Annotated in this window: 41 protein-coding genes and 2 pseudogenes (1 of these 43 cut by a window edge); 19 read left to right on the forward strand and 24 right to left on the reverse strand. The window is 45.7% G+C overall.

Going from position 1 to position 57,671, the window contains the following annotated elements:
• The 3 genes and pseudogenes from BN93_RS09175 to rpmA form a co-directional block, all read left to right on the forward strand.
• Positions 1-356, forward strand: a pseudogene (locus BN93_RS09175) (IS4 family transposase); the annotation flags it as partial.
• Between the two features lie 346 nt (positions 357-702).
• On the forward strand, positions 703-1,020 hold the full coding sequence (gene rplU, locus BN93_RS09180; RefSeq protein ID WP_009229380.1) for a 50S ribosomal protein L21: 318 nt from the start codon (positions 703-705) through the stop codon (positions 1,018-1,020).
• 18 nt (positions 1,021-1,038) lie between these two features.
• On the forward strand, positions 1,039-1,302 hold the full coding sequence (rpmA, locus tag BN93_RS09185; protein ID WP_009229379.1) for a 50S ribosomal protein L27: 264 nt from the start codon (positions 1,039-1,041) through the stop codon (positions 1,300-1,302).
• A gap of 1,618 nt (positions 1,303-2,920) precedes the next feature.
• Here rpmA and BN93_RS09190 read toward each other — a convergent pair.
• From BN93_RS09190 to ftsY, 4 genes are all read right to left on the reverse strand, one after another.
• Positions 2,921-4,825, reverse strand: a complete 1,905-nt coding sequence (locus tag BN93_RS09190; protein ID WP_232211153.1) for an HU family DNA-binding protein — start codon at positions 4,823-4,825, stop codon at positions 2,921-2,923.
• Positions 4,818-5,108 carry an HU family DNA-binding protein gene (locus BN93_RS09195; RefSeq protein WP_019188041.1) on the reverse strand — a complete coding sequence of 97 codons (291 nt, stop codon included), beginning with the start codon at positions 5,106-5,108 and terminating at the stop codon, positions 4,818-4,820. The genes BN93_RS09190 and BN93_RS09195 overlap by 8 nt, the downstream gene beginning before the upstream one ends.
• Complete coding sequence (gene rimO, locus BN93_RS09200; RefSeq protein WP_044260261.1) at positions 5,105-6,400, reverse strand: 30S ribosomal protein S12 methylthiotransferase RimO; 1,296 nt, start codon at positions 6,398-6,400, stop codon at positions 5,105-5,107. Before rimO ends, BN93_RS09195 begins: the two co-directional genes overlap by 4 nt.
• A gap of 255 nt (positions 6,401-6,655) precedes the next feature.
• A complete protein-coding gene (ftsY, locus tag BN93_RS09205) occupies positions 6,656-7,609 on the reverse strand; it encodes a signal recognition particle-docking protein FtsY (RefSeq protein WP_009229375.1) in 954 nt (317 codons plus the stop codon).
• A gap of 333 nt (positions 7,610-7,942) precedes the next feature.
• Between ftsY and BN93_RS09210 the strand changes: the two genes are divergently transcribed.
• Both BN93_RS09210 and BN93_RS09215 read left to right on the forward strand, forming a co-directional pair.
• On the forward strand, positions 7,943-8,767 hold the full coding sequence (locus tag BN93_RS09210; RefSeq protein WP_044260322.1) for a hypothetical protein: 825 nt from the start codon (positions 7,943-7,945) through the stop codon (positions 8,765-8,767).
• 166 nt (positions 8,768-8,933) lie between these two features.
• Positions 8,934-9,704: a glycosyltransferase family 2 protein gene (locus BN93_RS09215; protein ID WP_009229373.1), complete on the forward strand. Its 771-nt coding sequence runs from the start codon at positions 8,934-8,936 to the stop codon at positions 9,702-9,704.
• Between the two features lie 217 nt (positions 9,705-9,921).
• Here the strand turns inward: BN93_RS09215 and BN93_RS09220 are convergent, their stop codons facing one another.
• The 6 genes from BN93_RS09220 to BN93_RS09245 are packed head-to-tail and all read right to left on the reverse strand — an operon-like array spanning position 9,922 to position 17,322.
• Entirely contained in the window at positions 9,922-10,710 is a 789-nt protein-coding gene (locus BN93_RS09220) for a glycosyltransferase family 2 protein (RefSeq protein ID WP_019188044.1), read from the reverse strand.
• An 18-nt stretch (positions 10,711-10,728) separates the two neighbouring features.
• The gene (locus BN93_RS09225) at positions 10,729-11,667 is read right to left on the reverse strand and encodes a glycosyltransferase family 2 protein (RefSeq protein WP_019188045.1); all 939 of its coding nucleotides are present in this window, start codon (positions 11,665-11,667) and stop codon (positions 10,729-10,731) included.
• A 14-nt stretch (positions 11,668-11,681) separates the two neighbouring features.
• Positions 11,682-12,476 (reverse strand): alpha-1,2-fucosyltransferase, encoded by a 795-nt coding sequence (locus BN93_RS09230; RefSeq protein ID WP_044260262.1) that lies wholly within the window; start codon positions 12,474-12,476, stop codon positions 11,682-11,684.
• Positions 12,473-13,465 carry a lysophospholipid acyltransferase family protein gene (locus BN93_RS09235; protein ID WP_019188047.1) on the reverse strand — a complete coding sequence of 331 codons (993 nt, stop codon included), beginning with the start codon at positions 13,463-13,465 and terminating at the stop codon, positions 12,473-12,475. The genes BN93_RS09230 and BN93_RS09235 overlap by 4 nt, the downstream gene beginning before the upstream one ends.
• Before the next feature lie 2 nt (positions 13,466-13,467).
• Entirely contained in the window at positions 13,468-15,450 is a 1,983-nt protein-coding gene (locus tag BN93_RS09240) for an LTA synthase family protein (RefSeq protein ID WP_019188048.1), read from the reverse strand.
• Between the two features lie 30 nt (positions 15,451-15,480).
• On the reverse strand, positions 15,481-17,322 hold the full coding sequence (locus tag BN93_RS09245) for an ABC transporter ATP-binding protein (protein ID WP_019188049.1): 1,842 nt from the start codon (positions 17,320-17,322) through the stop codon (positions 15,481-15,483).
• 637 nt (positions 17,323-17,959) lie between these two features.
• On the opposite strand from BN93_RS09245, the gene BN93_RS09255 reads away from it, so the two are divergent.
• Complete coding sequence (locus BN93_RS09255; RefSeq protein ID WP_009229366.1) at positions 17,960-18,763, forward strand: gliding motility protein GldB-related protein; 804 nt, start codon at positions 17,960-17,962, stop codon at positions 18,761-18,763.
• Here the strand turns inward: BN93_RS09255 and BN93_RS09260 are convergent.
• Positions 18,742-19,653, reverse strand: a complete 912-nt coding sequence (locus BN93_RS09260; RefSeq protein WP_044077829.1) for a TIGR01212 family radical SAM protein — start codon at positions 19,651-19,653, stop codon at positions 18,742-18,744. The two genes, BN93_RS09255 and BN93_RS09260, sit on opposite strands and share 22 nt — an antisense overlap.
• Before the next feature lie 108 nt (positions 19,654-19,761).
• Between BN93_RS09260 and BN93_RS09265 the strand changes: the two genes are divergently transcribed.
• Complete coding sequence (locus tag BN93_RS09265; protein ID WP_009229364.1) at positions 19,762-21,966, forward strand: S9 family peptidase; 2,205 nt, start codon at positions 19,762-19,764, stop codon at positions 21,964-21,966.
• Positions 21,967-23,383: 1,417 nt separating this feature from the next.
• On the opposite strand, the gene BN93_RS09275 is transcribed toward BN93_RS09265, so the two are convergent.
• A complete protein-coding gene (locus BN93_RS09275; RefSeq protein WP_019188055.1) occupies positions 23,384-23,911 on the reverse strand; it encodes a pyridoxamine 5'-phosphate oxidase family protein in 528 nt (175 codons plus the stop codon).
• Positions 23,912-24,088: 177 nt separating this feature from the next.
• Here BN93_RS09275 and tsaA point away from each other — a divergent pair, with 177 nt between their 5' ends.
• The 4 genes from tsaA (at position 24,089) to BN93_RS09295 (ending at position 30,060) form a co-directional block, all read left to right on the forward strand.
• Entirely contained in the window at positions 24,089-24,766 is a 678-nt protein-coding gene (tsaA, locus tag BN93_RS09280; RefSeq protein ID WP_019188056.1) for a tRNA (N6-threonylcarbamoyladenosine(37)-N6)-methyltransferase TrmO, read from the forward strand.
• Between the two features lie 325 nt (positions 24,767-25,091).
• Positions 25,092-25,433: a hypothetical protein gene (locus BN93_RS17955; protein ID WP_198007505.1), complete on the forward strand. Its 342-nt coding sequence runs from the start codon at positions 25,092-25,094 to the stop codon at positions 25,431-25,433.
• A gap of 1,277 nt (positions 25,434-26,710) precedes the next feature.
• A complete protein-coding gene (gene pheT, locus BN93_RS09290; protein WP_019188059.1) occupies positions 26,711-29,173 on the forward strand; it encodes a phenylalanine--tRNA ligase subunit beta in 2,463 nt (820 codons plus the stop codon).
• Positions 29,174-29,340: 167 nt separating this feature from the next.
• Positions 29,341-30,060 (forward strand): YebC/PmpR family DNA-binding transcriptional regulator, encoded by a 720-nt coding sequence (locus BN93_RS09295; protein ID WP_019188060.1) that lies wholly within the window; start codon positions 29,341-29,343, stop codon positions 30,058-30,060.
• Positions 30,061-30,331: 271 nt separating this feature from the next.
• Here the strand turns inward: BN93_RS09295 and BN93_RS09300 are convergent, their stop codons facing one another.
• The 3 genes from BN93_RS09300 to dnaB form a co-directional block, all read right to left on the reverse strand.
• Entirely contained in the window at positions 30,332-31,972 is a 1,641-nt protein-coding gene (locus tag BN93_RS09300) for a hypothetical protein (RefSeq protein WP_019188061.1), read from the reverse strand.
• 232 nt (positions 31,973-32,204) lie between these two features.
• Positions 32,205-32,885 (reverse strand): tetratricopeptide repeat protein, encoded by a 681-nt coding sequence (locus BN93_RS09305; protein WP_019188062.1) that lies wholly within the window; start codon positions 32,883-32,885, stop codon positions 32,205-32,207.
• A gap of 80 nt (positions 32,886-32,965) precedes the next feature.
• Positions 32,966-34,444, reverse strand: a complete 1,479-nt coding sequence (gene dnaB / locus BN93_RS09310) for a replicative DNA helicase (protein WP_009229356.1) — start codon at positions 34,442-34,444, stop codon at positions 32,966-32,968.
• Positions 34,445-34,810: 366 nt separating this feature from the next.
• Here dnaB and ispE point away from each other — a divergent pair, with 366 nt between their 5' ends.
• Entirely contained in the window at positions 34,811-35,650 is an 840-nt protein-coding gene (ispE, locus tag BN93_RS09315) for a 4-(cytidine 5'-diphospho)-2-C-methyl-D-erythritol kinase (RefSeq protein ID WP_019188064.1), read from the forward strand.
• Between the two features lie 250 nt (positions 35,651-35,900).
• On the opposite strand, the gene BN93_RS17595 is transcribed toward ispE, so the two are convergent.
• Complete coding sequence (locus BN93_RS17595; protein ID WP_157462786.1) at positions 35,901-36,089, reverse strand: hypothetical protein; 189 nt, start codon at positions 36,087-36,089, stop codon at positions 35,901-35,903.
• A gap of 75 nt (positions 36,090-36,164) precedes the next feature.
• Entirely contained in the window at positions 36,165-37,628 is a 1,464-nt protein-coding gene (locus BN93_RS09320) for an SLC13 family permease (protein WP_019188065.1), read from the reverse strand.
• Positions 37,629-37,959: 331 nt separating this feature from the next.
• Here BN93_RS09320 and BN93_RS09325 point away from each other — a divergent pair, with 331 nt between their 5' ends.
• Together BN93_RS09325 and nifJ are read left to right on the forward strand one after the other, a co-directional pair.
• The gene (locus BN93_RS09325) at positions 37,960-39,147 is read left to right on the forward strand and encodes an ATP-binding protein (RefSeq protein WP_019188066.1); all 1,188 of its coding nucleotides are present in this window, start codon (positions 37,960-37,962) and stop codon (positions 39,145-39,147) included.
• 30 nt (positions 39,148-39,177) lie between these two features.
• A complete protein-coding gene (gene nifJ / locus BN93_RS09330) occupies positions 39,178-42,750 on the forward strand; it encodes a pyruvate:ferredoxin (flavodoxin) oxidoreductase (RefSeq protein ID WP_019188067.1) in 3,573 nt (1,190 codons plus the stop codon).
• Positions 42,751-44,531: 1,781 nt separating this feature from the next.
• Here nifJ and BN93_RS16825 read toward each other — a convergent pair.
• From BN93_RS16825 to holA, 3 genes and pseudogenes are all read right to left on the reverse strand, one after another.
• Positions 44,532-44,675: pseudogene (locus tag BN93_RS16825) on the reverse strand (transposase); the annotation flags it as partial.
• Between the two features lie 1,736 nt (positions 44,676-46,411).
• On the reverse strand, positions 46,412-46,891 hold the full coding sequence (locus BN93_RS09340; RefSeq protein ID WP_019188070.1) for a helix-turn-helix domain-containing protein: 480 nt from the start codon (positions 46,889-46,891) through the stop codon (positions 46,412-46,414).
• Positions 46,892-47,665: 774 nt separating this feature from the next.
• Positions 47,666-48,694, reverse strand: coding sequence for a DNA polymerase III subunit delta (gene holA / locus BN93_RS09345; RefSeq protein WP_019188071.1), 1,029 nt, complete (start codon positions 48,692-48,694; stop codon positions 47,666-47,668).
• A 173-nt stretch (positions 48,695-48,867) separates the two neighbouring features.
• Between holA and BN93_RS09350 the strand changes: the two genes are divergently transcribed.
• From BN93_RS09350 to BN93_RS09365, 4 genes are all read left to right on the forward strand, one after another.
• A complete protein-coding gene (locus tag BN93_RS09350; RefSeq protein WP_009229349.1) occupies positions 48,868-49,317 on the forward strand; it encodes a type I restriction enzyme HsdR N-terminal domain-containing protein in 450 nt (149 codons plus the stop codon).
• A gap of 30 nt (positions 49,318-49,347) precedes the next feature.
• Positions 49,348-50,307, forward strand: coding sequence for a transporter (locus tag BN93_RS09355; protein ID WP_019188072.1), 960 nt, complete (start codon positions 49,348-49,350; stop codon positions 50,305-50,307).
• A 60-nt stretch (positions 50,308-50,367) separates the two neighbouring features.
• Entirely contained in the window at positions 50,368-51,189 is an 822-nt protein-coding gene (locus BN93_RS09360) for a DnaJ domain-containing protein (RefSeq protein ID WP_019188073.1), read from the forward strand.
• 274 nt (positions 51,190-51,463) lie between these two features.
• On the forward strand, positions 51,464-51,739 hold the full coding sequence (locus BN93_RS09365; protein WP_009229346.1) for a hypothetical protein: 276 nt from the start codon (positions 51,464-51,466) through the stop codon (positions 51,737-51,739).
• 367 nt (positions 51,740-52,106) lie between these two features.
• Here BN93_RS09365 and BN93_RS09370 read toward each other — a convergent pair whose 3' ends face one another.
• The 4 genes from BN93_RS09370 to BN93_RS09385 form a co-directional block, all read right to left on the reverse strand.
• Positions 52,107-52,931, reverse strand: coding sequence for a zinc ribbon domain-containing protein (locus tag BN93_RS09370; protein WP_009229345.1), 825 nt, complete (start codon positions 52,929-52,931; stop codon positions 52,107-52,109).
• Positions 52,932-52,934: 3 nt separating this feature from the next.
• Entirely contained in the window at positions 52,935-53,750 is an 816-nt protein-coding gene (locus BN93_RS09375) for a Nif3-like dinuclear metal center hexameric protein (protein ID WP_009229344.1), read from the reverse strand.
• A gap of 113 nt (positions 53,751-53,863) precedes the next feature.
• Positions 53,864-54,754, reverse strand: a complete 891-nt coding sequence (locus BN93_RS09380) for a DNA/RNA non-specific endonuclease (protein ID WP_019188074.1) — start codon at positions 54,752-54,754, stop codon at positions 53,864-53,866.
• A gap of 1,343 nt (positions 54,755-56,097) precedes the next feature.
• On the reverse strand, positions 56,098-56,976 hold the full coding sequence (locus tag BN93_RS09385; protein WP_019188075.1) for a DNA/RNA non-specific endonuclease: 879 nt from the start codon (positions 56,974-56,976) through the stop codon (positions 56,098-56,100).
• Positions 56,977-57,455: 479 nt separating this feature from the next.
• Here BN93_RS09385 and BN93_RS09390 point away from each other — a divergent pair, with 479 nt between their 5' ends.
• Positions 57,456-57,671, forward strand: the 5' portion of a protein-coding gene (locus BN93_RS09390; RefSeq protein WP_232211154.1) for a TonB-dependent receptor family protein. Its footprint extends 2,304 nt past the window's final position; only the first 216 of its 2,520 coding nucleotides appear in the window; its start codon is at positions 57,456-57,458; its stop codon lies off the right edge, out of view.

The following is a 57,671-nucleotide window of genomic DNA, read 5'->3' on the forward strand; positions in this document are numbered from 1 at the left end:
CTAAGCAGTATCTCGGATTAGGGGGTTATCAAGGTTGCGACTTTAATGGCCAGATAGCCGACGCAACGCTGTGTTACCTTACATATATCGTCATGGCCTTGGAAAAGAGGTTCACAGAATATCAAACCATGGGCGAACTCTTTTCGGAGATGGAGGGCGAACTCATGGCACTCACGTTATGGAAGCGAGTTCTAGCCTGTATCGAACGCATTCTTCGCGTTTTGGGAGAAACGCTTGGGATGACGCCACAACAACTTATGGCTACGATCAGCGGCAACGACAAGGAGATGGTCAAAATCCTTGTAATGGCGGAAACATTGGAAAAATGGGATGAAGCACGTGGACAGACTGCATAACTTCTATTAGCCATGTGTTAAAACTCAATGGATATGGGGGACCACAGGCAAAGGCAAATGAGAAAAGACTGCGTTTTAAAGGGTGGGAAACTTTAGTTACAGGCACAAGACTAACGGGCATAAAGCCTAAAATACAGATGACTTAACGCCTTAAAACCATGCGCTTTATAGACGACAAGGCACTTTAATACTTAATATGTGTTAAATTTATTATTGCCTTGTCTCAATAAAATAAAACACCCAAATATATTTCGTAACTTTGCACCTGTTTTAGTCCGTGGAGGCTTAAAAAAAGTGTCGGAACGAGTCTGAACGCCTCGCGGAAAACCGTTTTACAAACATTATAATGTACGCAATTGTAGAAATTAACGGTCAACAGTTTAAGGTAGAACAGGGTATGAAACTCTATGTTCACCACATTAAAGATGTGGAGGCCGGCAAAACTGTTGAGTTTGACAAGGTACTGCTTGTAGACAAAGAAGGAGCAGTAACCGTAGGCGCACCCACCGTTGAAGGTGCGAAAGTAGTAGTAGAAGTAGTGAACCCCCTTGTAAAAGGTGACAAGGTCATCGTTTTCAAGATGAAACGCCGCAAAGACTATCGCAAGAAGAATGGTCACCGCGCTCAGTTCACGCAAGTAGAAGTTAAACAAGTAATCGCTTAAACGCAGGAGGAATTAAGAATGGCACATAAAAAAGGTGTTGGTAGTTCTAAGAACGGACGCGAATCAGCTTCACAAAGACTTGGCGTTAAGATTTATGGCGGACAAAAGGTTACTGCTGGTAACATTATCGTTCGTCAGCGTGGCACGAAACACAACCCCGGCAAGAACGTGGGCATCGGTAAAGACGATACGCTCTTCGCACTTATCGACGGTGTTGTGAACTTTCGCAAGAGCCGCAAGGACAAAAGCTATGTTTCTGTAATACCGGAAGCTGAGGCATAAATAAACAATTACACTTATTCCAAACAAACAACAGAATCCCAACCATAGCAATATGGTTGGGATTTCTGCTTTATATGGGGATGAACAAATACAAGAACTTGTTTTAGAGAAATGCGATGAGTATTCGATGCAGTTCATTATTACAGTCAAACAGAATTGCATTTGGAAAATTGTTGTTAGAAGCGTGCACCACGTGCGTTGCCTGGAATGAATAATTCCTTACGCGGAGGAAAAGGAGGTATTTTGTTTGCTTACGATGCAGCTGCGGCTTTTCAAATCCAATTCTGTTTCACTATACTTCAAATTTGCTTAGCAAGCATCCCCCATTTTGCAATCCGTTTGGGGTAAATGCCATTCCTATATACAAGGTTATCATTGGCCAACTTAGCTGCTTGCCAATGAGTAAACCGTTCAACTTGTCCACATGGCAACTCATTGGTTGCTCAGCTAGTCCTCTTGTTAAGCGGTAAGCTCATTAACTCACAAACTTGTAAACTAGCTAAGGCGAAAAAAGAGGGCTGCACCTATCAACTGTTCAACCCATTTACTTGTTAACTTGTCTACTCGTTTACTTGTTAACTTGTCTATTCGTCTACTTATTAATTTGTCTACCTGATAACTTGCCTACTCGTCAACTTTCCAACTTCAATTTGTCTTATTTTACGTACAAGTTTTAACATTATGAATGCCCTTTTTATCCACCAGCCGCCCACCTTGCCCCAAAAATTCGATTCTCGCGAAGGTTAGTTTTGGTGCAAAGAGGGTTAGTATGTTAATGCATACAAAATGAATACACCTTGCATAAAACCGCAATACGCACTAGATTTTGGGCTATTTGCAGCAAAATGCAGTGCAATATGCCGCTAAACGCAGTGCGTTTTGGTACAAAACACCTTGCGTTTTGGTACAAAATGCAGTGCGTTTTGGTGCTAAACGCAAGGCAAAATGGTGCAAAATGCAGTACAAAATGGTGCTAAATGCGGTACAGCACGCATAAAAATTCACTGCAAAGAGATGGATAAAACCTTTCTGAGCCACTAAAAACATGGCTCAAAAGGGCGAAATAGTCGTCAAAAAGTGAGATTTTAGGGTCTAAAAGTGGGTTTTGGGACTTGCAAAATTGCGAGTCGGCGACCAAACTAGAAAGGCTAAATGGTACAAAATGCAGGTTCTGCTCTCAAAAATGGACAAAACAAAAGGCGTCAAAGGCTAGAAATAGTGGCTGTTTACCTACTTTACAACCCTTTTTTTCGCTAGAACGGAGTAGAAATTAGAGCGACATTGTAAAATATAACGCATGATTTTAAGTTTTTGAGTTGATGGGTTATTGAGTTGGCGAGTTGGTGAGTTGGTGAGTTGGGAAGTTTGTGACTTGGGAAGTTTGTGAGTTGATGAGTTGGGAAGTTTGTGAGTTGGTGAGTTTTCCAGTTTATGAGTTCGGGAGTTCGTGCGTATGTAAAGTAAAGTAGATTAGGTTCGGGTTAATCAGTTTATGCGTTAATGAGCTAATGGGTGTGTGGGGTATTAACTTTCGCGAGTTGGTAAATTGATGCGAGTTTTGAAACATCAGAAATGATTTGGGGGGCGCAAGCCTCACTGCTTACGTCCCCCAACAAGCTTAATTCTTAGATGTTGTCTTTGGTTTCTTCAATTCAAGCTTAGGAATTTTTATTTTTTGTCCTTCTTTCAGTTCCTTCACATTTCCGTTAACAGCCTCAATGTAGCACTCCATACCAGGACCTAACATGCTTTTGCTTAGCGAATAGAGCGTTTGACCTTTGGTAACCGTTACCACATGGGCAATACCCACAATCTTATAAGCACCCGTTCTCACACGGGCGTCTTTCTCGTATTGCTTGTAGTTTTGGCTTTCGTCTGTGTTGGCCTTAGCCTTCTCTTGCTTTGGTGCAGGCTTATCCGCCGTTTTTTCGGCAGGTTTCTTATTCTCGGAGGCTGTTGCAGCAGACTTCTTATTGTCTGCTTTCTCCGCCCTTTTCTCCGCATTTTGTGCTATCTTCGCCTCGCTAGCTGCCAAATCGGCTTTGGTTTGGGCATCTATTAGCCTGTTTATCGAGTCTTCGCGTGCCGAATCGGCAGGCGAAAGTGCTTGTTCGGATGCCTTTGTATCAGAAGGTTTAGAGGTATTCAGGAGCGTTTCAAGGTGCGAAATGCGGTTGTCTTTCAGCTGCATTTGGTTCAATAGGTACCAAGCCACACCGCCAACAACCACAATAATGCCAACAACACAGGCCACAATAAGCCTTCTGCGCTTTCTTCTGCGCTCCTCTTCTTCCCATTCGTCCTCTTCGTATTCACACGAGTTTTCATCTGTTTCGTCGTCTTCGTCTGAGTCCTCTTCATCAGATTGAAGTTCGGTTTCCACATCCGAGTCGTCAGCACTGTTGCTTTCCGTATCTTCTGGTGTAAGCTCGTCTTCTGTTTCCGGGTTCTCGTCAACAAGCGTTTGGCCTTCAACAACAGGCACCGCGCAAGCCGCTTGTACAGGTTCGCACTCGTTATCAGCGTCGGTATCGGTATCTACAATGTCATTGTCGGCATCAAGCATGTCTTCTTCTTTTGCGGGTTCGCCTTCCACATCATTATGTGTTTCTTCCACATCGCTTGCCTCTACCCCATCTACAACATCCATTTCGGTAGCATCGGGCGTTTCGTCTGCCTGCTCAGAAAGCCCTTCAACCGATTGGGTTTGTGCTTGTGTCCCTTCCGTTTCATCATCAGAAAGGATGTCGGGCGCGCCTGTTCCTGTTTCAATGGAGGTTTCCTCCAACTCTAACTCCGCACGCTGAACAACACGCTGTTCCTGTTCGTTGTGCCTTTCGCCGCCGTTAAGCAGGCGCAACTGGTCGGCAGTGAGGGTAAGTTGGCTTATTGCATTCACTGCATTTTCGGTCGTAGCGGTTGGCAGCTGGTCGCCATTAAGCGCCGAAAGCTGTTGCATCGTGAGAATATGACTCTTTTCGGGAGCCTTCTTAACCGGCACTTCTGTTTCGTTGGGCACTTCTACGGGTGCGCTAGCCAATGCATCGGCAGCTTGGTTCACCACGGTTTCAATCTTAGAAGGCGGCAAAGTAGAGGTAGGCGTTAACTCTGCATCGTCCGAATTATCGTTCAAGGGCGTGCGGTCTGTATCGGATGCCGTTTCCGTCCAGTCCATTCGCTCCAACTCTTTCAAGTCAACACCATCATTGATAACAACCGTATCGAATTGGGCAAAGGGCTTGTTCACCAAATCTTTCATGGTGCTGTCGGGCGTAAAGGAAATCTTATCGCGCCCATCAATGATTATCGGCTCGCCCGTATTAACGTCAACGCTCTTGCGCGCACTAACACTCATCACCTTAAACGTACCAAGCCCTTTTAGCTTAACTTGCTTATCGTCGTTCAATCCCACATTAAGCGTATCGAACATTGTTGCCACAAAGTTCTCGGCCTCCTTCAAAGAAAGCTTGTTTTTGTTGACAAGAGCCATTGCCAACTCGCGGATACCAACTCTGTTATTCATCTTCACCTCCATTTTTGAGACGTTCCTTAATGGAAGCCGTGGGCCTAAAATTCAACACGAGTTTAGGTGGAACTAGCATGCGCTGCTGGGTGGCGGGGTTGACCACCACGCGTTCGAGTCGTTTTTTCACTTCGAATGTGCCGAATCCAGGTATCGAAACGACGTCGCCCTCGTCGAAACGTGCAGCCATTTCGTCGATGACGTTGCGCACTAAGGTTTGGGTTACGTTCTGCGTATAACCCGTTTGTTGCGCTAGTTCGGTTATAAACTCTTTGTTGTTCATTCTATTTCACCATATAAGTCAAATTCTTCACTGTCGGTGATGCGCACGTTATAGAAACTTCCAACGCGCAATTTCACCGTTGCTGGGATAAGCACTTCGGGGTCTACCTCTGGCGAAGACCATTCCGTTCTCCCTATATAGTAGTCGCCTTCCTTTCTGTCGATAATCACTCGGAGCGTTTCGCCCACCTTTTGAGCCTCTACCTCCGCACTGATATCCTGTTGCAGGGCCATCAGTTGGTCCAGTCGGCGTTGTTTCACTTCGTCTGGTATGTCGTCTTCGTAATGTTTTGCGCTATAAGTACCTTCTTCTTCCGAGTAGGCAAAGGCACCCATGCGTTCGAAACGCGCCCATTTCACAAAGTCGAGCAACTCGTTAAAGTCGTCTTCCGTTTCTCCCGGAAATCCTACCATCAACGTTGTACGCAGGTGAATGCCGGGTATTTCTTCGCGAATGCGCTTTATCAGTTCCATCGTTTGCGCCTTGGTAACATGCCGATGCATACGTGTAAGCATGTTGTCGGATATGTGTTGCAGGGCGATGTCGATGTATTTGCACACATTTGGCTTGTTCTTGATGACTTGGAGCAGGCTGTGGGGGAACTGATTGGGGTAGGCATAGTGCAGCCTTATCCACTCCACGCCCTTGATGTCGGCCATTTCGCTAATCAAATCGGTTATCTGGCGTTGCCCATCGAGGTCTACACCATAATAGGTAAGCTCTTGGGCAATGATTTGAAACTCTTTTACGCCTTGCGAAACCAAGCTGCGCACCTCTTCAAGAATTTCTTCTTTGGGGCGGCTTACGTGCTTGCCCGTGATAAGCGGTATGGCACAATAGGCACAACTGCGGTCGCAACCTTCGCTAATTTTCAGGTAGGCATAGTGGCGGGGCGTGGTAATGCTGCGCGTTCCGTTGCACGATGCGATGACACCCTTTCCTAAATCTTTAAGCAAGTTTTTGTAATTGAACTTGCCGTAGAACTTATCTACCTGCGGTATTTCCTGTTCCAACTCCTTTTGGTAGCGTTGCGACAGGCAACCCATCACATAAAGCTGTTTCAAACGCCCTTCTTCTTTGGCTTGTGCAAACTCTAAGATGGTGTTGATGCTCTCTTCTTTTGCACTTTCTATGAAACCACATGTGTTGATAACAGCTATTTCTCCATTTGGCTTTTTGCTGTCGTGCACGCAGTGGTATCCGTTCGCTTCAAATTGCTTCATCAGCAATTCACTATCAACGAGGTTCTTTGAGCACCCCATTGTGATGATGTCAACCTGATTCTTTTTCATTCTAATGTTTGAGTACTTGTTGAGATGTCGCCTTGTCCGCACGAACAACGTGGGGAACGAAGAGGCATAGCACAGGCGCTGTGGCACTCTGGTAAGGCGAATGGGGAATGTTGCCCCCGTTTATTCATTGTAAGTTGATGAGTTTGTAAGTTCACTAGTTTAATGTTTCACCATCATGTTCTCAATTAAAAACCGACGAACTTGAAGGTTGAAGTACTCAACGAGTTCACTATATTACAAACTCAGCAACCTTTGTTATTCATTGAAAAGCGAATCTACGAAATGCTGGCGGTTGAAGAGTTGCAGGTCTTCCATGCCCTCGCCTAGGCCAATGTACTTTACAGGAACTTTTAATTGGTCGCTGATACCGATCACCACACCACCCTTAGCCGTGCCGTCGAGTTTGGTAATGGCCAGTGCGGTGATGTTGGTAACGGCCGAAAACTGCTTGGCTTGTTCGAAAGCGTTCTGCCCCGTTGAGCCATCTAGCACCAATAACACTTCGTTGGGGGCTTCGGGCAGTACCTTTTTCATCACTTCCTTTATCTTCTTCAACTCGTTCATCAGCCCCACCTTATTGTGTAGTCGGCCTGCCGTGTCGATGATAACGACGTCGGCACCGTTGGCTTTGGCCGAACTAAGCGTATCGAATGCCACCGATGCGGGGTCGGAACCCATCTGCTGTTTCACCACGGGCACACCAACGCGTTCGCCCCAGATGCAAATCTGCTCTACGGCAGCAGCCCTGAAAGTGTCGGCGGCACCAAGGTAAACCTTCTTGCCTGCTTGTTTAAACTGATGGGCCAGCTTACCTATGGTGGTTGTTTTTCCCACTCCATTAACGCCCACCACAAGTATCACGTATGGGTTACCCGTATCGGGGAGTTCCCAACTGTCGTTGTCTTGCGTGTTATTCTCGGAAAGCAGTGCGGTAATCTCTTCTTTCAGGATGTTGTTCAGTTCGCTTGTCGACACATACTTGTCGCGAGCCACCCGTGTTTCAATTCTCTCAATGATTTTCAACGTAGTGTCTACGCCCACGTCGGATGTGATTAGGATTTCCTCCAAGTCGTCGAGAACCTCGTCGTCAACCTTTGACTTTCCGGCTATCGCACGCGTTAACTTGCTAAAAACGCTTTGCTTGGTCTTTTCCAAACCTTTGTCTAGCGTTTCTTTCTTGCTTTTGTTGAAAAACCCGAATATACCCATTTCGTTTCTTTTTGCTGCAAAGATACTTATTTTTATTTAGAAAACCTACACAAGTGCGCGTTTAGTGGGCTATTGTTTGTGCGTTGGCATCAACCGAAAGCGGGGTTGGCTTGGCGCAAGTACGTGGAATGTGCATTCTGATACAACTATAATGGGGGTGTGATTAATATTTTTGTTGCAAAAGTTTGTAGATTTAATGAAAGTATATAATTTTGCAGCAATACAACACACAAAAGGTTGAAAACAGACTATCGGGTTGTCTTTGTGCAGACGGCACATTTACGCGACATCCCTCCGACAAACAATCATCGCAAGAAAGATAATCAATCATATATGAAACAAGAAAAAAAAGCTTTGACTCTTAAAACACTTAGCAAGAGCAACGTGTGGAGCATACAAGAGAATGACGTGTTCAGAATGTGGGAAGCAGCTGAAAAAGACGCCGACCTAAAAGATAACGCACGGCATTATATGGACGTTGTGAAAAGCGCGTTTGAAGCAGAAGAGATAAAGATAGACCGACCTGAAATCATAAAGAAGTATGAGGACCGCGGATTTAAGGTGGGAGCGATAAGGCTGGAAGAAGGACAAAAGACGAAACTGGCCATTAAGAAACGCCCCATCATGCGTGTTACCGACCTTACTTACGAAAACATACGCCACATTTCGGCAGCAAAACTCATCGAAGTGCTTGACAGAAACTTTGGCGGAGGCTGGGATTCGCTGTCACAAAGCGTGAAAGACATCATCGAAAGCGGCTTTGAGGTGAGCACGACCGTATTGCCAAAGGACCGCTTGCACAAGAAAGGGGGCATGTTCGATAAGAAGACCGAAGACGGATTTGAAGCACTTGAAATAGAGAAAGGAACGTGGGTGGAGGCCATTTTCGTTAAGGAAAAACCCGAAATGGAAAGGGTTACATCCCGACACGACGACAACTTTGCAGACGAGAAAGACCTTAGCAGTCGTGACGAAGACAATGAGGACGAAGATGAAGTGAACGACTCGGAAAGCCAATATAAGGACGACGAGGATGAGGACGATTCGTTCGACGAGGACATCCTCACCGAAGAAAGCTACCGAACAACGTTCGAAGAAGACAACGACGAACTGGGCATGGAGGCCGAAAACATCGGTGACGAGGACGACAATTACTAAGGCCATAAATACCACATCCCACCTTCGAAAGGCAAACTCCCCTTAAACGGAATGCCGCCAAAAAGCTCCGTTTAAGGGGAAATTCTGTAGACAGGAGCGTCATCTGAATCGGGATAAATACATATACGCTTGTTGTTTGTAGACAATAATCAATTACATTTGCAACATGAATGATGAAAAGAAAATATCTGTTGTTATAAATACTTACAACGCCGAACGCCATTTGATGCAAGTGATAAATGCAGCCAGTGGTTTTGACGAGATTGTGGTTTGCGACATGGAAAGTACAGACAACACCTTGGACATAGCGAAAGGCATGGGCTGCCGAGTTGTTACTTTTGAAAAGAAAGACCATAACATCGTTGAGCCCGCACGCCAGTTCGCCATTGAACAGGCTTCATTTCCATGGGTCTTGGTGCTGGATGCAGATGAAATCGTTAGTGAAGAGCTACGAACTTACCTGTACAACCACATCTCTCAGCCTGCATGCGCAGAGGGAGTGGCCATTCCGCGCAAGAATTATTTCATGGGGAAGTTCATGCATGCTTGTTATCCCGACTATATTTTGCGTTTCTTTAAAAAAGAAGTGACAACCTGGCCCGCCATCATACACGCCTCGCCCATAGTAGAAGGCCGAGTTATTCGCTTACCTAGAAACCGTAAAGACTTGGCTTTCGAACATCTGGCTAACGACTCTATCTCAACATTGAACAACAAGAACAATGTGTATTCGGACAATGAAATCTCAAAACGGCTCCACAAACACTATGGTGTTGGTGCACTGTTAGGTCGTCCATTCTTCCGTTTCTTCCGTTCGTACATTCTCAAAGGAGGCTTTAGGGATGGCGTCCCTGGGTTTATTCATGCCGTATGGGAAGGCATCTATCAGTTCACTATTGTAGCGAAGATGATTGAATTTAGGAGGCAAGCCAAATAGAAGTTGGTAGATTAAACATTATTGATGCACAGAAAGAGTTGGGCATCGTGCCACGCCCATTCCTTTTAACCAACACTTCATTTTCCTTTATAAAATGGTACGGCCTTTCTTCAAGGCTGTTACAAAAGAATTGCAAGGCCCTTCGGGATTAGGCACACAGCAGGACGAGCCATGTAATGTGACAGACTTGCTTTGTTAAGCTACCAATGAACGCAAGTTAAAGATGCTTGTTTAATCCATTTTCGCACCAAGCAAGATGATTGCGTTTAACTTTTTCCAGTTCGTCTAAATGGCGTTGCTCGTTACTTTTTGATGCTTCTTTATGATAAAGGTGATACACATTTCCACCCATTTTGAGTGCCTTCTTTTTTACTCCGGCGAAATGTAAACGGTAGGCAAGTTCGCCGTCTTCGTGTCCCCATTGCGCCAGGTCTTCGTTATAACCGTTTACTTTGATAAGGTCGTTTTTCCAAAACGCCATGTTGCATCCCCGGAGGTGGTCTATTTTGCGGGCATAACGCTCAGCCAACAGGTGGCGAAACAGCCGTGAACGAAAACTGTTGAGTAGAAACGTGAGGGGCAGGCTGCTGTATTTGAGTTTGAATTGAGACGTAGCTAGTATTTCTTGGGTGTTTTGGGGCGTAAGCTTTACCCTACTTCCGCATACAAAATAGTTCTTTTCCGCCAATTCGAGATGATCAGACACAAAGTGAGGAGACAGAATAACATCCCCATCTACTTGCAGAATATAGTCACCTGATGCACGGGCTATTGCCTTGTTCATGATGGTGGTTCGCCTAAACCCTTTGTCTTCATGCCACACATGCTCAATGGGTACATTGCTTTTGGCCTGCATTTCTTCAATAAGCCGCCGTGTTTCGCCTGTAGAACCGTCGTCAGCTATAACGATTTCGTCTGGCAGTACGGTTTGTTTCAGTATGCTTCCCAAACAAATTTGCAAGGCTTGAGGCCAATTGTAGGTAGAAACGATGATCGAAGTTTTCATATATAACCGAGTTTTAAATTATGAATGATATAGAAAAGGAATTACTTGATGGATTGATTTGATGATACGTTCGAGTACATAATCAGAACGTTTTACACCTAATGCTTTCGCTCTTTGCATTGGCTCTTTGCGATTTTGGACATCGGGAAACATTCGTTTAATTTTTTTGTAGAAAGCTCCGCGCGCCAAACTTAAACGATAGGAACCAATAAAAGGTAGAGTCCAAAGGCGATGGGCGATGATAAGCTGTTCTTCAAAAACACCTTTGGTTTTCTCAGAACGTGCAGTTACACTATCGTTATGCATTCTAAAGCGATTCAACTTCTTACGAACTTCTACGACATCCCCACGCAATGCCATCTCAATCCAGAACAACCAATCGGCGCAATAACGCAAGCCGGCGTATCGTTTGTCAATTTGCAGGTACAGGTCTCTACGAAACAGGACACCGGCAGCATTGTAAACAGAACATCGCCACATTAACAATTTGCGCAGATAGCTTTTTGAAGGATAAAAGCGAACTGAACCATCCTCGTGCTTGTGCCAATAATCAAACTCTCTTCCAGTGGGCTTTCCATTCTCATCTACCAAGACAGCACCGGCAAAGGCAATGGCGGCCGTAGGATATTGATCGAGTGCCCTGACCAGTGTTGCCAATAAAGTAGGCTCGCAATAATCGTCGCTTTCTGCTATCCAAACATACTCGCCTTGGGCCAAGTCAATACCTTTCCGCCATTGTGCAAAGGGGCTTCCACTATTTTTCTCATTGAAAACGATGCGACTGACCAATGGATGTGTGGCATATTGAGATAAAACAGCTTGGCTATTGTCGGTGGAACAATCATCGAGCAGAATGACTTCCATATTTTGAAAGGTTTGGGAGAGAATGCTCTCCAGGCGTTGCGGAAGAAAACGGCCATAGTTGTAGTTGGGCACAATAACGGATACCTTGGGCATAATGGGTGAGCGATTTAGACTGTGGTAAATACGTCGTCGAAGTAGACAAATGACTGCGCGGTGAGCGGTACGTCTTTATCCATAATCCAGTAAAGCGGCACGCGGCGATAAAAAGACGCCCAAAGCGAGAAAGTGCTTTTAACGCCGATGAGGTAATCGCATGATGCCAAGAGTTGCAAGTCTTCGATTGCACTGCCTTCTGAAAGGAAAGTGGTGGGGTGAACAGCGGTAAAGCCATCGATATTGAGCGCGTTATCGTTAGTGCAAATGTAAATATTGATGGTTTCATTGGGATGCAATGCGGTGAAATCTTTTATGATGCGATGATATACTTCATCACTGAAGAAGTATTTTCCGCCCTGCCAACGAATGTAGTCTCCGCGCCGGATGTGTAGTCCTAAGTTAATGTCTGCCTGCGGATGGGTGTTCATCCAGCAGTTCACTTTTGCTTGAATAGTTGGTTTTATTTCAAAAATGCGAGCAATATCATCCCTATATTTGAGAAACAAGTCTGGATAACGTAGGTGCCAGGCTGCACTCGCTATAATCCAGGGCTTGCATAACTGCTGGTCTTGGATAATGTTCGACCCATCTTTAATGCAGGTGATAACGCGGAAAGTAATGAGTAGTTTGCCGAGAATATAGGTAAGTGGGTTGTGATACCACTTTTTGCAAATTTCAAAAAAGCGGTATTTATAAGAGAAACGCAACGAAACGACGGTTACTTTATGCTCTTTTCCGAAGGCGTAAAGATGTGCATATTGCAGAATATTATTGCACATCTGCCCATATCCTTTGACAAATATCATATTCCTTGTTGATTTTGTTGTATCAGTTTTCGACGTTTAATGTCTTCAATGTCACCAAGATCTACCCTGCCTGTGGTTTCGTCATATCGTAGGTTAAACTCCTCCCGTGTTCTTTTCCAACGGTTATGGCTCCAAAGATAAAGGGCCGGATCTCGGCGAATGGTGTGTTGCAGCTTTTCAAAATAGGTGTCAGTCAGTTCAAAGTCTGCTCTCCCTTTGGGTTGGTCGGTTATCAATTGCATGTCGCAGCGATAATATCCACGCTTAGTTCGTGACACGTCACAATAGAAAACCACCTGATTGGTTGCCTTCATAACCTTTTCCGTTCCCGTCAATACAGGTGTATCATGATTAAGGAAATCAAACCAGTGATGGATATTGTTCCAAAACGGCACTTGGTCTGATATGTAACCCATCACGATGGGTTGTTTCTGTTGTTGGTAAGCCACTACACGTCGCAAGGTTTCTGCCATGGCAATACAACGTGCACCTTGCTTTTCCCTCACCTTCTTAAAAAGGCTGTCGAAACGTTTGTTTTCTAAAGGATGATAAATTTGCGTACACAGACCCTTGTCGCTTATCCAATAAGGTAGCGAAGTTATCCACTCCCACTGGCCATAATGGCCTAAATACACACCGCACGAACGTCCCTGGTCCACATAGTGGTCAATAACATCAGTCCCCGTAAACACGAGATGTTCCATCAACTGCCGCTTACTCATGGTCATCAGCTTAATCGTTTCCACCAAGTAGTCGCAAAACCAATGATAAAAGCCCTTCTCTATCGACCGAAGCTCAACATCCGACTTCTCAGGAAAAGAGCTCTCGATGTTCTGCCGAATAACGCGGCGTCGATATTTCACCACATAATATGTAACAAGGTACAAGAAGTCGGATATTACGTACAGCACGCAGAAAGGCAAGAGAGAAAAGACGAACCAAGCTGCATACAATAGATAGTAAGCAATGAAACTGATAACATTCTTCATTCTCAAGGCATCAATTTGTCGTTAACCATCCTATACATGTATTGCTGGATGATAGCCTTAACCTCACGCTCCATCTGCGCTTGCTGTTTCACCTTCCCTTTAAGATTATGTTTCATCAAGAGGTCGTCCAGTGCATATACAGCCTTGGTTTGCTTACCATCGAATTGCAACACATATCCATACTTCACATATTGATAAATACCGTTAAGGTAGTTTACTGCATACGTTTCCTCCATCGGTGTTGTCATCAAGTCGCACCCGAAAGAAAGGAAGGGCTTACTATACTCCAAAATACTGAGCACAGTGGGTAATATGTCTATCTGCTGAGCGATACCGTCGCGCATGCCTGGTTCTATTTCGCCGCTGGGATCATAGATAATGATAGGCGAGCAAAATCCACCTATATCCGTTTGATATTGAGCATGGTCGCTCAGGTTGGTGTGGTCGCTTGTCAGTACAAAAATAGTGTTCTTGAACCAAGGTTGTTTGCGTGCGCTCTCGAAGAACTTACCTATGGCCATGTCGGTGTACCTGATGCACTTGTGCATAATCAGTCCTTCTTCAGGGTATACGTCCTTATACTTTTCAGGAATGACGTAAGGCGTATGCGAAGAAACGGTGAATACTGTCGTCATGAAAGGCTGTTTCATCTCGCTCATCTTTGTGCAATAGTATTGTAAAAATGGTTCATCCCAAATTCCCCAATGCCCGTCAAAGTCGGCATCACCGCCAAAACGCGGGTCGGCTGCATAGTCTTCGCGTCCATAATACTCCTTAAACCCTGTTTTCTTTGCAAAAGCCAAGAAACCCATACTGCCTCGATTGGCCCCATGGAAAAAGGCCGTGTTGTATCCTTCGTTACTTAAGATGCCAGCCAAACCGGTGTAAGTGTTCATGGATTGTGGAGAAAGTACGAACGGTTCGACAAACATTGGAATTCCACAGAGCACAGAAGGCATGCCGTCTATACTCTTGCGTCCATTGCAATAAGAATACTTGTAGGTAACACTTTGTTCTATAAGTTTATCCACATTGGGGGTGTAGCCTTTATAATTACCGTCTTCCAGCTCTTTGTTCAGTGCACCTATGTATTCTCTGCCGAAGCTTTCTACAATCAATATCACCACATTCTTAGCATCAAGCGCAGATAAAGCTGAGGGCCTATGCCTGTTATGAATGGGTGTAAACACCTTTTCCAATTCTTCTTGCGACTTGAAATATTCGGGAACAGTGAATACACTCTTACCAATGGTGCGAATAAGAGCAAATGGCGTGTTCAGCACTAGTGCACATTCGGTGGGGCGTTCAACGTATTCATTGGCATTGCTGATGGTTATCGGTCTAATGGCTGAGTCTAAACCACCCCGACAGGCTGCAACGCCAAAGGGGGTGACGGCAGCCAACAGTAATAGCTGTATTCCGCTATAAGCCACGCGTTGCTTTACCGAAACATATTGTCCCGCCCTAACCTTAGGCGTAACGTATAGCTTGCACAGCAGAAATATCAACAATGCAGCCAACAACACCAAGTACCAGTGTTCTAAAAGCTCGCCCCAGAACACATCGCCTAGGTTGTTTTCGTTCTTAAACTCGCTGAAAACGCTTGTCGTGGTTCGCCGAAGGGTATAAGGGAAGTAAACGGAATCGCCCAAGTTGATTACCAACGTGAGTGAGTTAACCACAACGAACAACCACTTACATACCTTATGATACAACGGCGTTTCTTTCATCCACAACGGGAAAAGCATCATCACCACATAAAGGGAGTTGGTGTAGAATATCGCCGAGCGGTCGAACATGTAGCCGCCATAAAACAATCGCCAAAGACGGGCGGGCGACAGGACGGCACAAAAGTAATTGTAGTTCTCAAACAAAAATTCTATTCGAGCCACGATATACAAGCCAAAAGCCAAAAGCAGGTTGGCAAGCAACGCCACGAATGGCGCCAACGGACTTTGCATAATGTCCAGACGATTTCTTTTCATGTTGTACTCCTTATTATAATAACTGTGGTTTCAGAGCGACTGCATGTCGTTCAACTTACGATAATAGCCATCAATGGCCAGCAGTTCTTCATGTGTTCCACGTTCAACGATGTGCCCTTCGTGTATCACACATATCTCGTCGGCATTCTTAATGGTCGACAGGCGGTGGGCAATGGCCACCGTGGTGCGTGTTTTCATCAGTCTTTCAAGGGCGTCTTGCACTAGTCGTTCGCTCTCAGTGTCCAAAGCACTAGTTGCCTCGTCCAATATAAGTATGGGTGGATTTTTAAGCACTGCACGAGCGATGCTCACGCGTTGGCGTTGTCCGCCCGAAAGTCTGCCGCCCCTATCGCCAATGTTTGTGTCAAAACCATGTTCCGTCTCCATGATGAAATCGTACGCATTGGCTATGCGTGCTGCCTCCTGCACATCGTGCATAGAGGCATTGTCTACGCCGAAAGTAATGTTGTTGTAAAACGAGTCGTTAAACAAGATGGCCTCTTGGTTCACGTTGCCAATAAGCTGGCGCAAGTCGTGCACGCCCAAGTCTTTCACATTGATGCCGTCGATAAGCACTTCGCCCTCTTGTACATCGTAGTAACGCGGAATCAAATCTACCAAAGTAGACTTGCCCGAACCGCTCTGCCCCACCAAAGCCACACTCTGTCCCTTGCGTATAGTTAGATTAATGTGGCGCAACACCCATTGTTCGCCGTACCTAAACGATACGTCCCTAAACTCTATTTGATGTTCAAAGCTGCTTATGTGCACAGGGTTTTCCTTCTCCTTAATGTCTATCTCGGCTTTCAAAATCTTGTCTATGCGTTCCATCGAGGCCAAGCCCTTGGGGATGTTATAGCCTGCACGCGAGAAATCTTTCAGCGGATTGATGATAGAATAAAGAATAACGAGGTAGTAAATAAATGTTGGGCCTTGCATCACCTGATTGTTCAGAACCAGCATTCCGCCAAACCACAGCACGATAACAATCATTACCGTACCCAAAAACTCGCTCATGGGGTGCGCCAATTGCTGGCGAATGTTCACCTTCATGATGTCGTTTCGGTAGGCGCTATTCACTTTGTCGAATCGCGCATTCATCTTATCTTCGGCACAGAATGCCTTGATAATGCGCAGTCCACCCAATGTTTCCTCCACTTGGCTCATCGTATCGCTCCACAACGCCTGTGCCTTAATGGAGTTTTGCTTAAGCCTGCGCCCCACATAACCCATGAACCAGCCGAACAAAGGCACGAAAATAAGGGTGAAAAGCGTTAGTTGCCACGACACAACAACCAGCGTGATGAAATAGGCTATGATAAGAACGGGATTCTTAAACAGCATGTCAAGCGACGACATGATGGAACCCTCAACCTCTTGAACGTCGCCACTCATTCGCGCAATGAGGTCGCCCTTTCGTTCTTCTGAAAAGAAACCCAACGAAAGCGATGTAATCTTTCGATACATTTGGTTGCGGATGTCGCGCACAACACCTGTCCGTATGGGTATGATGGCGGCCGACGACAAGAAGTAGGAAAGCGTTTTTAGCATAGTCATGAAAGCCAACAGTAAGCCCACAACAAGCAGGGTGGTTGTTGCTCCCCACTCCACTATCATTCGCTGTATGTAATAATTCAGGTTGTTTACGATAATGTCTACTAGCTGGCCAATGCTCTCCGCACTTCCCCAAGCCACGTACGGCACAGGTTTAGCGGCATCGCTTGTCTTAAAGAGTATGTTCAATATGGGTATCAGCGTTGCGAAAGAGAAGATGTTCAATATCGCAGACAAGACATTGAACACTATGGATAGGGCCAAATATTTCTTATACGGCGGCACAAAACGACGCAATACTCGTAAAAATTCTTTCATATATAGGGTGTTACACACCTGCGAGGGGTGCTGTATAATGACATAATGTGGTGCAAAGGTAATGTAAATTACGCGCTTTCGCAACTTCTTTACCCTTGTTTTTCATTATCCAGGCCATCTGTTCTGCACCTGGTGGGGTTTCTTAACAATTTTAAGTTCATCTGCTGGTGCGTACATCAGTTTAGTAGACAAGTTGACGAGTTGACAGGTAGACGAGTTGAGAAGTTGACAGGTAGACGAGTTGAGAAGTTGACGAGTTGACGAGTTAACAACTTGACGAGTTAGCAAGCTGATAGGCGCAGCCATCTTTTCAACCTCTCAACCTTCCACCCTTTCACCCTTTCATCCTTTCACCTTTTCACCCTTTCACCTTTTCACCTTTTCACCTTTTCATCTTTTCACCCTTTCACCTTTTCACCCTTTCACCTTTTCACCTTTTCACCTTTTCACCTTTTCACCTTTTCACCTTTTCACCCTTAATCGAGCATTAACAGTTGGCATATTATCCATATTTATTAACACAAAAGACCTAATCGAGTATTGAAACAAGAAAAATTTCATGTTTTTTAGCAATAAGTTTGGTTTATAAATAAAAAAATAGTAAATTCGCAACGAGAAATCAACAAAAGGTAACGACGTGAAGATACTGTCATTTATACTCATGTTATACTCTTTCATGTTTGTTGGCTGCGAAATAAAGATGTGGCACAGCATGAATGGCGATCATGGCGACTGCATTAAGGTGCAACGCTACGACCGCTTAGAGAGTCGTTACCTCTCAACAGGCGATTACTCGGCACTGCAACAAATGAACACAGACTATCCAACAGAAACGCGTACGCTGATAGAAAAGGTTTTGCAGTTGGGAACTATTGAAGACTCTGAAATACATCATCGCTTTTTGCACTATTATCAAGACACCACCCTGCAAAGACTAATTACCGATGTAGAAGCAGAGTTTAACAACATCAACGATGTCAACGAACAATTCACCCATGCGTTTAGCAAGCTTAGTAAGTGGTTCCCTAACTTGCCACAACCAAAGATTTACTCACAGATTAGTTCGTTCGACCAAAGCATCATCGTGGGAAACGGCACCATAGGTGTATCGCTTGATAAGTACATGGGCGAAGACTATTCGCTTTACAAACGCTTTTACACCCCCGAACAAACCAAAACCATGTACCGCGGTTACATCGTTCCCGACGCCCTGAGTTTCTATCTCCTTGCCCAATATTCGCTAGATAGAAACGACACACGCCCGCAAATAGACCGCGACTTGCACATGGCTAAGATATGGTGGGTGGTTAATAAAGCCACGTCTAAGCAAAGCTACCGCAACAAGTTTGTCGACCAGGTGGACAAATACATGCGTGCCCACCCTAACGTTACTTACGAAGAACTTATATCCACCGAAAATTATAGGGCCATGCTGCCTTGAACAACTTGCTCGTTTGCCATTTTGCGAACGAGCAAGTTGGTAAATTCGTAATTCTTCAATCCCCATTTTGGCGCAATAAGCAAGCCTTCGGGCGATTGACTAACGAACCTTTCCAACACAAGATCCTTGCGTAGTCGTTTAACATACTCGCAAATCACATCCAAATATTCTTCTACCGTATATAAGTGGAACGGCTGTTTCATGTATTCCCTAGCCAACAACGTTCCGCGTATTATCTGCATCTGGTGTATTTTCAAGATGTCGATGGGCAAGGCAGACATGATTGTGGCTTGCCTAATGCTTTCTTCCGCATCTTCGCCAGGCAAGCCTAGGATAACGTGCGCCCCCGTCCTTATTCCGCATTCGTGTGTTCGCTCGATGGTTTCTCGACTACACTCAAACGTATGTCCACGCTTAACGCGTTCCAAAGTTTCGTTGTTGGCACTTTCAACGCCATACTCCACAATCAGAAACGTATGCTTATTAAGCTCTTCCAAATAACGAAGTAGAGCGTCGGGCATGCAGTCGGGACGTGTACCAATAACCAAGCCCACCACATCTTCTACCATCAAAGCCTCCTCGTACATGGCCTTAAGGCGGTCGATAGTGTCGTAAGTGCTGGTGTAAGCCTGGAAGTAAGCCAAGTATTTCATGCTGGGATACTTGCGCGCGAAAAACTTTTTGCCTGCCTCCAACTGCTCGCCAACCCCCTGCTGAGGTTCACAATAGGCAGGATTAAAGCTGCGATTGTTGCAATAGGTGCACCCTCCGAACCCCGTATGTCCATCTCTCGTAGGGCAAGTAAAGCCCGCATTAACCGATAGTTTCTGCACTTTGAAGGGGAATTGGCGCCTCATCCAGTTCCCAAAATCATTATATGGTAGTTGCATTGTTCGTATTTTTGTAGTGGTAGGCAACAACAATTGCTCGCCTTTGGTTTGCAAAAGTACGGATTTTTAATTATCTTTGTCCGCAATTACGACTAAAAACATTCAATCATGAAAAAAGTAATCATATCGTGCATGGCCTTCCTCCTGTCGCTGTCTAGCGGTTCGGCGGCTGGCACGCTAGACTTGAAAAAGATTACCGATGGTACGTTCTCGCCAGAGTACATCAGCGGCATTAAACCCATTGCGGGTACCGACCTCTACGCGCAGATAAGCGACGACGGGCAACGCATCGTACGCTATTCGTTTAAGACAGGCAAACAGGTAGACGTTCTGTTCGACGTGAACGACACGCAAGGGCAAAAGGTGAAGTCGTTCGACAGTTACATCCTTTCGCCCGACGGCACGCGCATACTTATTTGCACCAACCCGAAAAAGATTTATAGGCGCACCTTCAAGGCCACCTATTATATATATACTGTGGCATCGCGCCGACTGGACAAACTATCCGACGGAGGGCCACAGCAAAATCCCACGTGGTCGCCCGACAGTAGGCAGGTGGCTTTCGTGCGCGACAACAACATTTTCTTGGTGAAACTGCTCTACGACAACGCCGAAAGCCAAGTTACCAAAGACGGAAAGCTAAACGAAGTGATTAACGGCGTGCCCGATTGGGTAAACGAGGAGGAGTTCGGCATTAGCAGTTCGTTGGTGTTTAATGCCGACGGAACCATGATTTGCTGGGTGCGCTATGATGAGAAAGACGTGAAAACCTTCTCGTTACAGATGTATCAAGGGCAATACCCTTCGCACAAGGAGAACCAAACTTATCCTTCTTTCTTTGCATACAAATATCCAAAGGCAGGCGAAGACAACGCCAAAGTGTCGGTATGGAGTTTCGACATCAAGTCGCGACAAACCAGAAAGCTCGACGTGCCATTGGATGCCGACGGCTATATACCACGAATTAAGACCACCAACAATGCCGACATGATACTTGTCTACACCATGAACCGCCACCAAGACATGCTGAACGTATATACGGTGAACCCTCGCAGCACCGTTGCACAGCTGTTGGTAAGGGAAAAAGGAGACAAGTATGTGAAAGAAGAGGCCATCGCCAACATATCGGTTTACAACAATAGCTTTCTACTTCCAAGCGACCGAGACGGCTACATGCACCTCTATCTATACGACATGGGCGGAAAGCAGATACGCAAGATAGGCGACGGAAACTACGACATCACCCAAGTTTATGGCTATGACGAGCAAACGGGCGACGTATTTTACCAAGCTGCCGTGCCTACCGCGCACGACAGACAGGTATTTGTGAACCACAAAAACGGCAAAACTGAGTGTTTAACAAAGCAAGAAGGCTGGAACAACGCCATCTTCTCGGGCGACTTGAAGAACTTTATCAACACGTGGAGCAATGCCACCACGCCTTACACCTTCACGCTATGCGACGCTCGCGGCAAAGTTATATCCACATTGCTAGATAACAAACAGCTCGTTGCCAAATACAAGCAAGAAGGACTTTCCGAGCCCGAATTCTTCTCGTTTACAACAGGCGATGGCGTAAAGCTAGACGGCTGGATGGTTAAGCCTGCCAACTTCTCCCCATCAAAGAAATATCCCGTCATCATGTTCCAATACAGCGGACCGGGCAGTCAGCAAGTAGTAAACTCGTGGGGCATTGGCTCGATGGGGCAAGGTGCACTCTTCGACAGGTACTTGGCCCAAGAAGGCTTTATCGTTGTATGCGTGGATGGGCGCGGAACAGGCGGCAGAGGTTCGGCTTTCGAGAAGTCCACCTACCTGCAATTAGGCAAGCTAGAATCGCAAGACCAAGTGGCCACAGCCCGCTATCTCGCCTCACTACCCTATGTAGACGCCAACAACATCGGCATTTGGGGTTGGAGTTTCGGCGGTTTTAACACGCTTATGAGCATGAGTTCGGGCGACAACGTCTTCAAGGCTGGCGTTTCGGTGGCTCCCCCCACTTCATTCCGCTACTACGACACCATCTACACCGAGCGATACATGCGTACGCCCAAAGAGAATGGCAAGGGATACGACGACAACGCCATGTCGCGCGCCCACAATCTGCATGGAGCCTTACTCATTTGCCACGGATTGGCAGACGACAATGTGCATCCGCAAAACACCTTTGAGTATGCAGAATCGCTTGTTCAGGCCGACAAAGACTTCAAAGAATTGTATTATACCAACCGCAACCATAGTATCTATGGCGGCAACACACGCAACCACTTGTTGCGCCAGATAACCAATTTCTTTAAAGAACAACTGAAATAACCTTGGTTCATCCACAAATAAAAGCCCCAAACCCTTCTGTAAAGGAAAGGTTTGGGGCTTTTCCGTATATAACCGACCACACTATTACATAACACTAGCCACGCCATTACATTACATAACATTAATCATGCTTTTGCGTAACATTGGCCACACTATTGCATACAAGCACTTGGCTAGCGCGCCGTGTTTCGCCTTACTAACACAGACACAGGCAAACGTTTCTTAATTATTGCTGTCCGCTAAACTTCAATTCGGCTCGGTTTCTCTATCCGCAATGCCCATCCATAGGCGTTGCAGATTCCGTTTTCGAAAAGTAAGCCCCCTTTCAGATTATCATTCATCCCAGAAACTCTTCCATGTAAGTGCTCTTTTACTGGCACAAGGATTAAATTCAACACAGTCGCGCAATGGCACTGAATAACGGCCATAAGATTGTAAAACATTTGTACCAAAATTTAACATTATGAGTGCCCTCGCCGTAAAAATTCCAGGCATCGGTCGGATTTTCGCGCGTATTTTTAAAGTTTGTAACCATTTGATTTATTGACGTTTACGATAAATAAGGCACAAAAACATGCCTTTTGGCATGTATTAGGGGTGCAAAACAACATGAAGTGCTGAACCAAACGCCACCAAGCAATTTTTCATTCCAAATGGTCAAAATGCCTATAAATAACGTTGAAAATGGTGCTTTTTATGGGTTTTGGCTGCATTTTGCAGCATTTTACCTTGCATTTTGGTGCATATTGCAATGCGTTTTGGTGCATATTGCAATGCGTTTTGGTGCATATTGCAATGCGTTTTGATGCAAAATGCAATGCGTTTTGATGCATATTGCACTGCGTTTTGATGCAAAATACGTTGCAACATCTAGCGATTAGACTCCATTTTCTTGTAGTTGCGGATGCAAATTTGGGAGAATTTTTCTTCAAAGAGAAATGCAAAAGCATAGAAAATGGCCAAAAACGGAGGGGATAAGCACGCAAAAATTGCTGAAAACTCATCGTTTGGGCGCATTTTATATAACTTTTAGGAGGTATTATTTTCTAGAATGGTTCGCCCGAAAAACGTGCTTTGTAAAATATATTTATTGTTTTAACAAATCGCAAGTAGACATTTTCCGAGATAAGAACAACATCCATGTATCTGCATGAGCGATAAGACTAAACATAATGGGCGCAATGATGCGAACAAGTTTAAGCCCTTACTGACGTAATGATATAGGGCAACGAAACGCGTATGGCGTTCACGTTCACCCAGTTGCGCTTTTAATTCCAATCGGCTGTCCGCTATATCGCGTTTGTGAAGAACAGAAAGGGGCTTACTTTTGGTGAGAGGTGAAACTAATTTCTCTATTTGTCGGCAACCTGAACACCATATCTGCTGTTTCAAATCTTTTAGCGGACAGCAATATTTCTCAATCTGCCTTATTGCCAGTTGCAGCTTGGTTTCCTCCAGCCTTGCTCACCTTCTTGCACTTACCAGAAAACTCTTGCATCTCAATCTTAATGATTTCTGTACGATGAAACGATGCCCGCGTGTACTTCTCGCCCAATTGTTTGTGTTCAGGCGACAGCTTGTTGATAAGCAGACGCAAGGCTTTCATGCGTTCGTCTTCGTCTAATCCCACTCGGGCTTGGCCATAAATCACCACACTTTCGTATTCGGTAGTGAAATTTGCAGGCAGCAAATTAACGTTACCCACAATGCAAAGGCACACATGCGGGTTCTTGGCTATTGCCCTTAACTTCTTTCCTTCGGGTGCGCAATGCAGGTAAAGCGTATTTTCGCCGTCCCAAACGTGATTCACGGGAATGGCGTAAGGCATCCCTTCTTCGTCTATCATCGAAAGAACGCCATACTCGGCCGTATCTATCAGTTCTATGGCGCGTTGCTCGGTCAACAGTCGGTCGCGCCTTCTAACATGGTCGTTATTGTATTTCATAACTTCTTCTTTTAACGGCAAAATTAAGTATTTTTTGCCACAACAGCCCATAACATTTCATGGTTTGTGCGGTTAAAGTGGGTTAATTGCTTTAACTTTGCAGCTAATTAAACCACGTATGGATTGGCCGACACCTTCGTTCTCCCACACCATCCATGCCCAAATCACAGTTGCACAATGACAGAAATACACCCCATAGCCCATTTTCGTTCGCCTTTCAGCTCGAAGTTCGGCATACCCAAACAAAGCGGATTGGTACAAGATGTACGCGGCCAAATAGTTTTCGAACCCACTTATCGCACAAAAGACGCCCTGCGTGGGCTCGACGAGTTCGACTACCTATGGCTTATTTGGCACTTTTCGGCCAACAAACACGCACCCAACAGCCTTGTTGTTCGTCCGCCATTGCTAGGCGGAAACGCCAAGATGGGCGTGTTTGCCACGCGTTCTCCCTTCCGTCCTAATGGCTTGGGACTGTCCTCTGTGCGGCTAGAACGCATTGAATGGGAAACAAGTCAAGGGCCTGTTATACATGTTTTGGGTGCCGACTTGATGGACGGGACACCCATTTTCGACATAAAACCCTACATCGCATACGCCGATTGCCACGTGGGGGCACGCAGTGGCTTTGTAGACAGAACGGCCATTGCACGACTTGACGTGTGCATACCCGAACGTTTTCGCCCCATTTTCTCTCCCGAAGACCTCAAAACGCTTTGCGAGGTGCTGGCACTCGACCCTCGCCCGCATTATCAAGACAATCCCCAAAAGGTGTATGGCATGCCTTTTATGGACAAGGATGTGCGTTTCACGGTGTCTGCCGAGGGGCAACTATTGGTGGTAGAGGTGGTATAAGCCGCCTTACCCCTATCGATTGTTAGCACAAGTCATGGCCCCAAAACTTGCTAATAAACACATTTACACCCTTACCAACCTTCCTTTTTAATCTTTTCCTCACCATTTTGATGAAAAATTATGTAAAAGTTTGCCTATTTAAGAAAAGAATTATACCTTTGCGAACAATACTAAAAACCTAACAGGGCCATTACAACATGGGGGACGCACCATAAAAACTACTTTTCTGCTAAACGCGGTTAACTTAATCCGAAACGTAAGTCCCACATTTGTACAAACGCATTAGAAACTGAACTAACGATAAAACAATTATAAAAACAAACTAATGATGAGAATTTCTACGCTATTGCTGGGAGCGACCTTATCGCTTTCCACTTTTTCTGCTATGATGGCGCAAACCTATTGTCAACCCACAAAGAATAGTGGAGGAAACAATTGGGCACATGCCAATTCGCAATCGTTTTACAGCTTGAAGGTTTCTTCGGATGGTAACGAAGTATATCGGTCTACTGACGAAAAAAACATAGTAAACGGCATTGATAACGTTTCGACAGACAAAGCAGCCGCCGAAGTGCACACACTTGAAGGCATAAAGCTCAACAAGCAAGTAAACGAATTGCCTAAGGGCATCTATATCGTTAACGGCAAGAAGGTGGTAGTGAAATAGCAGACGAAAGAATATTCAAGGCACACCTTAATAATATGTTATCAGATATTAGAGATGTAAATTTGTGAATATGCCGTGATGGCATCAACACAATGATTTCCAGCATCCCTCGCACGTCATTGTGCAGGGGATGCTTTTGTTTTTATCATAATCGAAAACGATTCGTTTTAGGTACTAATTGCCTTATGGGCAAGTTCGCACATATCGAGATTGTCTTTATTTTAACACCAATCAGCACACACGGCGCAATCGCTTTTGTCTACTTTTCAGCAAGAATTTTAACATTCTGAGTACCCTTTCCGACAACCAACTGCCCATCTTGCCGCAAAAAATCGATTCTCGCGAAGGTTTCTTTTGATGCAAAAAGGGGTTAGCATGTGCATGCGGCAAAATGAATATTCATTCCCAAAAGCCGCCATTAGCACCCATTTTGGGGCTATTTGCTGCTAAATGCAGTGCAATATGCTGCTAAACGCAGTGCAATATGCTGCTAAACGCAGTGCGTTTTGGTGCTAAATGCAGTGCGTTTTGCCGCTAAATGCAGTGCGTTTTGGTGCTAAACGCAAGGTAAAATGCTGCTAAATGCGGTGCCGAATGCTGCTAAATGCAAGACGAAAAGCATAAATATCCGCCGAAATAGCATAAACAAAACCTTATCGAACCATGAAAAGCATGGCTCAAAGGGGCAAAATGGCCGTTAAAAAGTGGAATTTTAGGGTCTAAAAGCAGGTAATTGGAGTTGAAAAAATAAGAGTCGGCAAGCAAACCAGAAAGGCAAAATGGTGCAAAACGCAGGTCTTCTTCTTAAAAACAGACAAGTTAGAAGACGTAGCAGGTTATAAATAGTGGATGTTTGCCAACTTTTCAACCAAAATTTTCGCTAGAACGGAGTGGGAATTAGAGCGTTATTGTAAAATAAAATAAACGATTTTAAGTTTTGTGAGTTGATGAGTTGACAAGGGGACTTAGATGACGAGTTAACCAGTAGGCTGATTAAACTTTTCCCTTCTTCCAGCGAAACACATACCATTTAAAGAGCAAATGCGCGACCAAAGACACGCTAGACACGGCCAAATTTTATATCCCCAACATGCAAAACAGCGAGAACTTACGCACATGTCCGCAGGATGTACACCATTGCAAGAGGCGCAAGCCAAAGGCGTGTTGGCATCGCGGAGACGGCAACAGAAACAATTTGTAACTTCAATATTTTGCGAAACTGCATGTTTTTTAGTAATTTTGCGCATTATTTGGGTATACAAAACAACTTTATATAAATGAACATTTCATACAAATGGCTGAAAGAGTATGTCGACTTCGACCTTACACCGCAAAAAACGGCAGAGGTATTGACTTCTTGCGGCCTTGAAGTAGACTCTGTGGAAGAGGTTCAAACCATCAAAGGTGGCTTGAAAGGACTGTATGTGGGCGAAGTGCTTACATGCGAGGCGCATCCAGACTCCGATCACTTACACATCACAACCGTTGACTTGGGCAAGGGCGAACCTTCTCAAATAGTATGCGGCGCACCCAATGTTGCCGCCGGACAAAAGGTAATAGTGGCCGATGTGGGTGCCGTGCTTTATGATGGCGACAACGAGTTTGTTATTAAGAAGTCGAAGTTGCGCGGCGTTGAAAGCTTTGGTATGATTTGTGCAGAAGACGAAATTGGCGTGGGAACGGCTCACGACGGCATCATCGTTTTGCCTGCCGACGCTAAGGTTGGCCAGCCTGCCGCCGAATATTACCAACTGGAAAGCGACTGGCTTATCGAGATTGACATAACAGCTAACCATGCCGATGCACTAAGTCATTATGGCGTGGCACGCGACCTGTACGCCTGGTTGGTGCAAAATGGTTATGAAACTACATTGAAACGCCCCAGCTGCGATGCCTTCGTGGTAGACAATAACGACCTGCCCATAGATGTAACCATCGAGAATAACGATGCCTGCAAACGCTATGCTTGCGTATCGATAACCGACTGCGAGGTGAAAGAAAGCCCCGAATGGCTGCAAAACAAGTTGCTTACCATCGGTCTGCGCCCCATCAACAACATTGTAGACATCACTAACTACATCATGATGGCCTACGGACAACCCATGCACTGCTTTGATGCCGACATGGTTAAGGGCCACCACATCATTGTAAAGACTCAACCTGAGGGAACAAAATTCGTTACTCTAGATGGCGAAGAGCATACGCTTGGCCCTTCTGACCTGAGCATCTGCAACGCAGAAGAACCGATGTGTATCGCTGGCGTGTTTGGTGGAAAAGGCAGCGGAACATACGAAACAACACGCAATGTTGTGTTGGAAAGTGCGTATTTCCACCCAACATGGATTAGGAAAAGCGCACGCCGCCACGGACTTAGCACCGATTCGAGCTACCGCTTTGAGCGTGGCATCGACCCTAGCGGCACGGTGTATGCCCTGAAACAGGCCGCCATTCTTTGCAAAGAACTGGCAGGTGGCAAAATATCTATGGAGGTAAAGGACGTTTACCCCGAACCAATAGCCGACTTTGACGTAGACTTGAAATATGCCTATGTGGGGCAAGTTATTGGCAAAGAGATTGGAAACGATGTTATTAAGCGCATTGTGACGAGTCTTGGCATGCAGGTGGTTGAAGAAACCAACGAAGGTTTGCAACTCAAAGTTCCCGCTTACCGCGTAGATGTTCAACGTCCTTGCGACGTTGTGGAAGATATTCTGCGCATCTACGGCTATAATAACGTGGAGATACCCACACAACTGAAAAGTTCGCTAACGGTACACGGCGACGAAGATAGGGAGCATAAATTGGAAACGCTTATTGGCGAACAACTTGTTGGCTGCGGATTTAACGAGATACTGAACAACTCGTTAACGAAGGTGGCCTATTACGAGGGATTGAACAACTACACGGAAGATACTTGCGTGAAACTGCTGAACCCGCTTAGCGCCGACTTGGGCATGATGCGCCAAACATTGCTGTTTGGTGGACTGGAAAGCCTTTCGCGCAACGCCAACAGGCAGAACCAAAACCTGCGTTTCTTTGAGTTTGGCAACTGCTATCACTACCATGCCGACAAAGCAGACGAGGAAAGCCCCATAAAAGCCTACTCGGAAGAAAAGCACTTGGCACTGTGGCTAACGGGTAAACGCGTGGAAGGCTCGTGGATTCATCCCGATGAGCAATCTTCGTTCTACGAATTGAACGGCTATGTGCAAAACATCTTCGCTAGACTTGGCATCCCTGCTGGCCTATTGGTTTACGAAAAGAGCGAAAACAACATCTTTACTTATGCCCTTAAAGTGATGAACAGGGGCGGAAAGGTTGTTGCCGAACTGGGATATGTGGCCGATGGCATTCGCAAGAACTTTGGTTTGACGAACGAAGTGTTCTTTGCTGACTTGAATTGGACTGCCCTTATTAAGCTGACAAGCAAGAAAGACATAGAATTTAAGGAGATAAGCAAGTTCCCGGCCGTTAGTCGCGACCTCGCTTTGTTGCTCGATAAGGAAGTGTTGTTTAAGGATGTTGTGGCCGTGGCCACGCAGACGGAGAAGAAATTGCTCAAGAAAGTTGAGCTGTTCGACGTGTACGAAGGCAAGAATCTGCCGCAAGGCAAGAAGAGTTATGCCGTGAACTTCATCCTGCAAGACGAGAATGCAACACTTAAAGACAAGCAGATTGAAAGCATTATGCAGAAGTTGATAGCCAACCTTAAAGGCAAACTTGGAGCTGAATTGCGCTAAACGGGCTGCAACAAAAGATGCTGGTAAAGACATCTAACGTAAGAATATAACGATAAAAATAGATAATAATATAGGAGTGAGGCACTGACGCCCTGCTGCATGTTGCACTTATTTTGCCATGCAACGATGTTATAAGGGCGCAAACTCGCTCGTAAACGCACAATCCTATGGGAAGAGCATTTGAATATCGCAAGGCTGCGAAACTGAAAAGATGGGGCCATATGGCCCGCACGTTTACAAAGATAGGTAAACAAATTGCCATTGCCGTAAAGGCAGGAGGCCCCGAACCAGAGAACAACCCTACGCTTAGGGCCATCATCGCGAACGCGAAACGCGAGAATATGCCCAAAGACAACATCGAAAGGGCTATCAAAAACGCGATGGGTAAAGACCAAAGCGAATATAAAGAGGTGACATACGAGGGCTATGGGCCGCATGGTGTGGCCGTATTCGTAGACACGCTTACCGATAACACAACGAGAACGGTGGGCGACGTTCGCTCTATTTTCAACAAGTTCAATGGCAATTTGGGTACTTCTGGCTCGCTTTCGTTCCTTTTCGACCATAAGTCGGTGTTCACTTTCAAGAAGAAAGACGGACTGGAAATGGATGAATTGATACTCGATCTCATTGATTATGGCGTGGAAGACGAATACGATGAGGATGAAGAAACGGGCGAAATAACCATCTATGGCGCTCCTACCAGCTTTGGCGAAATACAAAAACACTTGGAAGAAGAGGGCTTTGAAGTTACTGGTGCCGAGTTTACTTACATCCCTAACGACCTGAAAGAGGTAACGGACGAGGAGCGAGAAACTATCGACAAGATGGTGGAAAGACTTGAAGAGTTTGACGATGTGCAGACGGTTTACACCAACATGAAGTAAAAACAAAGCGACATTGCACTGTGGTGGCATGGCTTAGAAACTTCTTTCTGGCCACATTCCAACATAATGCTCACTGATAGGTTGCGCAAGTTAGGATGTTCAATCCCCTTGCGCAACCTTTTTTATTGGATTTTTTCCTTCTGAAACAGCAGCAGTTGTCTCGCATACAAGCCTAGCTGTGGAACACAAAAAACAGTCGTCACGCGTTATTATTCACCAGCTTTCTTTCCACTAACAAAACTTTGTTACAGCGAAAAACATTCTACATACGTTATCTCACGATGGTTTTCTTTCCATCAATGATGTATATTCCAGGCGCAAGCGCACCCTTATCACCCGATATTCTTTGCCCGTTAAGATTGTATATGGTTGGCAATGGGGCGTTTATTTCATTTTCAAACGTCGGTTGTTGGATGCCATTCGTAACATCCTTTACAACGATTGTTTTACCTTCTGCATTCTCTATATCATTGAAATAGGCCTTAAACGCCTTTATTTGTTGATTGCCGAAGAAGGCTTGCAGCTTGTTTTGCCTGTTGAGATAGTAACTTCCCGCTGGCGGCGTGGTGGCATTAAGCGTTCCCACAAATGGGCTATTGGGGTTTGTTTTGGGCGAATGCACCTGCGTTTGGGCAACAAAGATGCTCTTCGTATCTGTTTGCGGACTCACTAAATAGGGTTCGCCTGCTTGCATTCCTGCATCTGTTAGCCGTTGGAAAACAACGTTATTTCCTTCCACATAAGCAAACTTCGCAATGACCGCTGCTTGTCCGAAAATGCTTTTCACCTCACTGGCAGAGAGCGAAACGGGCAATGTAAGGGTGTTGAACACGCCTTGTTTAAGTGCTTGATGAATTTGTACGTTTACGTTTTGCGCCTCTCCATACGTGTTTAGCTTGTCATCGTAATAGTTTATGGTTACATCTTGGGCCGTGAGCGGGTACAAGATAAGGGTTGTGCCTTGTGGAATAACAATTCCATAACAATCTATTTCCGCCCCATTGTAAGCAAAACAAGACACGCCTGCTCGCAGATCGGCCAGCTTATACTTCTCGTTGGCGGTGAACGACGTATGAACCCAGCTGTAAGTATACTCAGACAACTTGTTGAAAGGCACGTTTGGAGCCGATGCGCTTTGGCCTGAAACCTTTCTTAGATTTATCCTTTCAACGGCATTGATGGTGGGGAGGGCATCCACTTCTTCGTAAACACCGCGCACTTCGCCCGTAACGAGGTCGCCTCTTTGCCAATCGCCACGCTTGGAAACCAACACACGAATAAGTGCGGTATGGTCTTTCACAAACAATTCTGCATCATTACTGCCCAACACTAGTGCCTTGTTCATTTTCAATGTCGCAGCTTTCCCATGCTCCGTTTGTTTGAAACTGGCGATGTCGGCAATGGTTTCTTCTTCTTTTGGTCTGTCCTCGTTGGGGTCTGTTGTTGGTGGTGTCTGCCCTTCTTCGTACGCTATCTCTACTTTTTCGAGCGAAAATGTCTTGCCCCTTGGCGGATAAACCGTGATAACCAACTGCTGTGTGTTGCCTTGCCAAACATTATCAGCCGTCAATTTACCACTCGACACCTCCATTTCTCCTGCTTTCGGCAGAACTTCTTTGCCCGATTTGAGGAAATGGAGAGTTACTTTTCGCATGTTTTTCTGTGCGGCAATAATGAGCGTGTTGTTGCTGTACAAGCGCGCATAGCCCCAATTTACGGGCACAACCCTACCCTCACCCCTGCTGAAAGTGAGCAACACCCCACCTTGCTCAACGGTAGTGAGGGGATAACTTTGGCCTTTCCTAACCTTGGGCATTAGTTTGGTAAGGTCTAACACTTCTGCGCGCATGCCTACAATGCCGCAAACGCAGGCAAACAACAAGATAAAAGTTCTTATGTACAGATGTTTCATGGTTATTAGTAGGTATTAATTAGTTAATGATGCAAATATAGTTGTTTTGCAAATATTTGCATATCACAAAGCAGAAAGATGTAATGAATTAAGCAAAGTTTAACACTAAGGATGGATTTATGGGGAATTAAAGGGAGTTTTAGAACAGCAGACAATGAAAAAAGGAAGACTAAAGTCCCCCTTTTTATAAGTCCACCCCGTTACAACAAGCACTTTAAGTGAAAAACAAAAGCTACCGCCGCTTACATCGTTTGTAGAGTTCGGCAAGCTCCGCACGCGGTACGCCCATCTTTGTAAGCCTGTTAAGTTCTTGCATAGCCTTATCAAACTGTTTCATGTCGATGAGCGTTTCCACCTTATATATATAGTATTCGGTATTGGTGTTATCTTTTGATATGGCCTGCTCGTAATCGAACAAAGCCAATTGCAGCATGCCCCTTTCTCGTTCAATCCCTGCACGTACAGCGTAGGCCAAAGCCTTATCAGCGTGTTGGTTCACCAATCTGTTCGCCAAATCAAGGGCCTCAGTGTGCCGTTTCATCTTTTGATTTAAAAGGGCAAGGGCCACCAATGTTTCAAAGTTGCCCGGAATATGCACCAATAGCTTTTCGTAATCGGCCTTAGCCAGGTCGTAACGGCGCATCCGTTCGTATGCAAAGGCTCTGAAATACAATGCCGTTGCGTTGTTGGGAAAACGCGTTAAGACGTTGTCGTACTCGTCTTTGGCGTATTGCCATTGTTCCAATTGCAGGTTCAGAGCCGCTTTTCGCAAGCGTAAGTCAACAGAATCGGGGTGCATGTCGGCCTCCTTAGCCAACACGGCAATGCTGTCGCGCAACTCTTTCTTTGTCTGTGCGGCAACATTAAAGCTTATTGTGGCGACCAAGAAGGCCAAAATTATGTTTCGTTTCATTTCTTATATGCTGAGAATGGAGGGGTATTTTGTTTGCCAATCTCGTTATTCCCTTACTTTAAAGAACGCTGCAAGGAGCGTTAGAACGGCATCGGTTCATCGTTCATACGCGAACCAATCAAGCCGCCACCATCGTCGGGCAGAGCGGGTTGCGAGGGGGTATCGTCGGGGTTTTCAAACCTCGTGTACTGCCCTTTAAAGGTAAGCAGCACGTCGCCCGTGGCACCTTTACGGTGTTTGGCAATGATAATTTGCGCCATTCCGTGCAAGTCGTTACCCTTATCGTCTTCAAATATATGGTAGTATTCGGGGCGATGCACAAACAAAACCATGTCGGCATCCTGCTCAATGGCACCCGACTCGCGCAAGTCGCTCAGCTGTGGACGCTTTCCTTCAAGGCCTTCACGATTCTCTACGTTACGACTAAGCTGCGACAACGCAATGACGGGGATGTTTAACTCCTTGGCTAAGCCTTTAAGCGAACGGCTGATGGTTGACACTTCTTCTTGTCGGCTGCCGAATTTCATGCCGTTGGCATTCATCAGCTGCAAATAGTCTATCATGATAACGCCCACACCTTTCTCTCTAACCAAACGGCGTGCCTTGGTTCGCAGTTCGAAAACAGAGAGACCAGGCGTGTCGTCCACGTACACTTGTGCCCCTTGTAGGTTACGCAACCGTTTGTCAAGTCGGTCCCATTCATCGGGCGTTAACTGTCCGTTAAGTATCTTACTGCCCACAATCTCGCATACATTGGATATAAGTCGGTTAACAAGCTGCACGTTATTCATTTCGAGCGAGAAAAATCCGATGGGCACTTGTGCATCTACGGCGATGTTCTTAGCCAAACTTAGCGCAAAGGACGTCTTACCCATTGCAGGGCGGCCGGCAATGATAATCAGGTCGGACGGTTGCCAACCCGACGTTATCTCGTCTAGTTTGGTATAACCTGTGGGCACTCCCGTCATGCCACCGCTATTGGCCGAGGCCTTTTGCAGTATGTCGATAGCCTGCTTTATCACGGGGTCTATCTGCGTAAAGTCCTGCCGCATGTTCTTCTGAGATAGTTCGAAGAGCGCGCCCTCGGCCTCTTGCATCAGATTTTCAACGTCGATACTCTCGTCGAAAGCCTTTGTTTCGATGTTACTGGCAAAAGAAATAAGTTGACGAGCCAAGAACTTGTGGGCAAGTATGGCCGCATGGTACTCAATATGGGCCGAAGATGCCACTTGCGAGCTGAGTTCCACCACATAAGGTGCGCCGCCAACGTCGTCGATGGTGCCGTCGCGTTTCAGTTGTTCGGTAACGGTCATGATGTCAACAGGCTTTTCGTCCATGTTGAGCGACCTTATGGCGGTGTATATCTTCTGGTGTCGGGGTTCGTAAAAGGTTTCGGGATGCAACATCTCGCTTACCACGGCGAAAGCGTCCTTGTCTATCATCAAGGCACCCAGCACCACCCTTTCCAAGTCTAGTGCTTGGGGCGGCAAGTGTCCGTAGGTGTTGTCAACGGGCACCGATTTTTTCGTTCTTCTGTTCGTATTGCTTGTTTCGGGCATGTTCTATTATGTTTATATCGTGTGTTGTCCCCTATCGTTCGGGGCGTTTCTCAATCAACAATTTGGCCGTTCGCAACATGTATATCTCTTCTTCGCAACACCGGCACAACGCGCAGCAGCGTGCAACAAGCAGGCCTAAGCCGATGTTATATTGCGGGAAGAGCATAACCGAATGTGGTGCGGCATGTATTCTGCACCTTGTTCAAAAGCGAACGTAGGTACAAATTTACCAAAAATAATGCGATTAGCGATGCTCGTTGCGAAAAACATGCTGCACTTTGGTGCAACCTTTAATTTAATTTGACCAATATAAAGTCGTTGCGCAAAAATGTGTTACCTTTGCATAGTTAACAATCAAGACAATTTATGATTACATTTCCCTGTGCAAAGATAAACCTAGGACTGAACATTGTGGCCAAACGCAATGATGGCTATCACGACTTAGAGACGGTTTTCTACCCCGTTCCGCTAACCGATGCCCTGGAAGTAAAGCTGATGGACGAGCAGTTTCCGTCTGAAGTGGCGTGCGACTTGAAGGTTACAGGCAACACCCTTGTAGGCGACGAGCAGCAGAACTTGGTGTGTAAGGCCTACAATTTGTTGGCGCGCGACTTCTCTATGCCACGCATACACGCACATCTTCATAAGCGTATTCCCTCGCAAGCAGGCTTAGGCGGCGGTTCGAGCGATGCCGCATTTATGATAAGGCTACTAGACGAGCGTTTCAGGCTGAACATCGGCAATGCAGAAATGGAGCGATACGCCGCCCAACTTGGGGCCGACTGCACCTTTTTCGTTACGGCCGAGCCATCGTTCGCCACAGGAAAGGGCGAAATTCTCGAACCAGTAGACACGCCACAACACAACCTTAACAGCTATTTCTTGGCTATCGTGAAACCCGATGTGGCAGTTTCTACTGCCGAGGCCTTTAAGCACATTGTGCCTAAGCGGCCTGCCAAATGCTGTCGCGACATTGTTAGGCAGCCCATAGCAACGTGGAAAGACGAGTTGACGAACGATTTTGAACAGTCGGTGTTTGCCATTTACCCCGAACTAGCCAACATTAAGCGCGAACTTTACGCGCAAGGAGCGTTATATGCGCAAATGTCGGGCAGCGGAAGTGCCATTTTCGGATTGTTCGAGCAACGCCCAAAAGAAGTGGAACACCAGTTTAAAGACCACTTCGTTTACATCACGCAACTATAAAGCAGTACGGTTTCGCACTTTATAGGCACAAAGAATTGCCCTTGGAATGCTGGTTGTACACCGCCGTTTTGTTGGCAAAGTGTTAGTGAAAACTATTTGTACTGCGGCTACAAACTATCTTGTAGTCGCACTACAAACGGCTTGTAGTGCGGGTACAAGCGTCTTGTAGTGTCAGTACAAGCACTTTGTAGTGCCAGTACAAGGGGGCTTGTACTGATGTTATAGTCAAAAAATAATTGGATTTGCAAAGCTATTGGCGCATCGTAAACAAACAAAAGTCCTCCTTATCTTCTGCGTAAGGGTTTATTGATGCCCTGCTACGCAACGTTTTGCATTCTTCTAACAACAATTCGCCAAAAGCAATTCTGTTTGAAAAGTAATTCACCCTTTCGGTAGAATAGCCGTGTATTCTGCCGAAAGGGTGAACTATTATATCCATATATAAAAGCCCTTGGCTTTGAAGAACAAGCCTTTAAAGTTGGCCTTATTTGGGAACTGAAGAGCTGACAAGACTTTAAAGCATGCCAATCTTAGTAACCAAGAACAGCACGATGTAACCTAACACAAGACCAATTACACCAATGGCAAGGCCAATCTTCATCATCTCGTTCTGATGAACAAGCCCCGTTGAATGGGCAATGGCATTGGGAGGTGTACTGATTGGCAAGCACATAGCAGTGGAGGCGGCGATGGCGATACCGATAAGAACGGTGGGGGTTCCGCCAATTCCTGCCAAACTATCGCCCATACCTTTACAAACAACGGCAAGGATAGGTACCAACAAAGCGGCAGTTGCAGTGTTAGAGATAAAGTTGGAGAGGATGTAACATATCACTCCCGATATGAGGAGGATGACCATAGGCGACCAATTGCCAAACGGTATGCTCTTAATGGCTAGTTCGGCCAGTTTCGACTCGTTGAGTGCAAGCCCCAAAGCAAAGCCTCCAGCCACCATCCAGATAACGCTCCAATTGATTTCTTGCAGGTCTTTTGCCTTAACAACGCCCGTCAAAGCAAACACCGATATGGGCAACATGGCCACAGTGTTGGCTCCTACACCCGTAAACTTGTCGAACATCCACAACAAAACGGTGACACAAAAAGTGACGGCTATCACTGGTGTTCGCCATCCGCGGTGTATATCGCCTTCGATATGCAGGTCAATCTCTTTCTTCTTGAAGGGGAAGAAGGTTTTTAACAGATACCATCCAATGAGCAACAGAATGATGGTTAGCGGCAACATGAAGGCCATCCACTGCCCAAAGCCCAACCCAAGGTTCAACCCGTTGGGGTCGTTAAGGTATTTCAGGGCAATGGCATTGGGCGGTGTACCGATGGGTGTTCCCATTCCGCCGATATTTGCCGCTACGGGAATGGCCAACGTTAGTGCTACTCGTCCCTTACCTTCGGGCGGCAATGCCTTGAACACAGGTGTAAGGAAGGTTAACATCATGGCTGCCGTGGCCGTGTTGGACACGAACATGGAGAAAGCGCCCGTAATGAGAATAAATCCCAAGAGAACCATCTCGGATCGCCTACCGAAAGGACGCAACAACGCACGCGCCAAAAAGACATCAAGTCCCGATTTGGTTGCGGCAATGGCCAACATGAAACCACCCAAGAAGAGGATGATGATTGGGTCGGCGAAAGTAGCCATCAATGCGCTGTGGTGTATCAACTCCGACTTGTCGATGCCCGTTCGAAAGAAGAGGAAAGCATTGTCGGAGGTGGTGAAGAGCAGCGCGCCGATGAGCGTTACCGAAGTGGCCCACGAGGAGATAGCCTCTGTCACCCACATGATTGTGGCGAATGCGAAGATAGCTATCACGCGTTGTTGGATAACCGTCAGCCCTTCTATGCCAAAAGCTGTTGAGGGCAAGTTCCACAAAATGGCTGTGACCACCACTGCCAAGACGAACAAGGAGAATTTCTTGAATCTGAAAACCTCGCTCAATGTGTTTCTTTTGTGTTCAGACATATTTATCTATGTGTTTATGGTTAGTAACAATGCAGCAAAGTTAAGTATTTTTTCTAGTCGGCAAAAGAAATATCAGAAAAGTTTGCGCATAAGCTGAAAAATTAGTATTCGTACGCGCAAAGAAACGCAAAAAGGCATGCTCACCGGCCTTGCATATAAGCTCTTGACGATGCACAATGGTTGCTCTACGCACGTATTTAAAGGTAAGAAGGATGGGCAATACCTAAAAAAGATGATTTAAATCACTCTTTTTGCAAGGTAGAGTTTGCAAATCTAATAAAAAAATGTTATCTTTGCATGGTTTTAATCGCTTAAATATAGTAGCAAAACTATGGAGGCTTTCTTTCGCACTCACGCTTATCTTGTGGAACATACCAATGCCACATTGCGTCGAACCCTTATGGATGAAATTAATTGGGACGACCGCATGATTGGCATTAAGGGAACGCGTGGTGTGGGGAAAACTACATTTTTGCTGCAATATGCCAAAGAGAATTTTGCGAAGGGCGACAGGCAATGCCTGTATATCAACATGAACAACTTCTATTTCCAAAGCCGAGGCATCGCAGACTTTGCGGCCGACTTCGTTAATCACGGCGGAAAGGTGTTGCTCATAGACCAAGTTTTCAAGCAACCGGATTGGAGTTCGGAACTGCGTAAGTGCTACGACAGGTACCCTGAGCTGAAGATTATCTTCACGGGGTCGAGTGTTATGCGACTTAAAGACGAAAATCCAGAACTGAACGGCATTGTTAAAAGCTACAATTTGCGGGGGTTCTCGTTCAGGGAATACCTCAACATCATTACTGGAAGACGCTTTAAGGCATATAGTTTGGAGGAAATAATATCGCAACACGAGAGGATTGTGAAAGAGATACTGCCTTTGGTTAGTCCTTCGCAACACTTCCGCAACTATATTCACCACGGTTTCTACCCTTTCTTTTTGGAACAACGCAACTTTTCGGAGAACCTATTAAAGACCATGAACATGATGACCGAGGTGGACATCTTGCTCATTAAGCAAATAGACTTGAAGTATCTCACTAAAATAAAGAAACTTTTCTACTTGCTGTCACTCAACTCAACGAAAGCTCCGAACATCAGTCAGCTTGCCCAAGACATAGAGACAAGCCGAGCCACGGTGATGAATTACATCAAGTACTTGGCCGATGCGCGGCTCATCAACATGATGCACCTTGTGGGCGACGACTTCCCCAAGAAACCATCTAAGATAATGATGCACAACCCCAACTTGATGTACGCCATCTATCCAATAGTGCCCGACGAACAGGTTGTTATGGAAACGTTCTTCGTTAATGCGCTTTGGAAAGACCATCTAGTGAACCAAAGCAACAAGGAACACTACTATATCGTAGACGAAAAAAGGAAATTTCGCATTTGCGATGCCAGAGGAACGAGCAAGGTTAGATATAATAACGATACCATATATGCCCGATACAACACCGAAGTGGGAAAAGACAACAAGATACCCCTTTGGCTTTTCGGGTTTCTCTATTAATACAAATACATTAATTAATATTTTATTCAAATGGCAAAAGAAAAAAAGTTTATCACTTGTGATGGTAACGAGGCCGCCGCTCACGTGAGCTATATGTTCTCTGAGGTTGCTGCCATCTATCCCATCACCCCGTCTTCGCCTATGGCCGAGCACGTAGACACGTGGGCTGCCAAAGGTAGAAAGAACCTATTCGGACAGACGGTAACGGTTCAAGAAATGCAATCGGAAGGCGGTGCGGCTGGTGCCATGCACGGTTCGCTGCAAGCCGGCGCGCTTACCACCACCTTTACGGCATCGCAGGGCTTGCTGTTGATGATACCAAACATGTATAAGATTGCCGGCGAGATGCTGCCCTGCGTGTTCGACGTATCGGCTCGCGCCATCGCTTCGCACGCTTTGTGTATCTTTGGCGACCACTCCGACGTTATGGCCTGCCGACAAACGGGTTTCGCCATGTTCTGTTCGGGTTCGGTGCAAGAGGTGATGGACCTCACAGCCGTTCCCCACTTGGCAACACTCCGTACAAGCATACCTTTCGTGAACTTCTTCGACGGATTCCGCACTTCGCACGAATACCAGAAGATTGAACTGATTGACCAAGACGAGATTGCCAAGTTGGTTAATCACGATGACATCAAGCGGTTCCGCGATCGCGCCCTTTCGCCCGAACGCCCCGTTACGCGCGGTACGGCAGAAAACCCCGAAACATTCTTCACTCATCGCGAGGCATGCAACCAACATTACGACAACATTCCCGAAGTAGTTGAAGAATACCTCGGTAAGATTTCGGAAATAACAGGCCGCGAATACCATCTGTTCTCTTATTATGGCGCAGAAGATGCCGAGAATATCATCATCTTGATGGGCTCGGCCACCGAAGCTGCCCGCGAAGCAATCGACTATCAGTTGAAGCAAGGCAAGAAGGTGGGTATGATTTCGGTTCACCTTTATCGCCCCTTCTCTGTTAAGCACTTGCTGGCTGCCGTTCCCAAGACGGTTAAACGCATCGCCGTGCTCGACCGTACCAAAGAACCTGGCGCAGAAGGCGAACCCTTGTATCTCGATGTGAAGAGCGCTTTCTACGACGTAGAGAACAAACCGCTAATCGTTGGCGGACGTTATGGACTGGGTTCTTCGGACACTACGCCTGCTAAGATACTCTCCGTGTTCAACAACCTCGAACTGGAAGTACCAAAGAACCACTTTACCGTGGGCATTGTAGACGACGTTACGTTTACTTCGCTGCCCGCCGTGCCCGAAATACCTATGGGAAGCGAAGGCATTTTCGAAGCTAAATTCTACGGATTGGGCGCAGACGGAACCGTTGGAGCCAACAAAAACTCGGTTAAAATCATTGGCGACAACACCAACAAGCACTGTCAAGCATACTTCTCTTACGACTCGAAGAAGTCGGGTGGCTTCACTTGTTCGCACTTGCGTTTCGGCAATTCGCCCATTCACTCTACCTATCAGGTCAACACGCCCAACTTCGTGGCTTGCCACGTACAGGCCTACCTGAACATGTACGACGTTATTCGCGGTCTACAAAAGAACGGAACGTTCTTGTTGAACACCGTTTTCGAAGGCGACGAGCTGGTTAGGTTCATCCCCAACCGCATCAAACGCTACTTCGCCGAGAACAACATCACCGTATATTATATGAATGCTTCGAAGATTGCACAAGAAATTGGGCTGGGCAACCGCACCAACACCATCTTGCAGAGTGCATTCTTCCGCATTACAGAGGTCATCCCCGTAGACTTGGCCATCGACCAAATGAAGAAGTTCATCGTTAAGTCGTATGGCAACAAGGGACAAGACGTAGTCGACAAGAACTATGCGGCCGTTGACCGCGGTGGCGAATACAAAACGCTTGCAGTAGATGCTGCTTGGGCTAACCTACCCGATGATGCTGTTGCAGCCGAAGAAGATGTACCGGCATACATCAAGGAGATTGTACGCCCAATCAACGGACAATCGGGCGACTTGCTCAAAGTATCCGACTTCGTGCGCTACGACATGGTAGACGGTACGATGTCTAATGGTGCCGCAGCTTTCGAAAAACGCGGCGTTGAGGCCTTCAACCCCGAATGGACTGCCGAGAACTGTATTCAATGTAACAAGTGCGCCTACGTTTGTCCTCACGCTTGTATCCGCCCGTTCGTTCTCGACGAGGAAGAAATGAAGAGCTTTGAGGATGCGACACTCGAAATGAAAGTTCCCAAGCCAATGGCTGGCATGAACTTCCGCATTCAGGTGAGCGTGCTCGATTGCGTTGGTTGTGGCAACTGTGCCGACGTTTGTCCTGGCAACAAGAACGGGAAGGCATTGGCAATGGTGCCCTTCACGCACGACGAACAGCAGATTTCCAACTGGAACTACCTTGCTAAGAACGTTAAGAGCAAGCAACATTTGATAGACATTAAGAGCAATGTGAAGAACTCGCAGTTTGCTAAACCCCTCTTCGAGTTCTCTGGTGCTTGTGCTGGTTGTGGTGAAACGCCTTACGTTAAGCTCATCTCACAACTCTATGGCGACCGCGAAATGATTGCCAACGCCACGGGTTGCTCGTCTATCTATTCTGCATCTATCCCCTCAACGCCTTACACAACCAACGAGGCCGGTCAAGGTCCAGCCTTCGATAACTCGCTGTTCGAAGACTTCTGCGAGTTTGGTATGGGTATGGCACTGGGCAACAAGAAGATGCGCGAGCGCATTACGATGCTGCTTTCCGACCTCGTGGCCAACGATAATGTGCCTGCCGAGTTTAAGGAGGCTGCCAACGAATGGCTCAACACCAAAGACGACGCTGACGCATCGAAGGAATCGAGTGCAAAACTCAAACCCTTCATCGAGGCCGGTGCTGCCAAAGGTTGCGAAACTTGCGCCGAACTGAAAACGCTCGACCACTATCTCGTTAAGCGTTCGCAATGGATTATCGGTGGCGACGGTGCCTCTTACGACATCGGTTACGGCGGTTTGGACCACGTTATCGCTTCGGGCGAAGACGTAAACATCCTTGTTCTCGACACCGAGGTTTACTCTAACACGGGCGGACAAAGCTCTAAGGCCACACCACTAGGCGCAATTGCTCAGTTTGCCGCCCAAGGTAAGCGCATCCGCAAGAAAGACCTTGGCCTCATGGCAACCACCTACGGCTACGTTTACGTGGCTCAGATTGCAATGGGTGCCGACCAAGCCCAGACTTTCAAGGCTATCCGCGAGGCTGAGGCTTATCCAGGTCCATCGCTTATCATTGCCTACGCACCTTGTATCAACCACGGATTGAAGGCCGGTATGGGTAAGAGCCAAGCCGAAGAGGCCAAAGCTGTTGCTGCCGGCTACTGGCACTTGTGGCGTTACAACCCATTGTTGGCCGACGAAGGCAAGAACCCCTTCACGCTCGACTCTAAGGAGCCCGATTGGAGCAAGTTCCACGACTTCTTGTTGGGCGAGGTTCGTTACCTCTCTGTAAAGAAAGCTTATCCCAACGAAGCCGAAGAATTGTTCAAGGCTGCCGAAGAGATGGCCAAGCTTCGCTACAAGAGCTACGTTCGCAAGTCGCAAGAAGATTGGAGCAAAGACGAAGAAACGGTTGCCTAAACGGTTTCTCGGCTTAATACCATCCTAATAAAATGGGTGAGAGCTGTCCTAAATGGGCATGCTCTCACCCGTTTTTGTTTGTTTTAAAGCTATTGTCAGCGTAGGCCTTCAACACACACCTGCACCCCTAAAAGTATAGGTCAACATTTTCAAGTCTGCCGCCCAACTTATAGCCGTCGACTAAAATCTATACCGATAAGATATACGCCAACACTTACAAGCCAACCTCCCTCCTTCTAGCAAGACCTGCACCGATAAAACGTAAGGCAATGCCTTTATGCAAGCCATTTTGCACAACAGATTTAGCGACCTACAAACTTGCGTTTACTCAAAAACAATGGCCACTTAACACTGCACACCCTATCCCAGACCTCATTTTCAGCAAGATTTTACGCCTCAGTCCATTATAATAGAAGAAAAACAAAATCGCAAGGCATGAAACAGATAACTTTGGTAGCCGATAATAATTGTCCACTTGCATTCTCCCACTGTTCATCTTTGTTAATATCTCAAGTAGGTAACAACTGAGATTCAACCGATTGATAACGATATACTTCCACGCGCTTAGAGCATCACCAACGCGCTTGGACATTCTAACTTGCCTATTCATCAACCCACAGACTCATCAACTTACAAACTCATCAACTCACAAACTCATCAACTCACAGGCTTATCAACTCATAAACTTATAAACTCACATACTCATCACCACTTACGAACTCATTAACCCACAAACTCATCAACTCACATACTCATCAACTTACGAACTCATCAACTTACGAACTCATCAACTTACGAACTCATCAACTTACAAACTCATCAACTTACAAACTCATCAACTTACAAACTCACCAACTTACGAACTCATCAACTTACATACTCATCAACTTACATACTCATCAACTCACAAACTCATCAACTCACAGACTTATCAACCCATAAACTTATAAACTCACAAACCCATAATCTCCTCAACTCAAAAGTTTAAATTCTTATTTTTTATTTTACAATACCGTTCTAAATTTCACTCCGTTCTAGCGAAAATATAGGTCAAAAAGCAGGTAAATAGCCACTATTTCTAGCCTTTCATGCCTCCTTTTATGTCCATTTTTACGAACAAAGGATGCATTTTGCACCATTTAGCCTGTCTAGTTTGGTTGCCAGCTCGTAATTTTTCAAGCCCAATTACTCGCTTTTAACCCCTAAAATCCCACTTTTTAAGGGCTGTTTTGCCCTTTTTAGCCATGTTTTTAATGGTTCGAAAGGGTTTTGTTTATACTCTTTCAGTGGATATTTATGCGCATCGCATTGCATTTAGCAGCATTTTGCACTGCATTTAGCACCATTTTACCTTGCGTTTAGCACCAAAATGCACTGCATTTAGCACCAAAACGCAGTGCGTTTAGCGGCATATTGCACTGCGTTTAGCACCAAAACGCATTGCATTTTGCTGCAAATGGCCCCAAAACGGGTGTTGGTGGCGGTCAGTTTAAATAAAAATTCATTTTGCCTGCATGCACAACTAGCCCCTTTTGGCATCAAAACAAACCTCCGCGAGAATCTATTTTTTGCGGCAAGGTGAGCGATTGGTGGACAGAATGGCCGCTTTTTATGTTAAATTTCCTACTGAAAACTAGACAAAAAAAACAATAATTCCACATACACGCTCGTAGTTAACGGCACGGAAAGCACGTGCGCTTACGACCACCAGCGCGAGCGGTTGCAGGGCTTGTTGCTCACAGCCAACGAAGACGGCATCATACAAACGCAGAAGTAATCTGCCATCGACAGCCAGTTTTCAGCTTGTAAAGAATGTATTGAATGACTTCCGCCAGGCAACTTTTTGAGACATAACCACGTTTCGCCAAAGACAAATGGGGCAGAATTTTGGATTTTATCGTATCTTTGCCCAGTACTTCATACATGAAGAGAAGTGTTATTATCTTGGTTTTTCACCAGAAAGACGATAAACTCCCTCTCAAATTATAGAAACATTAAAAATCAAGACGACCTCGGATAATTAAGGCTAAACATGCCTTATTATCGCCACTTTTCACCAAATATAACCGATGTATAGGGCGCATCCTAGTGGGTACAGGCCAATACGCTCTCTGTTTGTCACTAGATAATGTCCTTATTTCGAGAATATTTTAGGGCATAACATCCCATATACTCACCGCCTTTCACGAGAAAAGTCGGCGATTATGGGTTATTTTTAGGGAGTAACACCATTCGCACTACTTTTTTTGTATGGCCTTAGGTCGGTGATAATGGGTTGTTTTTAGGGAGCAACACCATTCGCACTACGTGTTTTGCGTGGCCTTAGGTCAGCGATTATAGGCTGTTTTTAGGGAGTAACACCATTCGCACTACTTGTTTTGTGTGGGCCTAGGTCGGCGATAACAAGTTACTTTTAGGGAGTAACACCATTCGCGCGACTTGTTTAGTGCGGGCTTAGGTCGGCGATTATAGGTTATTTTTAAGGAGCGACACCATTCGCACTACTTGTTTTGCGTGGCCTTAGGTCGGCGATTATGGGTTATTTTTAGGGAGCAACACCATTCGCACTACTTGTTTTGCGTGGCCTTAGGTCGGCGATTATAGGCTGTTTTTAGGGAGCAACACCATTCGCACTACTTGTTTCATGTGGGCTTAGGTCGGCGATAATGGGTTGTTTTTAGGGAGTAACACCATTCGCGCTACTTGTTTTGTGTGGCCTTAGGTCGGCGATTATGGGTCGTTTTTAGGGAGTAACATCATTCGCACTACTTGTTTTGTGTGGTCTTAGGTCGGCGATTATGGGTCGTTTTTAGGGAGTAACATCATTCGCACTACTTGTTTTGTGTGGTCTTAGGGGGGCGATTATGGGTTGTTTTAGGGAAGTAACACCTCATACACTTGCTGTTTTTTACGAATCACAGTGGCTGTTTAGGGTGTATTCTAAGGTTTCAAACAGACTATTAGTTGCCGTTTGTCCACGAGATAAAATCGGCATTAGAGGGTGGTTTAGGGCTTATTATTGGAAGTATCAACCTATAAATTCCCACTTTTCACTAGCCCCTAATTGGCGTTAGCATGTGGCTTTAAGGCATAACAACCTTTATTTCCACCGCGTTTCACAAGATATGAGCAGTACTTAGGGCCTACAATGGGGGGCATCAACCCATTAATCTCCGTTTGTCAATAGAATAAACAGCGTTCGCGAATGTTTTAGGCATAACACAGCACACACTCGCTGCTTTTCACGAGATATAGTCAATGGTTAGGACCATCATTGGAGTAATCAAGCCTATCATTCTCCACCTATCACTAGAAAAGTTGGCATTAGAGGGGCGTTTTAGAGCATAACGTCCCACATATCCGCCACTTTACATGAGAAAAGGCAGGTATTTAGGAGTTTTTTAGGTTGGTTTCTCATGATACATTCAAGTTTTGGGCTTGCAAACAGCCTGTAAGAGCCTGTTTGCTAAGCAAACTCCATCAGGCAGCCGTCGCGCGTAGCGGTTGGCACGGCGAATGCGTGTTGCGAACAGTGAGTAAATGTATGCTGCATTCTTACCCACAAACTATTGCGTCTAATACATAAAGGAAGCATCAAAAACACTTTGTTGAAACAGAGCTATAAGTAAGTCTGCACCTTAATCGGCCAGTAAAATACACTTCAACTTCTACCATCCCTGCTTTCTGGATAGAACGATTCCCATGTTCGGTCGTCGTAAAAGATACGTATCTCCGTAACCCTACGTTGTGGTTTTTCAATCACTTTCACTTCAACTCGCTCGGGTTCTCTGGGGGCTTGTACCACTTTTGGGGCAACTACTGGCTGTTCGTTAAATAACGACGGACTGGCAGCAGGCGCGTCAAAGTTTAATTGCGGTTCCTTATCAGGGATTGAATGGGTAGTGGGGGTATTGTTAGCGGTCCCCGTTTCGTCTAAGTACATCTCACCCTTACCAAAGATTAACCAGTCGGTTGAAATCTTCGGAATTTTATCTTTAATAGCCTCAACGATGTTGAGGGTGGGTTTTGTGCGTCCGTTAAAAATACTACTAAGTGACGCAGGCGACATTCCAATAGAGAGAGCAAAGGTCTGTTGACTCATGTGTTGGCTCTCCATAACCTTCTTTATTCTATCTTTCATACCCTTATTTTTAGTGTAAGAGGCCTTTTAAGGCCTTTTCGCGTTGATTTTACAAAGGTAAAACAAATTTCGTGTCGCTGCAAATTTCTAAACGATAATTTAGCAAATAAAATGTTAGGTTTGTAAATCTAAACTATATAGGGATGTAAATATAAGTGTCCACACAAGCGATTTACATTTACAAATCAAAATAAGATTACCTAAACCAGGTTTGTAATAAGGTTTAACAAAAAACTGAATTTTATTGGTTATTAGGCTATTATAAGCGTATAAAAGGCCGATATTGCCTAAAATATGGGGTTTTAGAGGCATAAAAGGGGGTTTTTAGAGGTATAAAGGTTAGAAAACGTCTACAAATAGCTGAAAATCACGTAAAAATGAGCATGCATATTGCAATGAATAAGTATTCATTTAGATTTTGAAACGTAATTCATATGGTTTAGTTATGTAAATATAAGACTTGTGGCACCTTTCTTTGGTTTACAAAACCAAATGTAAACAATTCTACATTTGTAAAACAAGAGAATGATTTACATATCAAAACCCAGGAAACCCCAAACTAATATTTGTTAATTGTAAATTGAAGTAAGCCGAAAATGCAAAAACAGAACGAGAATTGATTATTCTGAAACAAGGGTCGAATTGCTTTCAAATTCGCGAGTATTTTGGAGGTTAAAATGGGCTAACTTCTTGATTTATTTGGAAGTTAGCCAAAAAAAAGTGCCTCTCAGAGACACTTATTCTAGAACGAAAAAGGACCGAAAAAGGCCATTTTTAGTGCAAAATAAAGAAGATTAGCTCTTTCATAAGGTCGCCAACAGGGGTATTTGGGTTATCCAACCCCTTAGATTTAGCGTCAATCTCTCTTATCTTATGAATAATGTGCATTGTCTTCATGGCCGAGTAGTTTCTCATCCCCACCATAAAGTCTTTCACACCCCACACCGATTTCAAGTCGAGAAACTTTGCAACCTCTGTTTCGTTGTTTTTGTTTGGTGCGTAATAGGCAATCAACAAGTTTTGGAAGAAACTGAAAAGCAAAGGCAAGAAGGCGAAGATTGACCCGGCCTTAGGGTTCTTATCGAAATACTGAATAATTTGGTTTGCCTTAAACACATCGCGGTTTACGATGGCGTTTCGCAATTCGAAACCATTAAACTCTTTGCTAACGCCAATCTGTCGTTCCACGATGTCGGGCGTAATACGCAAGTCGTTTTCGGGTAGCGAAATCAAAACCTTGTCTAGTTCCGATGTCAGCCGATTCAAGTCGGAGCCAACATGTTCAGCAATCATGATGGCCGCCTTGTCTTCCGCCGTTGCTTTCTTCGTGGCAAGATAGCCCTTAATAAAAGCAGGCAATTCGTAATCGCGTTTCTTCTTGCTTTCGAAAACAACGCCAATAGACTCGGCGCGAGCCAAAAGTTTCTTTCTTCTGTCGATGGTGCCGTTCTTATGGCAAAGCACAAGTATGGTAGTATTCACGGGGTTTTCCAAGTATTTGGCCAAGGCATCTACCAATTTCAGGTTCTGCGCCTCTTTCACCATCACCAATCGCCGTTCGGCCATCATGGGATAAGCCTTACAAAGGTCGGCCACCTGCACCCCGTTGGTATCAACGCCAAAGAGGATGTCTTGGTTAAAGTCGCGCTCTTGCGGTTGCAACACCGTCTCTTCGAGCAAGCTTGCAATCTTGTCTATATAATACGACTCTTCGCCCATGAGCACATATACGGGCGAAAAGTTTCGCGCCTTAATGTCTTTAATGATGACTTCGGGGCCAAGCGCGTTTCGTTTTTCTGCCATGAAAGGTTCTTGTTAATGGATGAGTGCAGGACAACAAGTTGCTAAAACCACCTCGTCGCCCACATATTTTTAGTAACTTTGCACCATAAGGCACACGGCAAACTGCGACAAGCCTGTCTTGCCGCACCCTTACCGATAAGCTTTATTGTGCTTTACACTGCAAAGATAACAAAATGTATTCACTAAACCTACCCTCGTATGCAATAAAAGTGGGAGGCACGAAGGCGCGCCCCACTGTGTTCGATCCACTTCGTGGCAAGTACGTTGCCCTTACTCCCGAAGAATGGGTAAGGCAGCATTTCGTCAATTACCTTATTCATCACAAGGGATATCCCCAGTTGCTGATGGCCAACGAGGTGGCGTTGAGCATCGGCGACAAAAGCCTTCGGGCCGACAGCGTGCTGTACGACCGCGACTTGAAACCCCAAATGGTTCTCGAATATAAGGCACCCACCATCGCACTTACGCAAAAGGTGTTCGACCAAATAACCGTTTACAACATGCTTTTGCACGTAGACTATCTCGTGGTGAGCAACGGACTGCAACACATCTGCTGCAAAATGAACTACACCGACAACAGCTACACCTTCTTACCCTACCTCCCTAACTATACCGAAATATAGTTTCGCGCGTACATTATATATAATAAACACATGAACATCATTGCTTTCTTAAAGAAATGGACGCTGCCCAGCGGTCTTGTTATCGGTGCTGCGGTCTACCTTTTGTTTTCGCGCATCGCCCCACTTCAACCCATTGGCAACGTGGTTGGCCCCTTTTTGGTGAAACTTCTCCCCGTGGTTATCTTCGTGATGCTCTATATCACGTTCTGCAAAATACAGCTGGGCGACCTCCGACCACGTGCGTGGCACTTCATACTGCAAGCCATTCGCATTGCTCTTTCGGGCTTATTGGTGTTGGCCATCTTACATACCACCGACCCAATGGCCAAGCTTGTGCTTGAAGGAGCCTTCGTCTGCGTAATCTGCCCCACGGCGGCCGCGGCCCCCGTTATCACCGAACGCCTTGGCGGTAGCATTGCCTCACTCACCATTTACACCATCCTTGCCAACGTGGTTACGTCGGTTATCATTCCCTTGTTCTTCCCGATGGTTGAGAAAAGTGCAGACATCACCTTCCTAACTGCCTTTGTCATGATACTACGGCGCATCACATTCGTGCTCATCGTGCCCCTTTGTCTGGCCCTACTCACGCGAAAATTCCTGCCGAAAGTGGCCGCACGCATCAAGGAAACCAAGAACTTAGCCTTTTACCTTTGGGGGTTTAACCTCTCTATCATCATGGGACTAACCATCCGCAACATCCTTTCCACCCAAGTTTATGGCACGATTTTGGCTCTACTTCTGTTGTTGCCCCTCGTCATCAGCCTCTTGTTGTTTTCAATTGGCAAGGCCGTGGGCTACCATTATGGCGACAGCATCAGCGCCGGACAAGCCTTGGGACAAAAGAATACCGTTGTGGGCATATGGCTCACCATCGCCTTTCTCAATCCAATAGCGTCCATCGCGCCTTGCGCTTACGTGGTTTGGCAAAACCTTATCAACGCATGGCAGATGTGGTATAAGCAGAAATACGGCACGCTGAAATGGTAAAACACTACGCCGAGCGGCACAAAACACACTCTAAATGGTAACATATAAAGACTTACACTTATGGCAATAGGAAAATGGATTGGCGGATTTCTGGGCTTTATCGCCGGCGGACCGCTTGGTGGACTAGCAGGATTAGTGCTCGGTGCACTCTTTGACGTGGGACTAGATCAGGTTAACGAGCCCGATCGCAATGGACAACCCTGGAATACGGGTGGTTCAAAAGCCAACTTCTACCAACACAACGCTACCGCCAACCAACAACAGCGGCAACAGGGCGAACGCAATTCGTTCCTCTTTTCGTTACTAGTGCTCTCGGCATACATCATTCGTGCCGATGGCAAAGTGATGCACTCGGAAATGGAAACCTTACGTTCCTTCTTGCGAAGGAACTTTGGCGAAGTGGCCGTAGAGCAGGGCGACAGCATCATCCGCAACATTTTCAATCAGCAAAAACAAATGGGCGCAATGGCTTTCGAGAGCATCATACGCGACTGTTGCTTTCAAATCGCCGCCCACATGAATAGCGCGCAGCGTCTGCAACTGCTTAGTTTTCTGGCCGAATTGGCCAAAGCCGACGGGCGCATCGACCCCAGTGAGGTGAACGCTCTTCGCTACTTGGCACAGTGGTTAGGGTTCGACGCTCGCATTCTCGACTCGATGTTCAACCTCGATAAGCACGACACGCATTCGGCATACAAAGTTTTGGGAATATCGCCCAACGCTACCAACGACGAAGTGAAGACTGCTTATCGCAAAATGGCCCTGCAACACCACCCCGACCGCGTTGCAACATTGGGCGAAGACATACGTTTGGCGGCCGAAAAGAAGTTCAAGGAGATTAACGATGCCAAAGAAAGGATATACAAGGAACGCGGAATGTAAAAACAGCTGTGCGACAAAACGCCCATCTAATATAAAGATGCAAAGCCGAAAAACGCATCAGGCAGGTATCGACTGCCAATAACGAGGAACGCACATAACACGCCCAAAACCAACAACATAGCCCAAAACACATCGTAACCACAAGTTCGTCGCACACAAACATATTGCATTTAACTGCTAATTTTTGCTAACAAAATGTTGCTATTTCATTTTAAACTCGTACATTTGCGCCGATAAAATCACTATTTCAAAACAAAAACAAAAAGTAAGAAGTATGAAGAAGATCATTTTCAGCGCAGCTCTTTTCGTTGCTGCAATAGGATTTGCTAACGCACAGAGTGAAGGAACAGCCAAGAAATGCGACAAGGCTAAGACCGAACAATGCGACAAAGCAGGTAAGAAGGGCTGCTGCAAGAAAGACGCTGCCGCCAAAGAATGCTGCAAGAAAGACGCTGCTTGCAAGGACAAGAAAGAGTGCAGCAAAAAGAAATGCGATAAGGCCGCTAAGCAAGATTGCAAGAAAAACTGCGACAAAAAGGCCGCCAAGTAAGCACGTACAATAACCTGCTTACACAGAAATTAAAAGCTAGCCGGCCAAAATTTAAATAGCCACTAGCCAACAACAAAACAAGCTCCATACACGCCTCGTGGTTGTGTATGGAGCTTATTCTTTGTAGGGCTACGCTGAATTTAGCGCGAAAGATGTGCAACAAGGCCTGTGTATAAAGCCTTCTCTTTATAAAATTACGCAACAAATAGCCCTCGGAAATAGGTGCAAAGTGGCATAAATCGACTTGATTTTAACGCTTTAGCAGACTAAATCAAAAACACTTTAATATCTAGTCTGAATGTCCTATCGCCTAGGTACTACCCTTTCACGATAAACTCCCAACGCTCAAGTCCTCACTTCCTCGCGCTTATTCCGTCTCTTCTTTTGTTTTTCGGATGGCGCGTTTGCGCTTAGGTTTCTCGGCAGCAGCCGACTTATCGTTTTTAACGCCAGCCAATTCTGGGTCTACGATGATGCGTCCGCAATACTCGCAAACGATAACCTTCTTGTGCATCTTCACGTCTAGCTGTCTCTGTGGCGGTATTTTGTTGAAGCATCCGCCACAAGCGTCACGTTGAACATACACAATACCTAGTCCGTTGCGTGCGTTTTTACGAATTCTCTTGAAACTGCTCAGCAGTCGCGGCTCGATTTTCGTTTCCAAGTCACGTGCCCTATCGCGCAGTTTTTCTTCCTCTTCTTTCGTTTCGAGCATAATTTCGTCCAGCTCGTTACGCTTTTGGTGCAAGTCGCGTTCGCGGTCATATATTTGTTGTCCCGTAACACTCAGTTCGCGTTCGCACTCATCAATCTTCACAAGTGCTTCCTTTATTTTCTTGTTGCACAACTCTATTTCAAGCGTTTGGAACTCAATTTCCTTGCTCAGCGTGTCGTACTCGCGGTTGTTCTTCACCTCGTCAAGCTGTCTGTTATAGCGTTCCACGCTAGCCTCAGCCTCAGCAATCTCAGCCCTTTTCTGCGAAATAGCCCTGGAAAAGTCGTCAATTTCCCTGCGAATTTTGTCTTCGCGTATGTTCAGACCTTCAATCTCGTCTTCCAAGTCCTGCACTTCCAAGGGCAATTCTCCCCTCAGCGCACGTTTCTCATCAATAGCCGAGAGCGTTGTTTGCAACTGGTAGAGCGCTTTGAGTTTCTCTTCCACCGACAGTTCGGTAATTTCTTTCTTTGCCATAACTTATAAATAGATGATGGGATTGGTGTTGGTCTGCGTCAGAATGCACTTCACGCCCTGGCACCTTTCCTCGATTATTGTTTTAAATATCTCGTTCGTAAACTGCTCGCTTTGATAATGTCCAATCACAGCAATTTGTATTTCCTGTTCATGATCAAAGTAATCGTGGTAGTGCATCTCGCCCGTTACAAAGGCGTCTGCCCCTGCTGCGATGGCGTCTGCTAACAAAAAAGCCCCAGACCCGCCGCAAATGGCCACCTTACTGATGGGGCGGCGCAACAGCTGGTTGCACATCACGCATTCCACATCGAACGTTTTTTTAAGCAAAATCACGAAATCGTCGGCCGCCAAAGGCTGCTCAAACACACCCATCACGCCCGATGCCCCTTCAACACTGATGCTTTCGCCCTTGTCGTTAAAGGTCTCTACACGCTTTCGCGCCCCGAAAAAGTCTGCATTTAGCAGTCCCATTTTCTCGGCAATCTTAAAGTTCACGCCGCCTCGTGCATTGTCAATGTTGGTGTGCAAGGCAGCAATGGTAATGTCGTTCTTTATAGCCTTCATCACCGTTCGCTGAACGGCATTGGCGTCCGACACTTGTGCCAGCTTACGAAAGATAAGCGGATGGTGTGCAACAATCAAGTTGCAACCCTTGGCCACAGCCTCATCCACAATCTTCTCAGTCACGTCAAGACACAATAAAGCCCCTGATACTTCCGCCTCTGTCAATCCAACCTGCAAGCCGGCATTATCAAATCCTTCTTGCAGGGGCAGGGGCGCGAATTGTTCAAGGGCACGTAGCACTTCCTTTATTTTCACGCTAACTTAGCTTTATGTTATTGAAGTGCAAAGTTACTAATTTCTACTGACATAGCAAAATATTAGGGCGCAGTTAACAGGTCATCCTGTTAACAATGGGCCTTTACCAGCTCTTACCAATCGTCCAGGCAACTCGTTGCCTCCACTTCGTCCTCCACCTTATTGGGCAAAGTGGGGAAAAAGTCGATGCCCGTGATGCGTTCCACCTCGTCGATGGTATTCACGTAATAGCTTTTAGGGCGGTCGTCCCCTTCGTTGCGATAAATAAAACCAATAGCTTTTGGTTGTCCTTCCATACACAGCACCACCTTAAAGAAAGCCTCTGGCACCGTTACCTTGTTTTTTCCGATGGTTTTATGTTCGCCTTTCATCAGTATAGGCCCCGCAACGATGTAGATACAACCATACTTTTTAGCCCATTTCCTGCACTGGCTTTCCAACTCTTTCCAATCACCAACGTTCAGCTTATGGTCTTGGGGACATATATTAGTGAGCAGAAACGATTGCTTTTGCGCAGTAGCATCCCAACAATTGTCTGCCGAGGGGCAAAGGCGTCCGCGGTCGTAGCCGTTTCTCACGTAGTCAGCATCAACGGCTCTTGGCTTTGGCACCTCCTTGTCCTCTTGAAACCTCATTCCCTTACGTTCGTTGGCACCTTCTGTATGTTCGGCCGTTAGTTTCCATGCCACCCAGTTGGGTATCCTCAAATCGCTGTTATACGATGCCATGTAAGCCACGCGCTTCAACAGTTGTTCGGGCCTATCAGTTAGTTTTCCAGGAACTTCAAGTGGCCCCAAACCTTTCCTCTGCACCCAAGTACACTTGTGCACAACCGTATCTCGAACACTGTCTTCCCCTTCATACAGCCGCTGTTTAGCTACCTGCTGTCCTTGAAGAGGTTGCACACCCACTATCGACTTGCCGCTTTTTACGGGTTGCAAGCCAAAGGCCGACAAATAAGTAAAGGCAAATAACGCCAGATAAAATACTTTTCTCGTTTTCATATTTACTTCAAGTTTTCATAAGTGTGCAAATTTACTAATTAATTCGCATAAAACACCAGTTTCGCACTACACAAATCTTCCTTATCCACAACACAAAAAGCACTAGCACAACGAGCCAGCACACATTTCAAGAAACAAAAAGAAACCATAAACACCAGTGGGAGCAGGCAAACGACGAACTAAATGAAAACGCTTGTCAACCATTAAACCTATCAGCCTGCCGAGTTTTTGTAATCTTTTCGGCGCAAATTTTAACATTATGAGTGCCCTTTTCGGCTACCAATTGCCTGCCTTGCCGCAAAAAATCGATTCTCGCGAAGGTTTGCTTTGATGCCAAAAGGGGTTAGTTATATATGCAGGCAAACTGAATATTCATTCTATAAAATCGCCTTCCGTACCAGTTTTTGGACTATTTGCGGCAACATGTACTGCAATTTGCTGCAAAACGCAGTGCAATATGCCGCTAAATGCAGTGCGTTTTGATGCTAAACGCAGTGCGTTTTGATGCTAAATGCAAGGTAAAATGGTGCTAAATGCAGTGCAAAATGCAGCTAAACGTAAGACGAAAAGAATAAATATGCACTGCAATGGCATAAACAAAACCCTTTCGAGCCATTAAAAACATGGCTCAAAAGGGCAAAATAGGCCTTAAAAAGTAGCATTTTAGGGGCTAAAAGCGAGTAATTGGGAGTTAAAAAATATGGGGTGGCAACCAAAATAGAAAGATTAAATGGTGCAAAATGCAGGTTGTTTTCTTAAAAACAGACAGAACAAAAGACAGGAAAGACTAAAAACAGTAGATATTTACCTACTTTTTAGCCTGTATTTTCGCTAAAACGGAGTGAGAATTAGAGCGATATTGTAAAATAAAATATAATAATTTAAGCTTTTGAGTTGGTAAGTTTGTGAGCTGATGATTTGGTGAGTTGATAAGATTGTGAGATTGTGAGTTGATGTATTCGGGAGTAGCTGGGTTTCGTGTCTTTATAAGCCAGCGAGTTGATTTGTCCTGCACTCCGTATATGAGAGGAATGCTTGCCTTGTTGTTGGCATCACAAAGATAACAAACCCCGCTCAATTTATAGAAAGATTAAAAGTCAAGACGACTTCTATTTGTTTGTAAGTTATCTATCGTAAGTTTACCAGTTTTTTACATGATAAAACTTCTAAAACGGGCTAAGAAATAAAGTCAAAAACGAATAACTCATCACCCCAAAGCTAAAAAGATTGTCGACTAAACTCCCAACAAGCAAAGCTACTACTCCCCTTACTCCTTATTAAGTCCCTAAACAAGCCCTCTTAACATCTTAAAAGCAGAAACTTCACCGCTCTTTTACCAGTTCTTACCAATCGTCCAAGCTACTCGTTGCCTCCACTTCGTTCTCCACTTTGTCGGGCAAAGCAGGGAAAAAGTCGATACCTGTGATACGTTCCACGTCGTCGATGGTATTCACGTAATAGCTTTTAGGCCTATTTCCCGACTCGTTACGATAAATAAAGCCAATGGCCTTGGGCTTTTTCTCCATGCACAACACCACCTTAAAGAAAGCCTCTGGCACCGTTACCTTGTTTTTTCCGATGGTCTTATGTTTCCCCTTAAACAGCACAGGACCCGCCACTATATAAATGCTGCCATACGTTTTAGCCCACTTCCTACAGAGGATTTCCAGTTCGTGCCAGTCGCCAACGTTCAGGTTATGGTCTTGCGGACACACATTCGTAAGCAAAAACGATTGCTCTTGTGCAGTAGCATCCCAGCGATTATCGGCCGATGGGCAAAGGTGTCCACGGTCATAACCACTCCTTACGTAGTCAAAGTCCACCGCCCTAGGCATTGGCACATCGGTATCTTCATGAAACTTAACGCCCGCCCGCTTGTTCTTTCCCTCGGTATGCGCCCCTGTAAGCCTCCACGCCACCCAATTAGGTATGTGTAAGTCGCTGTTATACGATGCCGTGTAAGCCACTCGTTTCAATATCTGTTCAGGTCTGTCGGTCAGTTTCTTAGGCACTTCAAGTCCATCAGCAACCTTATATGCTGCTTTCCCTTGCTTATCGGTGCCATATCCGTTCTTGCCTTCCGAATTAATCTGCCCGTCTTTCTGTTCTTGATAGGCATACTTTCCACCCAACTGCCGGCCAAGCTTAGACGGTTGCAGGCCACAAGCAGACAAGCAGAGGCCCGCCAATAACGCCAAACTATATACTTTCCGTGATTTCATAAATGCTGTTCAGCTGTATCTTTCGTTTATAAACATCGTAAGTAGACTTGTTTGATGAGGTACTAATCCAGCAAACAAAGTACCAAATTATGCAACAAAGGTAGCAAAATAATACTACAACAACAAATTAAAGCCCTAAATACGGTGCAAAACTCCCACGCACAACAAAAGAACATTGTCCCTTCAATAGTCAACACAAGCCGTACTTCAAATAGCTATTGCCAAGCCATATTTAGCCCAACCCTACCGCAACCAAACGACAAAGGTGCTATTCATTACCCTTGAAAGCAAACACAACAGACAACAGAAACAAGCGGCAATGCGTAACTTCGAAAACGCCAAATGCAATGATGGTGAAGACATTGGCAAGGTAAATGTGTTGAAATTTAATTTGGAACATATTGAGAAAATTCATATATTTGCAAGGTGTAACCCCTATCTGCACACCTAGAAATGTGCAGAATGGTTACCTATACCCCATGACACAACCAAAGCCCGCTGGCAACGGCAATGCGGAACCCCATATCAGAGCGTCTTACATCAAAGAGAAGACCACCAACACCCCACCGTTTCATCCCTTATCCCAACGACAAATGAAAATATTAAACACATATCTATTGCTCATGTTCCTTTGTCTTTCGGTTTATATAGAGAAGGCAGAGGCACAACAAACACTGACCCTTCTCGTGAGCGAC

Origin of the sequence: Prevotella conceptionensis 9403948 (assembly GCF_000312305.1) — a bacterium.
GTDB classification, from domain to species: domain Bacteria; phylum Bacteroidota; class Bacteroidia; order Bacteroidales; family Bacteroidaceae; genus Prevotella; species Prevotella conceptionensis.

Excerpts from the sequence above, each read along its gene's own strand:
- rplU (WP_009229380.1), top strand. The coding sequence starts at position 703 with ATGTACGCAATTGTAGAAATTAACGGTCAACAGTTTAAGGTAGAACAG.
- rpmA (WP_009229379.1), top strand. The coding sequence starts at position 1,039 with ATGGCACATAAAAAAGGTGTTGGTAGTTCTAAGAACGGACGCGAATCA.
- BN93_RS09190 (WP_232211153.1), bottom strand. The coding sequence starts at position 4,825 with ATGAATAACAGAGTTGGTATCCGCGAGTTGGCAATGGCTCTTGTCAAC.
- BN93_RS09195 (WP_019188041.1), bottom strand. The coding sequence starts at position 5,108 with ATGAACAACAAAGAGTTTATAACCGAACTAGCGCAACAAACGGGTTAT.
- rimO (WP_044260261.1), bottom strand. The coding sequence starts at position 6,400 with ATGAAAAAGAATCAGGTTGACATCATCACAATGGGGTGCTCAAAGAAC.
- ftsY (WP_009229375.1), bottom strand. The coding sequence starts at position 7,609 with ATGGGTATATTCGGGTTTTTCAACAAAAGCAAGAAAGAAACGCTAGAC.
- BN93_RS09210 (WP_044260322.1), top strand. The coding sequence starts at position 7,943 with ATGAAACAAGAAAAAAAAGCTTTGACTCTTAAAACACTTAGCAAGAGC.
- BN93_RS09215 (WP_009229373.1), top strand. The coding sequence starts at position 8,934 with ATGAATGATGAAAAGAAAATATCTGTTGTTATAAATACTTACAACGCC.
- BN93_RS09220 (WP_019188044.1), bottom strand. The coding sequence starts at position 10,710 with ATGAAAACTTCGATCATCGTTTCTACCTACAATTGGCCTCAAGCCTTG.
- BN93_RS09225 (WP_019188045.1), bottom strand. The coding sequence starts at position 11,667 with ATGCCCAAGGTATCCGTTATTGTGCCCAACTACAACTATGGCCGTTTT.
- BN93_RS09230 (WP_044260262.1), bottom strand. The coding sequence starts at position 12,476 with ATGATATTTGTCAAAGGATATGGGCAGATGTGCAATAATATTCTGCAA.
- BN93_RS09235 (WP_019188047.1), bottom strand. The coding sequence starts at position 13,465 with ATGAAGAATGTTATCAGTTTCATTGCTTACTATCTATTGTATGCAGCT.
- BN93_RS09240 (WP_019188048.1), bottom strand. The coding sequence starts at position 15,450 with ATGAAAAGAAATCGTCTGGACATTATGCAAAGTCCGTTGGCGCCATTC.
- BN93_RS09245 (WP_019188049.1), bottom strand. The coding sequence starts at position 17,322 with ATGAAAGAATTTTTACGAGTATTGCGTCGTTTTGTGCCGCCGTATAAG.
- BN93_RS09260 (WP_044077829.1), bottom strand. The coding sequence starts at position 19,653 with ATGCAACTACCATATAATGATTTTGGGAACTGGATGAGGCGCCAATTC.
- BN93_RS09265 (WP_009229364.1), top strand. The coding sequence starts at position 19,762 with ATGAAAAAAGTAATCATATCGTGCATGGCCTTCCTCCTGTCGCTGTCT.
- BN93_RS09275 (WP_019188055.1), bottom strand. The coding sequence starts at position 23,911 with ATGAAATACAATAACGACCATGTTAGAAGGCGCGACCGACTGTTGACC.
- tsaA (WP_019188056.1), top strand. The coding sequence starts at position 24,089 with ATGACAGAAATACACCCCATAGCCCATTTTCGTTCGCCTTTCAGCTCG.
- BN93_RS17955 (WP_198007505.1), top strand. The coding sequence starts at position 25,092 with ATGATGAGAATTTCTACGCTATTGCTGGGAGCGACCTTATCGCTTTCC.
- pheT (WP_019188059.1), top strand. The coding sequence starts at position 26,711 with ATGAACATTTCATACAAATGGCTGAAAGAGTATGTCGACTTCGACCTT.
- BN93_RS09295 (WP_019188060.1), top strand. The coding sequence starts at position 29,341 with ATGGGAAGAGCATTTGAATATCGCAAGGCTGCGAAACTGAAAAGATGG.
- BN93_RS09300 (WP_019188061.1), bottom strand. The coding sequence starts at position 31,972 with ATGAAACATCTGTACATAAGAACTTTTATCTTGTTGTTTGCCTGCGTT.
- BN93_RS09305 (WP_019188062.1), bottom strand. The coding sequence starts at position 32,885 with ATGAAACGAAACATAATTTTGGCCTTCTTGGTCGCCACAATAAGCTTT.
- dnaB (WP_009229356.1), bottom strand. The coding sequence starts at position 34,444 with ATGCCCGAAACAAGCAATACGAACAGAAGAACGAAAAAATCGGTGCCC.
- ispE (WP_019188064.1), top strand. The coding sequence starts at position 34,811 with ATGATTACATTTCCCTGTGCAAAGATAAACCTAGGACTGAACATTGTG.
- BN93_RS17595 (WP_157462786.1), bottom strand. The coding sequence starts at position 36,089 with ATGGATATAATAGTTCACCCTTTCGGCAGAATACACGGCTATTCTACC.
- BN93_RS09320 (WP_019188065.1), bottom strand. The coding sequence starts at position 37,628 with ATGTCTGAACACAAAAGAAACACATTGAGCGAGGTTTTCAGATTCAAG.
- BN93_RS09325 (WP_019188066.1), top strand. The coding sequence starts at position 37,960 with ATGGAGGCTTTCTTTCGCACTCACGCTTATCTTGTGGAACATACCAAT.
- nifJ (WP_019188067.1), top strand. The coding sequence starts at position 39,178 with ATGGCAAAAGAAAAAAAGTTTATCACTTGTGATGGTAACGAGGCCGCC.
- BN93_RS09340 (WP_019188070.1), bottom strand. The coding sequence starts at position 46,891 with ATGAAAGATAGAATAAAGAAGGTTATGGAGAGCCAACACATGAGTCAA.
- holA (WP_019188071.1), bottom strand. The coding sequence starts at position 48,694 with ATGGCAGAAAAACGAAACGCGCTTGGCCCCGAAGTCATCATTAAAGAC.
- BN93_RS09350 (WP_009229349.1), top strand. The coding sequence starts at position 48,868 with ATGTATTCACTAAACCTACCCTCGTATGCAATAAAAGTGGGAGGCACG.
- BN93_RS09355 (WP_019188072.1), top strand. The coding sequence starts at position 49,348 with ATGAACATCATTGCTTTCTTAAAGAAATGGACGCTGCCCAGCGGTCTT.
- BN93_RS09360 (WP_019188073.1), top strand. The coding sequence starts at position 50,368 with ATGGCAATAGGAAAATGGATTGGCGGATTTCTGGGCTTTATCGCCGGC.
- BN93_RS09365 (WP_009229346.1), top strand. The coding sequence starts at position 51,464 with ATGAAGAAGATCATTTTCAGCGCAGCTCTTTTCGTTGCTGCAATAGGA.
- BN93_RS09370 (WP_009229345.1), bottom strand. The coding sequence starts at position 52,931 with ATGGCAAAGAAAGAAATTACCGAACTGTCGGTGGAAGAGAAACTCAAA.
- BN93_RS09380 (WP_019188074.1), bottom strand. The coding sequence starts at position 54,754 with ATGAAAACGAGAAAAGTATTTTATCTGGCGTTATTTGCCTTTACTTAT.
- BN93_RS09385 (WP_019188075.1), bottom strand. The coding sequence starts at position 56,976 with ATGAAATCACGGAAAGTATATAGTTTGGCGTTATTGGCGGGCCTCTGC.